This window comes from Microvirga sp. HBU67558, assembly GCF_018069605.1.
Classification (GTDB): Bacteria; Pseudomonadota; Alphaproteobacteria; order Rhizobiales; family Beijerinckiaceae; genus Microvirga; species Microvirga terrae.
The window spans coordinates 1-43,655 of the sequence record NZ_JAGPUP010000517.1 but is presented as its reverse complement, the minus strand read 5'-3'; the positions used below and the strand labels follow the sequence as shown (position 1 = coordinate 43,655).

Here is a 43,655-nt window from a genome sequence, read left to right as displayed (position 1 = left end):
GCCACTCGCGCCACCCTCGATCATCCTGAAGGCTCGCAGCGCAAGCTGCGGGCCTGCAGGTGCTGGCTCTTTGACAGCGCACAGATCAACTCACCGTCATCCGACCCTCCGCCCGTCATGGCCGGCCTTGTGCCGGCCATCCCGATTGGAAAAGCGCCGCACCTCAAGCAATCGGGATCACCGGCACAGGGCCGGTGATGACGCGGAGGATGCCCATCCCCTGCTGCGCCGCCCTATCCGGGGGCCTGATCCTGGGACGGCCGTAGGCCTTGAGGGCAAGCGGATCACCTCACACGCTCCTTGACGGACGAACGAGGCGTTCTTTAAATAGAACGCATTCTTATCCTTGAGGAACGTCCGACCATGACCGACCGCCTGCCAGGCTTCAACACGCTCGCCATCCATGCTGGGGCGGCTCCCGATGCTGCGACGGGCGCCCGTGCGACGCCGATCTATCAGACCACCTCTTTCGTCTTCGACGACGTGGACCACGCGGCATCGCTCTTCGGCCTGCAGGCGTTCGGCAACATCTATTCGCGGATCGGAAACCCGACCTGCTCCGTCCTCGAGGAGCGCGTGGCCGCCCTGGAAGGCGGAACGGCCGCCCTGGCGGTGGCCTCCGGCCATGCGGCCGAGTTCCTGACCTTCCACACCCTGCTCCAGCCCGGCGACGAGTTCATCGCGGCCCGCAAGCTCTATGGCGGCTCGATCAACCAGTTCAACCACGCCTACAAGAACTTCGGCTGGAACGTGGTCTGGGCCGATTCGGACGATCCGTCCTCCTTCGAGGCGGCCATCACGCCGAAAACCAAGGCGATCTTCGTCGAATCCATCGCCAATCCGGGCGGCGTGATCGTCGACCTGCAGGCGATCGCGGCCATCGCCAAGAAGCACCGCATCCCGTTCATCGTCGACAACACGATGGCGACCCCCTATCTGATCCGCCCCTTCGAGCACGGCGCGGACATCATCGTGCACTCGGCCACCAAGTTCCTCGGCGGCCACGGCAACTCGGTCGGCGGCCTCATCGTGGACGGCGGCTCGTTCAACTTCGCCGGCGATGACCGCTATCCCATGCTGTCAAAGCCGCGTCCGGAATATGCCGGCATGGTTCTGGGCGAGACCTTCGGCAATTTCGGCTTCGCCATCGCGTGCCGCGTGCTCGGCCTGCGCGACCTCGGCCCGGCGCTCTCGCCCTTCAACGCCTTCCTGATCCTCAACGGCATCGAGACCCTGCCGCTGCGCATGCAGCGCCACTCGGACAACACGCTCGCCGTCGCCGAGCATCTGGCGGGCCACGACAAGATCTCCTGGGTCAGCTATCCGGGCCTGCGCTCGGACCGCTATCACAACCTCGCCAAGCAGTACTGCCCCAAGGGCGCCGGCGCGGTCTTCACCTTCGGCCTCAAGGGCGGCTACGAGGCCGGCGTGAAGCTCGTGTCGAACCTCAAGCTGTTCTCCCACCTGGCCAATATCGGCGACACCCGCTCCCTGGTCATCCACCCGGCCTCGACCACGCATCGTCAGCTCACCGACGAGCAAAAGACCCAGGCCGGAGCGGGCCCGGAGGTGGTGCGCCTCTCCATCGGTCTCGAGGACACGCAGGACCTGATCGACGACCTGAACCAGGCGCTCGACGCAGCGTAAGCGATCCCTTGCGTTTCCGGTCCTCAGCCCACCGTCATCGGCCTCGTGCCGGTGGCGACCGGGAGGGGCGACCGAGAGCGATCGAACAAAAAAGGGCGGCCCGAGAGCCGCCCTTTCTGACGAGATGAAACTGTTTCCTACGCGGCCCGGGACGCACCGGCCTTCTTGTAGGTGTTGTGGATCGCGTTCAGCGAGCGCTCCAGGGCCGTCCAGAGGCGGCCGATTTCCTCCGCCCCTTGTGAATTCGCATCGTATTCCCGTGCGCCCTCGCCGGTCGCGAGCGAAAGCGTCAGCTCGGGACGGTGGGTGATCTGGCCGGCCCAGACCGGAACCTGGAGGGCGTTCAGGGCGCCGCGGGCGTCCGCCACCACGTGGGCCTCTGCGTCTCCGTGCTTGGCCGGAGCCGCGTTGATGACCGCCGCGTAGGGTTTGCGGTGCTCACGGGCGATGGCGACCGTGTCCTGGAGGGCCGCAATGTCGAACAGGCTCGCGCGGGTCGGAACGATCACCAGGGTGGCCTGCTTGATGGCCTCGGCCACGATGGCCGACTTGTTCGGCGGCGTGTCGACGAGAACCCACTCGTAGCCTTCCCGCTTGGCATCCCGGATGGCCTCGGCGATGTTGCGCACGTTGTGCTTCAGGCCCAGGTATTCCTGATTGCGGATCTTGTGCCAGAGCGACAGGGAGCCCTGCGGATCGTTGTCGATCAGCAACGTGGGGCGTGAAGGATTGGCGATATAACTCGCCAGGTGAGCAGCGAGCGTGCTCTTCCCCGAGCCGCCTTTCCGCGAAGCAAAGACCAGCACATTCATGCCTGACTCCTCATAAGCCTTTTCCGACAGCCCTGCCTTTAGGGGTTAAGCCTATCTTAATATTGTTCACCTGTAGCAGAGCAAGTACTGATTTCCTAATTCCCGCCGTATTCCCACTGCGATTTTCCGGATCGACGGCCCCGATTGCGTTCTACGGGCCGCTGAGTCGAGCGGGCGCGGGCCCTTCGGTGCCCCAAGGGCCTCGGAAATCTTCGTGCGACCAGGACACGGGCGTTCGCAATTCTCGGCCCATAGAGCGCCGGTGAAGCGGGCGAAGCCCAAGGCTCCCGGCCTCCCGCCGCCTGGGTCTCGCGACGGATCCCGGTCAAGCTTTGTGGCGGATCGACCTCCCTGAAGTCCGGCTTGGGATCCTCGTCTGCGGCAGGTTTTCGGTTGCGGAACCACCGCTCCGCTTGGCCGTTAAGCTCCAGACTTCACAAGTCTTAGGAGCTGACAAATGTCCAAGAAGATCTTGTTTGCAGGTGCCCTTCTCGTGGCTCTCGCGCCGGTTGGCGCCTTCGCTCAGTCTGGCGGCGCGGCTGCTGGTGCGACCACTGGTGCCGTCGGCGGCGCCATCGTGGGCGGCCCCGTGGGAGCCGTCGTCGGCGGCGTGACGGGCGCGATCGTCGGCGGTCTCGCCGACCAGCAGCAGCCGCAGTTCCGCCAGTACGTGGTGACCCAGGGCGTTCCGTCCTACCGCTACCAGGAAGAGGTTCGCGTCGGCGCGACCCTCCCGGCTTCCGGCGTGCAGTACTACGAGGTTCCGGCCGAATACGGCGTCAAGAACTATCGCTACACTGTCGTGAACGACACCCCGGTCCTGGTCGAGCCCGGCACCCGCCGCATCGTCCAGATCGTCCGCTAACGTCTGCGGAAGCTGAGTTCCAGGGCGGCCTGACGGCCGCCCTTCTCTTATGTCAGGCCTTGCTCACCCGGGCATGAACGACCGCCATCGCGAGGACCGCCATGGCGAAGACCTGATGGGCTAGCCCGGCCCAGAGCGGGACGGCCAGCAGCAGGGTGACGATGCCGAGAGCCATCTGGCCCAGCGCGAGGCCGGCCATGCCGGCTGCGCGACCGGCGGTGCTCGAAGCAGGGTCCTTCCGGCGAACGGACCATGCATGCCAGAAGGCGAAAGCCACGATGGCATAGGCCACGAGACGGTGGTTGAACTGGACCAGCAGGACATTGTCGACGAAGTTCTCGATCCAGGGCTTGACCACGAACAGCGCCGAGGCCGGCGGAACGAGAGCTCCGTCCATGAGCGGCCAGGTGTTGTAGGTCAGGCCGGCTTTGGAGCCTGCGACAAGGCCTCCGAGGGCGATCTGGAATAGGATCAGCCCGACCAGGATGCGGGGCGCATAGCCTGTCCGGACTTCCCGGCTCGCGGCCCCGGATCGGTTCTTCAACCCCGAGGCGACCCAGACGAGGCAGGCCAGGATGACGCTGGCGACCGTGAGATGCAGGGCGAGCTTGATGGGCGCGACCGCGGTCATGCCCGGCTCGAGGCCCGATGCGACCATGAGCCACCCGATGGCGCCCTGGAGGCCGCCCAAGGCTCCGATCCCCAGGAGCGTCAGGGCCAGCCTGCCCTGGATGATCCCTCTGACCCAGAACCAGACCAGGGGCAGGAAGAAGACAAGGCCGATGAGACGGCCGAGCTGCCGGTGCCCCCATTCCCAAGCATAGATGAACTTGAACTCCGACAGGCTCATGCCCTTGTTGACGAGCTCATATTGCGAAATCTGCCGGTATTTCTCGAACTCGACCACCCAGGCCTGTTCGGTCAGCGGCGGAATGGCTCCGGTGACGGGCCTCCACTCCGTGATCGAAAGACCGGAGCCGGTCAGACGCGTGGCGCCGCCGACCGCGACCATCAGGACGACCAGCGCCGCGAGGCAGTAGATCCAGGCGCGAACGGCGGACAGGGACCGGCTTCGAGGCACGCGCGCCAACGGCACGCCCTCGGTGGAGGCTGCGACAGCCATGCTCACTCTCATCGTCGATTAGGGCTTGAACCCGGAATATGGACGTCACATAGAGGCTGTGCCTCGACGAGGCAATTCATGCCGGTGACGCACCATCGCGATCCGGTGGTGACGATGTGAGGATTTCGCCATGGGCATTCGCTTGCGCAAGCTGATCGGCACAGTGGTGATGCTGGCCTTCATCATCTTCTACGCGCTGTTCGCGATGGCGGTCGCCGAGGGCCGGATCACGCAGGCCCCGAAGCTTCTTCAGACCGTCGCCTACATCGTGCTCGGCCTGATCTGGATCGTCCCGCTCATGCCGCTGGTCCGCTGGATGGCGAAGCCCGACAAGTCCTAGCGCAGCATCCTGCAGTCCGGACGAACGGCCTCAGGTCCGAGTTCGACCTTAGGCTCCGCCGATCCCCTCAATGATCGTGCCTGTGCCGCCGCAGATCGGACACGCCGTGGCGCCGATGCGGCCGCTGCCCTTACATTCAGGGCAGACATTCTCCCCTGCGCCCGGCGTTCCCGGCTCCGCCTGATCACCGGGATTGAGCTTCGTCTGATCGGATCCGGCTTGATCTTTCGGTGTGCTGGTCATGGCTAAGCTCGCATGAGATGTCATGCGATCAACGCGGCAGCCGAATCCGGGTTTCTGTCACGGGAAAAGAAAAGGCCCGCCGGAAGCGGGCCATCTCGAAAACCTCAGCGGCAGACCTGGCGGCTACGATGCTCCCAGCCCCAGCCGGGAACCCATTCCCGGTAACGCTCCGTGGAGCAGCGCTCCACATAGACCTCACGAACCGGGCGCTCGTAATAGGCCGGCGCGGCCTCCTCGACATAGACCGGCGGCGGCGGCGGGGGTGCGCGATAGACGACCGGGGGCTGAGGCTGCGCGATGGCCGACCCGACGGCAGCGCCAACAGCGAGCCCTCCCAGCGCTCCGAGGGCCACAGCGGCCCCGGGAGACAGGCGATCACGCGCTGCAGCCGGCTGGACGGCAGACAAGCCGGTGACGAGCGCCAGAGCCGCGGCAGTCCCGGAAACTAGACGAAAGACCTTCATGATCATCACCTACGAGCGGAGAAAGGCCGCATGCCTTCCTCTTCCTGCCATGAGATATACTGTTCAAAACCTCTCCGAAAGCTGAACAGAATGTGGCAAAGCTTGGGCTTGGGCCAAACTTGCCAGAATGGTGATCAAGCTTTTAAGGGCCACATTCCCGGTTCGAGATCCAAGCCGGCGCCGTTCATGCACTGGTGCTGCGCAGCGGCACCGACAGCAGGACCCGGACGAGATCCGCCTGCCTATTGGTATCGGTCTTTCGGAACAGGTTCTTGAGATGGAAAACCACCGTGGTCTGGGCGACTTCCAGCTCCTCGGCGATCTGATCGAGGCGCTTGCCATCGATCAGCATGAGAGCGACCCGGGTTTCCGATGGGGTGAGGCTATAGAGCCTCACGAGCGTGTCACCCGATACCTTTGCCCGCTGCTCGGTGTCGATCAGGAGCAGGACGACGGCCTCCGGCCTCTCCTCGGCGGAGAACCGTTGCCCCGGAATCAGGACGAGATAAGGCCGGCCGCCGGATATCCGCGGGAACGAGACGATCTCGTCGAGGGATTCCTCCTCGAAAGCCTTCTCGATGGACGAATGGAGCTTGCTGTTCTGCTTTGCCACCGAGCCCTTCAGGATCCCTTGGGAGACGCTCAGCCCATCGCCTTCGGCCAGGATTCGCTGCGCCTCCTTGTTCATCACGCGGACGGCGCCCGCTTCGTCGACGATCACGACGCCGACCAGAAATCGGTCGAACGCGAAGGTGGCCTTGTAGAGCGCGTCGACCGTGCGTCCCTTGGCGGATTTCAGAATTTCCTGCCAGGATTCTTCAGCCCGGTGGACGGCGCTCGTCTGAACCCGGACGACCTGGTCGAGGCGGGCCGCTATGGTCGCGAGCAGGATCTCGTAGTCGATCGGCTTGACGAGATAGTCGTCCGCTCCTGCCTGCTTGCCGCTGAGAACGTCATTGCGTTCCGCCAAGGCGGTCAGGAAGATGAACGGGATATCGGCCATCGTCCCCTGGTCGCGTAAGGCTTTGAGCACATCATAGCCGCCGAGGCCCGGCATCGTGATATCGCAGAGGACGAGATCGGGACGGTGCCGCTCGAGGAGGCTGAGCGCCTCGCTGCCGTTCGCGGCCTGGAACACGCGGTAATTGGCCGCCTCCAGCTCCTCGGCGATATCGCCTCGCAGGTCGTCTTCGTCTTCAACGCAAAGTATTGTTTTTTGATCGTTCATTGGAGCAGTCACTCATGCAGCCTGTTGCGTTTGATCGGCACTTGCTATGGGCAGGTCGAAGGTAAACAAGGATCCGGCCGCTTCATAGCTCTCAACCTGAATGTCGCCCCCATGCAAGTGCATGATCCGCTGGGCAAAATTCAACCCGATCCCGGTGCCGGCAATCCCAGACGCCGTCCGGGCCCGGTAGAAGCGATCGAAGATCTTCGGCAATTCGTCGGCCGGGATCCCGATTCCCCAGTCGCGAACCGAGCAGAAGGCGCGTGATCCTTCCATCCAGATTTTGATCTCGACGAGCGGCTTGTCGCCCGAATACTTGATTGCATTCGACAGGAGATTGACGACGACCTGCTCGATGAGCATGCCGTCGCAATAGACCCTGACCGGAACATCCGGAACGTCGAAGCGGATATCGGCCTGTGCACTGACCTCGCGCTGACGCTCGCAGATGTCCATGACGAGATCGACCAGATTGTAGGAGGCTGGATTGACCTCGATGGTTCCGGCGTCGAGCTTGGCCGCATTAAGGACGCTCTCGACGAGACGCGTCAGCCGGGTGCCGGCGTTTCGGATCTTCTGGACCCGGGTGACAAGCTCGTCCTGCGTCAGATCCGTTCCACGTCGCAGAATGCGCTGGGCGCTGGAGTCCAGGATGGCAAGCGGCGTCCGAAACTGGTGAGACACCATGGACACGAAGTTCCGGTACGCGTTCGTTGTCTCCCGCTCCCGGTCGAGGGCCGATTCAAGAGCCTTCGCAACCTGCTTGTATCCGGAGATGTCCGTCAGCCGCACGAAGATCGTCGCGCCATCGGCTTTTGTGAGCGAAAGGCGAGCCCATGTGTCCTTTTTCACCAGAAGATCCAGCTCGATCTCCGCGAAGGGGGACTGCGCATTGACAAGGCGGGCGTCCGCGCCCTCGCACATGGCGAAGCACTGCAGGAAGTCCGAGAGGCTCATCTCGTCCTGGCACCACAGGGACACGGGAGCGGCAGCCCAGATCTGTTCGTTGGCGAAAAGGAGCTTTCCCGTCCAGTCGAAGGCCGCGAAGCCCTCCGATGCGGACTTGATGGCCGCGATCAGGCGGCGTTCAGCCTGCCGGAGGGCGGCCGTCCGCTGAAGCACTTTGATCTCAAGGTCGAAGTTCTGGCGCTCCGCCTGCTTGCGGGCCAGCCATTGCTCCGTCACATCACGCATGAACGCGATACCGAGCTTGCGTTCGGCCATAGAGACAGGAAAGCAGTTGATTTCCAGGCATCGTTCCTGCCCGTCCGACGAGACTGCCTCGTGCTCGAAGACCGAGCTCATTCCTTCCGTGGCCCGCAAGAGCGAGCCGATCACGTCCTCCTGGGCGAAGATCGGATCAAGCTCCCGCATGTGCTGTCCGACCGCCTGGTCGGGCTTGATGCTCAACAAGTCTTCCATGCCGGGATTCCAGAGCAGGCATCGAAGCTGGGCATCGAACATGACGATGCCCTGATCGCTGATGTTGTTGATGACCAGATCGGAGAGCTCCTGCTCCTGCTTGAGCAGCTGCCTGGCCTGGGTTGTCTCCTTCACACCCCTGAACAGGCGAGCGATCAGGAAGGCCGTACTGATGGCGATGCCGATGATGTAGGCGAAGCTCTCCAGGACGTAGCGCAGATACAGCGAGTGCTTCTCCGCCGTCTCCTCATGACTGAGCAGCATGACCTTGTTGGCGATGCCCCGCAGCTCCGAGGCAAGATCGTGCGCCCGCTTCCCAAGGCTCATGGCGGTATGCGGATCGATAGCGCTCGCGGGGAGCGGCTCGGCGTCGGTCAACTGCCGATGGGCCTCCCTGAGGCTCTCAAGAGCCCCGACCCTGGCGATCAACCTGCTCTGGTCGCCCTCCACAAGGACCGACAACCGGCTGATCAAGCTGGCAAGGCGGAAGGCGGGTGTCTGCTCGGGGGTGGCAAACGATTCCCCCATGGCGGCTCGGGCCAGGGTCTCCGCGATGACCGATGCTTCGAACTGCGTCTGAGAGATCTCCCACAGGTTGCTGTAGAGATCTCCATTCGGCGAATCCTGCTCCACGTGCAGCAACCGCCAGACGGTGAATGTGAGTGAGATGGCGAGAACTGCGATCGCCGCGAGAGTGACCAGGGAAGCCTTGTAGCTTCTAAGTTTGAGTTTCATGGCGGCACGATCGGCAGCCCTTCGAGCCGCCGGCCCCGGCAGAAGTCGCGCGTCTCCTCGCGAGATGGACACTCATGGGTCCTTGAAGGACCCTCCGTGGAGGCCCGCTGAGAGTTGCCTTCGAAAGCCTGGGTTTTCGCGTCGTCTGGCATGAGAAAGGTTCGCTCAGGTGCCTCCGCCGCGGACTTGCCGGATCCGATCTGTCCGGTCTCGCCCAAATCCATCTGCCTGCCCCGTCCTTCGGCGGAAGGCAAAGGGACGCGAGGGCGGAACTGCATTCCGCTTCGCAGACGAGCCATCACAGGCAGAAGGAATATGAGGTGCAGCATAAGTCCACAACCCCGGATAGATATAATAAAACATGCGCATCATTGGCGATTTATTGGAAAAAATCCAGTGCCGCGCTTGAGAAAGACACGTCTTCTTTCCGTGAGGCCTTTTCTCAAGGAATAAGCATATTCATATGAATTTACATCTATGTCTCCATGATATTCGAATTCCGTCAATGTTGCATTCCGGGAGTACACGATTGTCGCGATTTCCGCCGAATGCCCGATTATACTTCGTCGGCAACTTTCCTGCCTCATCTCACGATTCATCGAAAACTACATATACTCCTGTAGCAATCAGCTTGCGAACATCAGCAGGAACGGGATTGTGCGAGCTTGGCAGGTAGCGCTATATTTGCGCCCGACTGTCAGCAGGTCCTCTGCCGGCGTTTTTCGCACATGTGGAGAAACACGATGCGCAAACCCATCCTGGCCCTCGTTGGCGCTGCAATGCTGGTGTCGGCCTTGCCCGCGAGCGCCAGCCCTCTTCCGAACCGAACCCTGCCCCAGGTCGATCGGTCGTACCCGAATGAGAGCTACGCCCAGTATTACCGTCGCGGCTACCGCCCCTATTACTACCGTGACCGGTACTATTATCGGCGCGACAACGGCGCGGCAGTTGCCGCTGGTGTTGCGGGACTCGCAGCTGGCGCGCTGATCGCCGGCGCCATCGCCAACCAGGCCCAGGCGCAGCCTGCTGCCCCTCCGCCTCCAGGCACGGTGGATCCGCAGCTCGCCGCCTATTGCGCCCGCAAGTACCGTTCCTACGATCCAGCGACCGGGACGTTTCTGGCGACGAACGGGATGCGCTACGTCTGCACCTATTAGCGGTCTTGGCGGCTCCGCCATATCACGGCCCTGCCGCACCCCTGCGGCAGGGCTTTTTCGTGCGCATCTTGTCCGAGATAGGCCGCTGAGCCTTTACCCGGCCGCCTCGCGCCTTAGAACAAGGCGGAATCGACCGTAGGGGAAGACCGCCAACGCGGCGGCACAACATGTTACCGGCCCCTGCATTCCCGCCAGACGAAAGGCTTAAGGTTCTCTCAATGGCTCAAGACACTGACAGCGTCGGCACCGTCGTTCCTCCCAATGAGGCCGCCATTCTGACCTCGGGCAATATGACGGATCTCGAGCTGGTCCTTCCTGATCTGGGCGACGAGGATCTGCCGGAGGTGGCGATCTTTCTCGTGGCCTGCGCCATGCGTTTCCACAGCGATCCCGACTTCGTTCAGGAGCAGCTGGAATGGCTCGTCAAAGCGCACGACCAGGAGGTCGACGAGGGCCTAAGGCCCGATCAGCTGAACTCCGCCAACGACGACTGACTAGGCCCGGGGCTGAGGGCGGCGCTAGTCGATGAACTCGACCGGGGTTCCCTTCTCGACCATCTTCGACAATTCCTCCACGTCCCAGTTCGTCAACCTCACGCAGCCCTGAGAATGGGACTTGCCCACCTTCTCCGGGTCGGGCGTCCCATGGATCCCGAAGGATTCGACGGAGAGGTCGATCCAGGTGCTCCCCACAGGGTTGTTCGGACCGGGTTTGATCTCGAACTTCTCCTTCGCCTTTACGCCCTTGAAGGCATAATCGGGGTTGTAGGTGTAGTTCGGGTTCGGCGCCACGGCACGCACCTTGTGCGAACCGCTGGGTGCAGGCTTCTCCTCACTGCCGATCGAGGCCGGGTAAACCGCGACCAGAGCGCCGTCCTTGGTCAGGACACGCAGGACATGTTCCTTCTTGATGATCTCGATCTTTCCGGCCTTTTCGGGTTTCTCAGGTCCGGACTTTGCCTCGACATTGGCCACAGTGATGGACGTGCCAGCCTTATCGAAGGATTTTCCCGGGTTCATGGCCTTGAGCAGATCCGCATCCATGTGAAACCTTTCGGCCAGAAGCTCCTCCGGACTGGAGTAGCCGAGCCGGTCGAGACGGGCCTGATCTTCCAGCTTGTCGGGGATGGTCACGAAGGGTCCTTTCACATCCTCGTCCCGGATCGTGTACTCGGTCACGACCGGGTCCGATGAGGCTTCCTTCAGTTTGGCCCAGACCTCCTCGTCGATGGTTCCGTCCGGTTTGAGGCCGCGCTCCTTTTCGAAAGCCTTGATGGCATTCTGGAGGTTGTCTCCGTTGTGTCCATCAATCACCCCCGGAGAGAAGCGAGCCCGATCGAGCAGGACCTGCGCCTTGACCAAAACCGGATCGACCTCCCTGCCCCTGCCCTCCTTCGGGGTCCATTCAGCCTTGTTGACGGCTTCGAGGTTCAGGTTCTGATCGGCAGCCAGAACGGATGTCGTAAGTCCCAGGATTCCAACAGCCACACACGCAACGATCTTCATGACAAGCTCCACTGGCACTACCGTGGACAGACAAAGCCCTGGCTGCGCCCGTGTTCCAGTCGTCCTATTGGCAAATCCGATAGTCGCCCTTGCGCTGGCGCAGATCGAGGTGGAGGTGGTCGCCATGGTCCGCATCCGAGCCCGGACCAAGCACCGTATTGAAGATCGGGCAGGCGGCCTTTCGGACATTCTCCTGGAATGTCGCTTCCGAGGAACCTTCCATTTGACTGCCGATCGTCAGGGCGGGCCGCTTGGCGAACTCAAACCCCATGACATCGAGGCCGTTGCCGAAGCCGTGCTCGCTCAGCTTTTGCCCGTTGCGCTGGTCTCGGCATTGGTAGGAGGTGCCGATGAGAAGCTTCGTCGGCGGGCTCTGGAACCGACGTTCGGCTTCGGGCGCGACCACCTCGCTCATCCAGCGTGAGATGCTCTCGGCCACCGGGCAGTTCATCAGCGAGGCCGGAACGACCGTGATGCCGCCCGGAAGCGCCGAGACAAGAACCGGGTCATCGATCGCACAGGTGTTTTCCTTGACGGGCGGTCGCTTCTCAAACCGCAGGCCAAGCTGCGTCAGACGCTGGACGCAACCGTCGTCCGAGACGCCGTCGAGATCGGCCTTCTGAAGCGGTGTCTCGTTCCGCGGCACCTTTTCGGCGCGCTGTTCGGGCTCCGCCGCAGCCGGTCCGGCCGGCCTTGGCGGCGGCAACGGCTCGGCCGACTGCGCCGGGCGAGGCGGCGGCAGCGGCGGCGCCAGATCCTGAGCCGCAGCGGCCGAGGCAAGCACCGTTAGCCCGATGACGCTTGCAAGCCGTCCCATCATGCGGCCTCGAAGACCCATGCCGTCTCCTATTCTCAAGCTCGTTCTCAGTATAACCCTCATGCGCCGAGGTTCAGTTCCATCTCAGTCTTCTGGGCGCCTTGCACTCGTGCGCCGAAACTCCAAAATCGTTCATAAGAGGAGAGCCGGCATGAGCACATTTCCGGTGATGGGGATCGGTTTGGACAGGAGCTTGTCCCTGGTGTCGGCTATGGCCGAGTCGCATGACAGCCCCTGCACCAAACGCGTTGCGGAACTGGTGGAGCGTATCGCCAAGCTTCGAGCCGAGCTTCAGGAGGCCGAGGCGGCCCTCGAGTTGGAGAAGACCCGCATGCCCGTGCCGGGCGATTTCGTCCGCTGCCCTCTCACGCGCTTCTTCGGTCGGGTCACCAAAGTCACGCCGCGGGGCAATGGCAGACCCTGGATCGAGATCGTGCCCTATCTCGGACCGAACCTTCCCGGCCATTCCTCGATGGACCTGTTCGACAGCTGGGAACTCATCGATCCGCCGTTGGAGGGCGCTGAGGGATCCACGAAGCTTCCGACCATCGCACCCTTCATGCCCGTGAGCACGGATCTCGTCGAGTTGCGCTCCAGCGAGGATGAGATGGAAGCCTCGCTGCGACGGCTCTGGTCACCCTCCGGCGGCATCTCGTCCTAGGCCAGGCCTCCTGACTCCTTCTGCAACATTTCCGGGCATGTTGCGTTGGCCCTGCGGTTTCGTCGCTTGTCGATTGCAGCAGCCTGCGAAGCCTCGAACGCGTGGCACCCGGGAAGCGCGAGCCTAAGCTTTCCCCTCACCTGCCATCGCATCAACAGCGCTCGAACGATGGGAAGGACGGCAATGGCAGAGGATGGGCAGAGTGTACGCCTTCAGGTCGCGAACGCCCGGCCGGACGACTCGGGCCGTGGCATCGCACGCATGAGCCGACAGGCCCTGAGCGAAATCGGCATCCAGGAAGGCCAAGCTATCGAGATCATCGGCAAGCGCCATACGACGGCCATCGCCGTGACGCCTTACCCTGAGGACGAGGGCCTCAACATCGTTCGTCTCGACGGTCTTCAGCGGGTCAATGCCGGTGTTGGCAGCGGAGATCACGTGGAAGTGAAGCGCGCCGAGGTTCGCCCGGCAACCCGCGTCGTTCTCGCTCCGGCCCAGAAGGGGCTGCGGCTGCAGGGCTCGGGCGACGCCCTGAAGCGCACCTTCTACCAGCGTCCTCTGACCGCCGGCGACGTGATCTCCACGTCGGTGTATTCGCAGCGCTCGGCAGATTCCCGGATGCCCGAGGAGATGCGCGGTCTTCTCAACATTCCGGCTTATGGTCTTCAGGAAATCCGCCTCGTCGTGGTCTCGACCCAGCCACGCGGTATCGTGCATGTGACGGCCGAGACCGAGATCGAGCTGCGCCCGCAATTCGAGGAACCGCGCGAAGCACGTCGGGCCGATGTAACCTACGATGATATCGGCGGCCTCGGCAGCACGGTCGATCAGGTGCGTGAGATGGTGGAGCTGCCCCTCCGCCATCCCGAGCTCTTCCAGCGGCTCGGGATCGATCCGCCGAAAGGGGTTCTGCTCTACGGCCCCCCTGGCACGGGCAAAACCCGACTGGCCCGCGCCGTGGCCAACGAGACGGAGGCACAGTTCTTCCACATCGCCGGGCCCGAGATCATGGGGCGCCACTACGGCGAATCCGAACAGCGCCTGCGGCAGGTATTCCAGGAGGCGCAGCAGAACGCACCAGCGATCATCTTCATCGACGAGATCGACAGTATCGCGCCCAAGCGCGAGGAGGTGACGGGTGAGGTCGAGCGACGCATCGTGGCCCAGCTGCTCACGCTGATGGACGGCCTGGAGCCGCGCCAGAACATCGTGGTGATCGGCGCCACGAACCGCCGCGAAGCCATAGACGAGGCCCTCCGCCGTCCCGGCCGCTTCGACCGGGAGATCGTCATCGGCGTTCCGGACGAGCCGGGCCGCCGGGAGATCCTCGGGATCCACACGCGCGGCATGCCCCTGGCCCCTGACGTCAATCTCGACGAGGTCGCCCGCACCACCTACGGCTTCGTCGGCGCCGATCTCGCAGCCCTCTCCCGCGAGGCGGCCATGGATTCCCTGCGACGCATCCTACCCGGCATCAATCTCCGGGACGGCATCCCGTCGAATGTGCTGGAGAGCCTGCAGGTGACCCGGCAGGATTTCATGAACGCCATGAAACGGGTCCAGCCGTCCGCCCTGCGCGAGATCATGATCCAAGTGCCCAACGTGACGTGGGACGACATCGGCGGCGTCGAGGAGGCACGCACCCGTCTGCGGGAGGGCGTGGAACTGCCTCTCAAGAGCCCGGAATCCTTCCGGCGCCTGGGTATTCGCCCGGCCAAAGGGTTCCTGCTGTTCGGACCTCCCGGCACCGGCAAGACGCTCCTGGCGAAAGCGGTCGCCCGCGAGGCTCAGGCGAATTTCGTGGCGACGAAATCGTCCGACCTCCTGTCGAAATGGTACGGCGAGTCCGAGCAGCAGGTCTCCCGCTTGTTCGCTCGCGCCCGGCAGGTCGCCCCGACGGTGATCTTCATCGACGAGATTGATTCGCTTGCCCCCGTGCGCGGCGGCGGCCTCGGCGAGCCTGCGGTGACGGAACGGGTCGTCAACACAATCCTGGCCGAGATGGATGGCCTCGAGGAACTGCAGGGTGTCGTCGTCATGGCGGCGACGAACAGACCCAACCTCATCGACCCTGCCCTGCTCCGGCCGGGACGCTTCGACGAGTTGATCTACGTGCCCGTTCCCGACGCGCAGGGCCGCCGGCACATCCTCGGCATCCACACCAAGGACATGCCTCTCGGACCGGACGTGGATCTCGATCTGATCGCGGAGCGGACCGCTCGGTTCACCGGTGCGGATCTTGAGGATCTCACCCGCCGGGCCGGTCTCCTTGCCCTCAGGGAATCGCTGCAGGCCGAGCATGTGACCATGGCGCATTTCGAGCAGGCTCTTCGCGAAACCCGTCCCTCCGTCACGCCCGAGATGGAGCGGGAATACGAGGACATGGTCCGAACCCTGAAACAGGAGGGACCGCAGCGGCAATCCATCGGCTTCCTCCCCCTCCGGCAGGCAGCCGAATAGGGCGCGATCTCACCCCACAGGCAAAGCCCCGCGACCCGGTGCGTGCCGCGGGGCTTTCCCGTGCCTCGTTCCAACAAAAAAGCGCGGGCCGGACGACCCGCGCTCTTTGTATGGGAGAGACCCGCTTACTGACCGCAGGCGATCGGAATACGCGTATCACGGGTGTTCGGATCGAGGACCGTGCGGCACGGCACGCCGTTGATGTAGCGGATCTCGTGCGGGGCGGCATAGGGATCGGCTGCGCCGACAGGCGCGGGAGCACCCATCATGGGACCGACGGGAGCAGGAACGATGCTTCCGGTCGAGACGACGTCGCCGGGCATGGGCGCTACGACGCCGCTGACCTGACCGGCACAGGCAACCGGGATGCGGGTGTCGCGCGTGTTGGGATCGAGAATGGTCCGGCAGGGAACGCCGTTGATCCAGCGGATCTCATGAGGTGCCGCATCCGGAAACAGAGAACCGGGCGTTCCGGAAATCGCCGGCGACGACTGCGCCAAAGCGGCACCCATGCCGCCAAGTACCATGAATCCAGCGCCGGCGAAGATCGCAAGCTTCTTCATCAATGCCTCCTGTGCTTTCGTTGAACATGGCGATCGCCACATATGACAGAGGCTAAACGCCGTCGGCACGGATCGTTTCCCAACGTAATTTCTTCACACAGAGTTGTGATTGTCGCGCCGGTAAAAGCAAAGCTTATGATTTTCACGACATCGAATGTGCAGATCTCTCGAACTCGTAGTCGCTCTACTCGCGGACAATCCAGCCGTCTGTCGACGTAGACTACAATTGTTCCAAACTTCCAATTGAATGTTCATCACTTTCGCGGGCTGACGGTCTTGTGGCAGACGCCAGTGCGTGTCACGTCTCCTCGCGCGCCGGCTCCGTTCTGGTGGCGAGCCAGAGCCCGGCGACGACGCCCGCGAGGCCGATCAGCACACCGGCCGTGAAGGGCTCCTCTAGAAATGATACGCCGAGCAGAGCCGCCGTAACCGGACTCAACGAGAGGAACACCGTGACCCGGGTCGGTGTGGAGTGCTTTAGGGCCCAGAGCCAGAGAACATAACCGATCCCACTCGACAGGCCGATGAACAAGACTGCCAGCCAGCCTGCTCGATTGAGCGGCGGCAGGTCCGTGAAGAGCCCCTCAAGGCCCGCGGGAACGGCCAGGAACAGGACCGAAGCAAGCATGGCCCAAGTGCCGACCGGCAGGGTTGGGTAGCGGGCAAGATAAGGTCGGTAGAGCACCGAACATACGGCACCGCAGAGTGCGGCAGCCAGCACGAGAAGGGCTCCCAGCCATTCGCCTGTTGCGCTCCGCGTCATCAGCCGCTCGCCCAGAGCCGCCGCCACACCGACGATCGTCAGGGCGACTCCCACAACCTTCATCCGGCTCAGCGGCTCGCGCCCGAGACTTGCCGCGATGAACATCGTCATGAGCGGAAAGGTCGAGAAGAGGAGCGCCGCGCGGGTGGAAGAGATGAACTGGAGGCCGAGATTCAGAAGGACGATGAGAAGGCCGAACTGCACGACCCCGAGGGCCATGATGGCCATGAGGTCTCGTGGGACAAACCGCACCCGTGCACTCATCCAGAAGGGTGGCGCAAGGCAGAGAACCGCAATGGCATAGCGCAGGAAGGCCAGCGATGCCGGACCGATGTCATGCACCACGAAGCGCGTGGCCACCAGGGCGGCGCCCACCTGGACGCCCGTCGCCGCTGCAGCCGTCAGGGCGAGCCCGTCCCGACCCCTCACAGATCGAGATCCCAGGTCTGCCCGACCAGATCCTTTCCGAAGGAGTGATGCGGCTCTTCCTTCACCAGGCGAAAGCCCTTCGCCTGGTAGATGCGGCGAGCCGCCACGAGCACGTCGTTGGTCCAGAGCGTCAAGGTCCTGTAGCCCCGGTCCCTGGCGAAGGCGATGCATTCTTCCGTCAGCCGGCGCCCGAGACCGAGACCTCTGGCGGACGGCTCCACATAAAGAAGCCGGAGCTTGGCGACCTCGTCCGAAGACCGCACCAGGAAGACGCTCCCGATGATCTCGCCTCCCCGTTCCGCGATCCAGCAGCGCTCCCATTGCGGGTCAAAGTTCCTGACGAAGCCGGCGGCGATCTCCGCCACCAGGGCCTCGAACGTCTGGTCCCAACCATATTCCTGAGCATACAAAATCCCCTGCCGGTGGGCGATCCAGCCGATGTCGCCGGGCTGGTGGGAACGCAGGACGTATGGCCGATCGGGCCGGGGGCCATCGCCGACCAGATGCTCGACGGTGGTCATCGCCTGCGTGAGCCGCTCCCGCTCGCCCACCGATAGGCCCGACAGCATCGTGGCGACCTGAGCCGCCGAGGCTAGGTTCAGGGGCGTGAAAGCCGCAAAGCCTTTGTCGGTGAGCGACAGGAGGAACTGACGTCCGTCATCTTTCGACGGATTACGCTGCGTCAACCCTTGGGCTCCGAACCTTTTCAGGAGGCGGCTGAGATACCCGGCGTCGAGACCGAGCTCCCGGCCCAAATCCGCCGCTGTCACGGGACCGCGATGGGCAAGCTCGTAAAGCACCCGCGCTTCGGTCAGAGAAAACGCACTCTCGAGCAATCCCTCGTTTAGAAGGCCGATATGGCGTGTGTAGAACCGGTTGAAGCTCCGGACCCGCTCGATTTGCTCGTCGGTTGGCAGTTTCGGAATGTGCGACATGGCTGGCTCCCTGGCGCACAGAGTCAGGCACATCGTTGACTGAGTCAACTAGTTTGCGGATGGAGCGGCAGTACCCGTCAGGCCGCCGCGTCCACGGCTAGACGTCCCTCATGAATGGCGTGGCAGGCCACGCCACCCAGGAGCGGCGGAATCTCGGCCCGGCAACGATCATTGGCGAAGGGACAGCGCGGGTTGAAGGTGCAGCCCGAGGGCGGATTGATCGGGTTGGGGATTTCGCCGCGCACGGGAATGCGTTGGCGGCCCGTCATGCCCACATCCGGAACCGCGTCGAGGAGCATGCGGGTGTAAGGGTGCTTCGGGTGTGCGAAGAGTTCGCGCCCGTTGGAGATCTCGACGATGCGGCCGAGATACATCACGCCGATGCGGCTCGCCATGTGGCGCACCACGGCGAGGTTGTGGCTGATGAACAGATAGGTCAGCCCTAGCCGATCCTGCAGGTCGCGCATGAGATTCAGGATCTGCGCCTGCACCGAGACGTCGAGCGCGGAGGTCGGCTCGTCGCAGACGATGAACTCCGCATTGGATGCGAGCGCACGGGCGATGGCGATGCGCTGGCGCTGTCCGCCCGAGAACTCGTGCGGGTACTTCCCGCCGTCCGCCGGATGGAGACCGACAAGGGAGAGAAGCTCGCCGACCCGATTGGCGATGTCTCGCCCGGTCTCGATCAACCGGAAAGCCCTGATCGGCTCGGCCACGATGCGGTCGACCTGCCAGCGCGGATTGAGGCTGGCATAGGGATCCTGGAAGATCATCTGGATGCGCCGCCGCAGGCGCTGGCGCTCGGCGGACGCAGCCGCCGCCGTCATCGAGACGCCGTCGATCGCCACCGTCCCGCTCGTCGGCGGCAGAAGTCCCACGACCATCCGGGCCACCGTCGACTTGCCCGAACCCGATTCTCCGACGAGGGCGAAGGTCTCGCCCTTCGCGATGTCGAAGGAAACGCCGTCGACCGCTTTGAGGTACTGCTTCTCGCCCCCCTCGAGCACCCGGTTGAGCCAGGGCTTTGAGACGTCGAACAAGCGGCGCAGATCTTTGACGTCGACGTAAGGGTTCTCGGTCACGCGACGGCCTCCGACCGGACGGAAGATTGATCGTAGAGATGGCAGGCCACGCGATGCTCGCTGTGCTGAATGGGCTCCGGCCGCTCGACCCGGCAGCGGTCGAACACGAACGGGCAGCGCGGATTGAACGCACAGCCAGGAGGAATGGCCGATAGCCGCGGCATGGAGCCTGGGATTTGAACGAGGCGCTCCGCGTCGGTCTCGAGGGATGGGATCGCGCCCATCAGGCCCTTGGCGTAGGGGTGAAGCGGGTTCTGCACCACCTCGCGCACCGGTCCGATCTCCGCGATGCGGCCCGCATACATGACGGCGACCCGATCGGCCGTTTCGGCGATCACGCCCATGTCGTGAGTGACCAGCATGATGGCCGTGCCATGCTCGCGTCCGAGGCGCTTCAAAAGCGCGATGATCTGCGCCTGAACGGACACGTCGAGAGCGGTTGTCGGCTCGTCCGCGATGATGAGCTCGGGCTCGGCGCACAGGGCGAGGGCGATCACCACGCGCTGTCGCATGCCGCCCGAGAACTCGTGCGGATAGCTGTCGATCCGACGGTCGGGCGCCGGAATACCGACTTCAGCCAGGAGATCGATGGCACGCTTCCTGGCCGCCGAGGCGGACAGGTTCGTATGCGTACGGATGGTCTCGATCAGTTGCTCGCTGACCCGGTACAGCGGATTGAGGCTTGTCAGCGGATCCTGGAAGATCATGCCGATGCGCTTGCCGCGCACCCGGCGCATCTCCTCCGGCGGCAGATTGTCGATGCGCATCCCGGAGAGAAGGATTTCGCCGCCGGCAATCCGTCCCGGGGGATCGATGAGGCCGACGACGGCGGAGCCCGTCACCGACTTGCCGGCGCCGGATTCACCGACGACGCCGAGAACCTCGCCCTTGCCGATGTCGAACGAGATGCCGTCGATGGCCTTCAGAATGCCGCGCCGGGTGACGAACTCGACCCGCAGGTCACGGACGGAGAGGACGGGTTGGGCCATGGATGCTCCCTCTCTCATCGCAGCTTGGGATTGAGCGCATCGCGCAGCCAATCACCCAGAAGGTTGATGGCGAGGACGAGGAGCGCGAGTGAGATGCCGGGGAACGCAATGATCCACCACTCGCCGGAGAACAGGTAGTTGTTTCCGATGCGGATCAGTGTGCCGAGCGACGGCATGGTTTCCGGCATGCCGGTGCCGAGGAAGGACAGGGTGGCCTCCGTGATGATGGCGAGCGCCAGGTTGATGGTGGCGATCACGAGCACCGGGCCAAGCACGTTGGGCAGGACATGCCGGAACATGATGACCGGCGCAGGCAGACCGATGAGCCGGGCGGCGGCGATGTAGTCCTTGTTCTTCTCGACCATCACGGAGCCGCGCACCGTGCGGGCATATTGCACCCAGAAGCTCAAGCCGATGGAGAAGACCAGCACGGAGAGCGTCGTGATGCCGTCGAGCTGGCCTCCGAGGACCGACTTCACCACGCCGTCGACGAGGAGCGCGATCAGGATCGCCGGGAAGGTCAGCTGCACGTCGGCGATGCGCATAATGACCGCATCGGTCGTGCCGCCCACATAGCCGGCGATGAGACCGAGAGCGATCCCGAGCGTGGCCGAGAAGGCAACCCCGAGAAAGCCGACCGCGAGCGAAATCCGCAGGCCGTAGAGGATGGCCGAGAAGATGTCGCGGCCCTGCTCGTCCGTGCCGAGCAGGAATGGCGCCTGCCCTTCCGCATCCCAGAGCGGCGGCAATCGGCTGTTCAGCAGGTCGAGCTGTGCCGGGTCGAAGGGATCCTGCGGTGCGACGAGCCCGGCAAGCAGGGCTGCCACAACAAAAAGGAGTGTGAGGCAAGCCGCCGCCATCGTCAGCTTCGAGCGCTTGAAGCTCGCCCAGACGTCACTGTCGAAGAAGCGGCCGGCCCAGGTTGTGGGCTGGGAGTGAGGCGCGGGCGCGGCCTGTATTGCGTCTGCCATGTCTGCCTCCTCAGGCCGGCTGCCGGATCGTCGTCCTCAGGCGAGGATCGACGATGGTGTAGAGGATGTCGACGGCGAGGTTGATCGCCACGAAGATGAGCGCCACCAGCATGAGATAGGCTGCCATGATCGGGATATCGACGTTCTGCACGGCCTGGACGAACAGGAGACCCATGCCCGGCCACTGGAACACGGTCTCGGTGATGATCGCGAAGGCGATCACCGAGCCGAACTGCAGCCCGACGATGGTGATGACCGGCACGAGCGTATTCTTGAGTGCATGCCCGAAATGGATGGCCCGGGTGGTGAGCCCCCTCGCCCTGGCGAACTTGATGTAGTCGGTGCGCAGCACCTCCAGCATCTCGGCCCGGACGATGCGCATGATCAGGGTCATCTGGAACAGACCGAGCGTAATGGAGGGCATGATGAGCGCCTTGAGGCCCGACACGGTGAGGAGGCCGGTCGTCCACCAGCCGAGACGCACGGTGTCGCCACGGCCATAGGACGGCAGCCAGCCGAGCGTGACGGAGAAAAGGTAAATCAGCAGAATGCCGATCAGGAAGGTCGGAAGCGAGATGCCGACGAGCGATACGGTCTGGAACACCTTGGCCAGGAAGCTGTCCCGCTTCAACCCCGAATAGACGCCCATGAGCACGCCGAAACCTGTGGCGAAGACGGTCGCACAGAATGCGAGTTCGAGCGTCGCCGGCATGCGCTCGGCCAGGAGATCCGATACGGGCTGGCGGAACTGATAGGACACGCCGAAATTGCCCTGCGCCGCGCTGGTCAGGTAACGCAGGAACTGCACGGGCACCGGATCGTCGAGTCCAAGGGAGCGGCGAACCTGCTCCCGCTCGGCGGCGGGCGTATCCAGGGAGACGATCTGGTTCACCGGATCGCCGGCAAAGCGGAACATCGCGAACGAAATGATCCCGACGGCCAGAAGAACGCCGATGGCCTGGAGGGCGCGCCGGATGATGAAAGCGAACATGCACAATCTCTTGATCGCTGCGTCCCGGATAAACCTTCTGCCCGAGACCCTCGAAAGAAATATCCCGGACGGCGATCGGCCGTCCGGGACAAGCGATCAGATGCCGACTATTCCTTCTTCTGCGCCCAGTAGAGCAGCACCTGGTTGTCAGCCCGCTGAGGCAGCGTCACCTTGTTCGAAACGCCCCAGGCGAGGGCCTGCTGGTGCAGCGGGATATAGCCATATTCGTCGAAGGTGATCTGGAATGCCTGCTTGATCAGCTGGTCGCGCTTCTCCTTGTTGCTCTCGACCAGGATCTTGTCGGTCAGCTCGTCATGCTGCTTGTTGCAGAAATTGCCGAGATTCGACTCGCCGCGCGATGACTGGGGGTCGTTCCTGCAGCCTTCGATGTCGAACAGGACGTTATGGCTGTCGAAGGTGCCAGGGGTCCAGCCGAGCAGGTAGAACGAGGTGTTGTAGTTGCCCGACTTCAGCACCTTGCCGAAGTACTGCGCCTTCGGTTGCGCCATCAGGTTCACCTTGACGCCGGCACGGGCCAGCATGCTGACCACGGCCTGGCAAATCGCCTCGTCGTTCACATAGCGGTCGTTCGGGCAGTCCATCCCGACCTCGAAGCCGTTCGGGTATCCGGCATCGGCGAGAAGCTTCTTGGCGCCTTCGAGGTCATACTTCGGACGAACGAAGTCGGCCGAGGACGTGAACAGCTGCGGGGCAATCATCAGCGCCGATGGGGTGGACATTCCGCGCATGACCCGGGACTTGATCGTCTCGATGTCGATGGCCTTGTAGAAAGCCTCGCGCACCCGCTTGTCCTTGAACGGGTTCTTGCCCTTCACGTTCGAGAACAGGAGCTCGTCGCGGGTCTGATCGAAACCCAGGAAGATCGTCCGAAGCTCCGGACCGGCCAGCACCTTGGCGTTGGCCGTGCCGTTGACGCGCTGGACGTCCTGCAGCGGAACCGGCTCGATCACGTCCACTTCGCCCGAGAGCAGCGCGGCGACGCGCGTGGCGTCGGATGCAATCGGCGTAAAGACGATCTCGTCGATGTTGTGCTCGACCTTGCCCCACCAATCCTTGTTGACCTTGAAGACGGTCTTCACGCCGGGCTGGTGGCTTTCGATCTTGAACGGCCCGGTGCCGTTGGCGTTCAGGGACGCGAAGCTCGGCGTCGTCGCGGCGGCCGGCGTGGGCGCAACGCTGTTGTTCGCCTCCGACCACTCCTTGTCCATGATGTACCAGGTATCCCACTGGGCATTCATGATCGGGTTCGGGGATTTGAGCTTCACGTCGACCGTGTACTCGTCAACCTTCACCCATTCCGAGCCGCTGGGAACCCGGGTCTGGAAGTTCGAGCCCTGCGCGCGGACCCGGTTGGCGGAGAAGATCACGTCGTCGGCATTGAAGGAATTGCCATTGTGAAACTTCACGTTCTTGCGCAGGAAGAGCCGCCAGGTCAGACCGTCCTCGCTGATCTCCCAGCGCTCCGCCAATGCCGGCTCGATCGCAAGGTCCTTGCCGCGCTTCGTCAGACCTTCATAGACGTGGCCGTGATGCGCGATGGTGGTGGTCTCGTTCAGGGTATACGGGTCGAGCGACTTCAGGTCGCCCTGGTTGGCATAGCGCAAAGTCACGGCCATGGCCGGAAAAGCTACGCCGGCCATGAAGGTCGCCGCGGCCGCGACGAGAAACTTCGAACGGATCCTCATTGTCTGTCCTTCTCCTCTGTAGGCCCGCGTCTTTGCGCGGTGTTCTACTTGTCGGAAGCTCGACATTTCTGGTCGCACCTTCCGCTAGGGAATGAACTTAGGCAGGAAAGTGGCTGGTGGTCTAGCCCCGACTTGGACCGTCCTGCTCAGCATTTAGGCACAGAGATCCCCGATCAGGCGGCGCAGGATCGCCTCCCCGGCCTGGAATTCACTGACCTCGATATACTCGTCCGGCTGGTGGGCCTGGGCGATGTCGCCGGGGCCGCAGACCACTGTCGACCAGCCGACCCGCTGGAACAGCCCCGCCTCCGTGCCGTAGGACACGACATGTGTGCCGTTGTCGCCGGTCAGCCGGCGCATCAGACGCTCCGCCGCACCATCGGCCTCCGGCCGGAGGCCCGGCACCTCGGCGACGAGTTCGACAGCCACTCCCGTCTCAGGGGCGACGGCCTTCATGCGAGGCTCGATCCGGTCGCGGATATAGGCCTCGTAGCGGGCCAGATAATCCATCGGGCTCTCCGTCGGGATTGCCCGGATGTCGCTGAAGAACCAGGCCGAGGACGACACCACATTGGCGGCGTTGCCGCCGACCATCATGCCGCAATGCAGCGTGGTGTAGGGCGGCTCGAACGGATTGTCCGGATCGACCCTCCGGCGGTTCTCCTCCATCACGTCCTCGTGCCATGCGATCAGGCGAGCGGCGTTCATGACCGCGCTGACACCCTGGTCGATGCGGCTCGAATGTACGGCATAACCCGTGACGTGGGTTCGCAGCTGCACGGACGCCTTATGTCCCGTTACCACCGCATGGCGCGTCGGCTCGCCGACAATCACTGCGGACGGCGCCGGGATGGACCCTGCCATCGCGTGCACCATCGAGGGCGCACCGCGGCAGGCAATCTCCTCGTCGTAGGACAACGCGATGTGGATGGGGCGCTTGAGAGGCGCGTGCACCATGTCGGGCACGAGCGCCAAAACGAGCGCATCGAAGCCTTTCATGTCGGTTGCGCCACGACCGTAAAGACGACCGTTCTTCTCCGTGAGCGTCCAGGGATCCGTGGACCAGTTCTGGCCCTCGACCGGCACGACATCCGTATGGCCCGACAGGACGATCCCGCCTTCCACCCGGGGGCCGATTGTGGCGTAGAGGTTGGCCTTGTCACCCTCCGGGCTCATGACGAGATGACTCTCGACCCCGTGGCTGTTCAGCCAGTCCCGGCAGAAGTGAATGATGTCGAGATTGCTGCTGGTGGAAACGCTCGGAAAGGCAATCAGACGCGCGAGCATCTCGCGGGGTGACATAGGCATCGTATAGGGCTCCGTGGGTTGAACGTGAGCATCCGATCCGAGCGAGCCAACGGTCAAGCCGGTTTTTATTAGCGGGAATTTCGATTGATGCCCGTTGACGAAGCGAAGACGTCGCTCGCATGATCGCGGCGCGCATGATGCCCTCACGGGCTGTCCCATCCCCCATGCCGCCGACGGACACCTCATGACCACCTTTGACGTGACGCTCTCCGACATCGAAGCTGCCCGCGATCGCATCGCCGGACGGGTCAGGCGCACTCCTGCCTACGAGAGTGCCGACATATCGGCCCGGCTCAGGCGGCGCAGCGCGGTGAAGATGGAAGCGCTGCAGCTTGCCGGCTCGTTCAAGGTCCGAGGCGTCTTCAATAAGGTGCTCACCCTGAGCGAGGACGAGCGCCGGCGCGGTCTCGTGACCGTGTCCGGCGGCAACCACGCCATTGCAGTGGCGAGAGTCGCCGGAACGCTCGGGCTCGACGCGCTCGTCCTGATGCCCAAGACGGCGGCCCGTTTCAACATCGATCTTACCACCAAGTTCGGCGCCCGCGTGGAGCTCTGCGAGGATGCCGCCGAAGCCTTCGCCAAGGCGGAGGACTACCAGCGCCAGGGCCGTCTCTTCGTCCATCCCTACGACGATCCCGCCATCATCGCGGGCCACGGCACCCTGGGCCTCGAGTTTCTCGACGACATACCCGATCTCACCCATGTGTTCGTGTCGATCGGTGGCGGTGGCTTCATGTCCGGCGTGGCAGCCGCCCTGAAAGCCAAGCGGCCGTCGCTGACCGTCTACGGCGTCGAGCCGACTGGCGCACCGACCATGACCGAGGCCCTCAAGGCCGATCAGCCGGTGACGATCCGCCCGACCTCAATCTCCCGGACCCTCGCCGCACCCTTCGCCACCCACCGGACCATGGCGGCCGCCAGGCTCTTTCTGCAGGAGATCCTGCTTGTCGAGGATCCACCGGTCATCGCCGATGTGAGCTGGCTGCTCCAGACGGAGAAGCTGCTCTGCGAGCCTGCCGCGGCCTGCGTCCTGACCGCCGCCGAGACGGTCGTTCCGTCCCTGCCGAGCGACAGCGTCGTCGGGCTCGTGCTCTGCGGCTCCAACTTGTCCCTGGACGATCTGGATGCGTGGCGCCGGCAGTCCCTGTAGGATGGCCTCGCGAGGGCCCTGAAGAGACCAGGACATGCCGGATCTGTCGACCTTTCTCACGTTCTATGCCGCTGTGCTGGCCCTGCAGCTGGCACCGGGCCCCGACATGGTTCTTCTCCTGAGCCGTGGAGTCGGACAGGGTCGGCGCATTGCCGTTCTGACCGCCATCGGCATGACCCTGCTCGCCGGTCTCGTTCAGCTGCCGCTCCTGGCTCTGGGCGTCACCTCCCTGATCCAGGCCTCGCCCCTCGCCTTCGAGCTTCTTCGATGGGCCGGCGCGGCCTACCTCGTGTGGCTCGGCGCCAAGCTTCTGATCGCCTCGTTCGGACCGCACCGCCTTGTCCGCACGGCTCCGAAGCCCGTGTCGGATCTCACAGCCCTGCGCCAAGGCATGATCAACAATCTGACCAACCCGAAGGCCATGGTGTTCATGCTGGCCTTCCTCCCCCAATTCGTCGACCCCGGCAGGGTATTGGCCGGTCACGGCGCAGCTGCTGTTCCTGGGCGGCGTGCAGAAAGTCTCAGGGTTCTTTGTCCTGGGAGCGGTCGCGGTCGGAACAGGAACGATCGGCGAGTGGCTGTCGGGACGGCCGGGCCTGATCGCCTGGCAGGAGCGATGCGCCGGTCTCGTCATGATCGGTCTCGGTCTGCGCCTTGCCCTGTCGGGAGATGCTTCAGCCATCCGCCGGTGAGCAGTCCCTTTAACCTTCCATTAGCCAAAGCCGAAAAGTCCGGCCTCTCCATGGAGCCTCGTGCGGCGGGAACCGTTCCTCCCGAAGATTGAGTTCTTCGAGGATAGGTTCCATGCAAGCCAGAGCGTTCAGCGTCGTCCTAATCGCCGGCCTCTGGATGGCCGCCGCTTCGCAGGCGGCCCAAGCCGCCAGCTTCGATTGCGCCAAGGCTCGAACGCCCGACGAGAAGGCGATCTGCGCCGACAGGGGGCTGAACGATCAGGATGTCGAGATGGCCGTGCTCTACACGCAGCTCAAGCCGCTTCTTGGTATGGGTGCGCGCGGTGATATGGAAGACGCGCAGGCGGCCTGGCTCAAGCGGCGGGAAGCCTGTGGCGAGGACCGGTCCTGCCTGAGCAAAGCGTACGAAGACCGGGTGCTGCAGCTGAGAAACGGCTTCGAGGCGCTCGCGAAGCGAGGTCCCTTCTGAAGCCACCGATAAAAAACCCCGCGCAAGGGCGGGGGTGTGCAGAGACACGGAGTGAAGCAGCCGCGGTGAAGGCGGCCGCCGAGAGCGCCGTGGCACTGGGGGCACCGTGGGACGCTCTCACGGGAATGTGTATCCCGGCTCGCGATGGCCACCTACTCTTCTTCGCGCGGATGGTTAACCTTTTGCCTCCTTCGCAATCGGGGTTCGCGGCAGACGTGTTTTCGCGCACACCTCTTTCATCGTGAAAATGCCACCTTGGCCGTGCTTCCCTTACGACACCCGAACGGAGTCGAACCATGCGCGCCATCCTCGCACTCCTTTGCCTGTTCTCGGGCCTGCCGGACGATGCGTCCGCGGACGGGTTCGAAGCGGCCCAGGAAAAGACCGAGAAATACCGGGCGCTCCTGTCCGAGCTCGCGTCGTCCGGAACGCCGGACGGCGAAAGCGTCACGGACCTGCCCGACGGTTTGCGGCAGGCTGTCGAAGCCTGGACCCGTCCCGGGTGCTAATCTGACGCGGTCGTCGGCTCCGGCTTGGTGGAGCTCCGAAGCGCGGCCGGACGCCCGGCGAAATCGACTTTCCGCGCCGCGCTCCATTTCAGGGGTTGCGCGAGCCGGCGTTAAAAGTTAGAGGAACCAAGCCTTTCGGCAGTCGGAGCGTAGCGCAGCCCGGTTAGCGCACTAGTCTGGGGGACTAGGGGTCGGAGGTTCAAATCCTCTCGCTCCGACCATTATTTTCTCGAACCTTCAAGCTTGATCGAGCCGGCCTCGCGGCCGGCTTTCTGCTGTCTGACCAAGGCGGGTTCTTCTTCCCTCGTTCGTTAAGGCGCAGCTGAAACAAAGCAGCATCGCTCGCGTTCGGCCTCTAACGGCGGCCCAGAGTCGAGCGCTTCTCCAGCGTGTCGCGGCCGAGCCGGGACCTTCAGCAGGAGTTAAAGATGGATCGTCGTACCCTTCTCGGCGGCCTTGCCGCCGCGCTCGTTGTCGCCCCAGCCCTGGCCCAGACCAGCGGCTCCTCGTCGTCGATGCCTTCAGGCTCTTCCGGATCCATGCCCATGAACCAGTCGGGCGGCCAGATGAGCCAAGCCGACATGCAGCACATGCAGCAGACCATGCAGCTCGGCATGGTGGCTCTGGAATCGAGCCGAGTCGCCATGAACAAGATCCGCAATGAAGATCTCAAGCGCTTTGCCAATTTCGAGATCCAGGAGCAGACCACGCTCTCGGAGGTGCTTCGCTCGATGATGGAACCGGCCGCGACCGCAGCGACGGGATCGGCAGGCGGCCAATCCACCACGGCCATGCCTCCCATGCAGATGGATGCATCGGCCGGGGACATGATGCAGAAGATGCAGAACCAGCAGGCGGGGGCCGAGTTCGACAAGATGTACCTGCAGGCTCAGCTTCAAGGCCATCGCGACCTGCTTCAGGTTCAGGAGCGCTACCTCCAATCGAACCCTCAGAATCGCGAGCATATGAACGTCGCCAAGCTGGCCCGCGGACAGATTCGCGAGCACATCGCCCTGCTCGAAGACATGCAGAAGGCGATGCGATAGACGTCGCCGTTCGCCGGGGGAACCTGCAAGAAAAAGCCCGCTCCAGCATTGGCCGGAGCGGGTTCAAGTCTCAGGAGCCTTCCTTGGAGGGATGCATTCAAACTTCAACCAGGTCCAAATGTTGCACCGGCTGGGGTGCGGCGTTCCAACCCACCCGCACCGCTCCGTGATCATGGGCCCGCGGAAGCCTGAACTTCTTCCGACCGGTGGCCGTTCTTATCGAGCCGCGGGAGCGAAGGATGGCGAAGTGACGGATATCAGGCCTGACTACAGGACAGCCCCACCACATCGGGACAGCCCAAGCGCTCCCCCCACGGAGCCGAACGTCCTGGCCTCTGTTCTCGAACGCAACATCGACGCCCTGCGCGATAAGCGCCATGAGGAGGAACGGAAGGCTGGGCTGCAGGAGCGTATCGCGGAAACGATCACCCGCTTTACCGGCAGCATGGCGTTCGTCTATGTGCACCTGATCCTGGTGGCGGGTTGGGTTGCGGCCAATCTCGGCCTGATCCCGGGCGTTCCCGCCTTCGATCCGACATTCGTGATCCTCGCGACTTTCGCATCCGTCGAGGCGATCTTCCTCTCCACCTTCGTGCTCATCAGCCAGAATCGTGCCGCCGCCGAGGCGGACCGGCGCTCGCAACTCGACCTCCAGACAAATCTGCTCTCCGAGCACGAGATCACGCGGCTGCTGACGCTGACCCGGGCGATCGCCGAACACCTCGGCATCAGCGAAGCTCGGGACCCGACCCTTCGCGAACTGGAACGGCACGTTGCGCCCGAGAAGGTTCTCGACAGGCTCACGGAAGAAGAGGATGGACGCTCGCCCTGAAAGCGCGGGCCAAGGAAGGATATCCGCTGGACGGGAGATGGTGGGCGGTGAGGGACTCGAACCCCCGACCTGCGGTGTGTAAAACCGAAGCTCTACCAACTGAGCTAACCGCCCGACCGGCCTGACATAAAAAGAGAAGGCCGACAACGCAAGCATTGTCGGCCTTCTTTCGCAAGCGAACACCGCTCAAAAAGCGATTACTTCGCGTTGACGGCATCCTTCAGGCCCGCGCCTGCGCGGAACTTCGGGGTCTTGGAAGCGGCAACCTTGACCTTCTCGCCGGTACGCGGGTTGCGCGCCTCGCCTGCAGCGCGGTTTGTCACGACGAACGTGCCGAACCCGACGATCTTGACCTCATCACCCTGCTTCAGGGCGCCGGTGATCGCCTCGATGGCGGCGTCGATCGCGTCACCAGCCTGGCCGCGCGAAAGGCCTACCTTGTCGGCGACGGCCGCAACGAGCTCGCCTTTATTCATAGTCATATCCTCCAGTGATCACGGCGGTCGCAAAAGAAATGGTCCACCGTTTCAGGGACACTCGTTTGGCGCAAAGCTTGTCCGTAAGCAAGCCCCGAAGTGGCTGAAAACAGCCGATTTTTTGCAGTCTTCCGCAAAAAAGAAGCCTCCGGACCGAGGTCCGGAGGCTTCTGTCGTTACGTAAATCGCCGAAAGTCAGTGGGCGATCACCCCGGCCGAGTCGTCTTCGACACCCGGCTTGTGGGCCTTGAGTTCAGCCGCCTCATCCCATTCGATCCGCTCCGGCACGCGCACGAGAGCATGCTGGAGGACCTGATCCATCATGGAGACCGGCACGATTTCCAGACCGTTCTTCACGCTGGCCGGAATGTCAGCCAGATCCTTGGCATTCTCCTCGGGGATCAGCACCTTCTTGATGCCGCCGCGCAGAGCCGCCAGGAGCTTCTCCTTGAGGCCGCCGATGGGCAGCACCCTGCCCCGCAGCGTGACTTCGCCGGTCATGGCGATGTCGCGGCGCACCGGAATTCCGGTGATCACCGACACAATGGCGGTTGCCATCGCGATACCGGCCGAGGGTCCATCCTTGGGCGTCGCGCCTTCCGGCACGTGCACGTGGATGTCCCGGCGGTCGAACAGGGGCGGCTCGACGCCGAAATCGAGGGCGCGGGAGCGGACATAGGACGCCGCAGCCGAGATCGATTCCTTCATGACGTCGCGGAGGTTGCCCGTGACGGTCATCTTGCCCTTGCCCGGCATCATGATGCCTTCGATGGTGAGCAGCTCGCCGCCAACCTCCGTCCAGGCCAGACCCGTGACAGCACCGACCATGTCCTCCGTCTCGGCCTCGCCGTAGCGGTAGCGCGGCGGTCCGAGGAACTCGGGCAGGTTGTCGACCGTGACCTCGACCGCCTTGACCTTGGAGATCAGGATCTCCTTCACGGCCTTGCGGACTAGGTTGGCGATCTCACGCTCGAGGTTACGCACGCCTGCCTCGCGGGTGTAGCGGCGGATCAGCATGAGGAGAGCCTCATCGCCGATCTTCCACTCCTTCTCCGCCAGACCGTGCTTCTGCATGGCCGAGGGGATCAGGTGGGTGCGGGCGATCTCGGCCTTCTCCTCCTCGGTGTAACCCGCGATGCGGATCACTTCCATGCGGTCGAGGAGCGGAGCCGGGATGTTGAGCGTGTTGGCCGTCGTCACGAACATCACGTTGGAAAGGTCGTAATCGACTTCCAGATAATGGTCGTTGAAGGTCGAGTTCTGCTCAGGGTCGAGGACCTCGAGCAGGGCCGCCGACGGATCGCCGCGGAAGTCCATGCCCATCTTGTCGATCTCGTCGAGCAGGATGAGCGGATTGGACGTCTTGGCCTTGCGCATCGACTGGATGATCTTGCCGGGCATCGAGCCGATATAGGTCCGCCGGTGACCGCGGATCTCCGACTCGTCGCGAACGCCGCCGAGCGACATGCGCACGAACTCGCGGCCCGTAGCCTTGGCGATCGACTTGCCGAGCGAGGTCTTACCCACGCCGGGAGGACCGACGAGGCAGAGGATCGGGCCCGTGAGCTTGTTGGCGCGCTGCTGCACGGCCAGGTACTCGACGATGCGCTCCTTGACCTTATCGAGGCCGTAGTGATCCGCATCGAGCAGATCCTGGGCGGCCTTGAGGTCCTTCTTCATCTTCGAGCGGCGGTTCCACGGAATCCCGAGCAGCCAGTCGAGATAGTTGCGCACGACGGTGGCTTCCGCCGACATGGGCGACATCTGGCGCAGCTTCTTCAGCTCGCCCATCGCCTTCTCGCGGGCTTCCTTCGTGAACTTGGTCTTCTCGATCTTCTCCTCGAGCTCGGCCAACTCGTCGCGACCTTCGTCGTCGCCAAGCTCCTTCTGGATCGCCTTCATCTGCTCGTTGAGGTAGTACTCGCGTTGCGTCTTCTCCATCTGACGCTTCACGCGGGTCCGGATCCTCTTCTCGACCTGGAGAACGGAGATCTCGCTCTCCATCATGCCGAGCACCTTCTCCAGGCGCTGGGCCACGGTGGCGGTCTCGAGAATTGCCTGCTTGTCGGCGATCTTGATGGCCAGGTGAGACGCAATGGTGTCGGCGAGCTTGGCGGGCTCATCGATCTGGGTCACGGCGGTCACGACCTCAGGCGACACCTTCTTGTTGAGCTTCACATAGTTCTCGAACTCGGACACGACCGACCGGGCGAGCGCCTCGGCCTCGACCTGGTCGCCGAGGGAGTCCGGAAGCGCCTCGGCTTCGGCCTCGTAGAATTCATCCGTGCGGGTATAGGCCTTGACCTGGGCCCGGCTCGCGCCTTCGACCAGCACCTTCACGGTGCCGTCGGGCAGCTTCAGCAGTTGCAGGACGTTGGCTAGGGTTCCGACCTTGTAGATCGCGTCCGTTGACGGATCGTCATCCGTCGCATCGATCTGGGTGGCCAGAAGAATGTGACGGTCCCCCTTGACCACTTCCTCAAGCGCGCGGATCGACTTTTCACGGCCGACAAAGAGCGGCACGATCATGTGTGGAAAGACAACAATGTCGCGCAGAGGCAGAACCGCATAGGTTCCGGTCGAGCCTGGAACGACAGGCTGACGTGGCTTCGATTGTGTCATGAGACGGTATCCTTTTCACTGCGTCCGGGAATCCCCTCGGATGAGCTGGATTTCGGACGGATAACCGGAATGCTCAGGCTTTTGTTATGGGCTGCATCCGGTACGCCGGGCTCCCCCTCGCAACATGAGCGGACAGCGCCGACGCAAGAGATGATGTGGCGTTGCGGGCCTCCTGTTTCAAGAAGATTGCCCGCAATGCATCTGTTCATGGGAAGGTCCCCGGTGGCCCTCAAGCGCTGGCGCTGGCGGCCTGCTCGTTCCGCTCGCCGTGAATGAAGAGCGGCTTGGCCTTGCCCTCCACGACCTCGGGACCGATCACCACCTGTTCCACGGAATCGAGACCCGGCAGGTCGTACATGGTCTCCAGCAGAATGCCCTCCATGATGGAGCGCAGGCCGCGGGCGCCCGTCTTCCGCTCGATCGCCTTCTTGGCGATAAGCGTGAGGGCCTCATCCTGGAACGTCAGCTGAACGTTCTCCATCTCGAAGAGGCGCTGGTACTGCTTGACCAGGGCGTTCTTCGGCTCCTGCAGAATGGTCTTCAGGGCGTCGACATCGAGATCCTCGAGGGTCGCCAGGACAGGCAGCCGGCCGACGAACTCGGGAATGAGGCCGAACTTCAACAGATCCTCGGGCTCTACGGAGCGGAAGATCTCGCCGGTGCGCCGGTCGTCAGGAGAGCTGACCGAGGCGCCGAAGCCGATCGACGTGCCCTTGCCACGGCCGGAAATGATCCGCTCCAGGCCCGCGAAAGCGCCACCGCAGATGAACAGGATGTTCGTGGTATCCACCTGCAGGAATTCCTGCTGCGGGTGCTTGCGGCCGCCCTGCGGAGGCACGGAGGCGACGGTGCCTTCCATGATCTTGAGGAGAGCCTGCTGCACGCCCTCGCCGGAGACGTCGCGGGTGATCGAGGGGTTGTCCGACTTGCGGGAGATCTTGTCGATCTCGTCGATATAGACGATGCCCCGCTGCGCCCGCTCGACATTGTAGTCGGAGGCCTGGAGGAGCTTAAGGATGATGTTCTCCACGTCCTCGCCGACATAACCGGCCTCGGTCAGGGTCGTCGCATCCGCCATCGTGAAGGGCACATCCAGGATCCGGGCCAGGGTCTGGGCGAGCAGGGTCTTGCCCGAGCCGGTCGGTCCGATCAGCAGGATGTTCGACTTGGCCAGCTCCACGTCGTTGTGCTTCGTCGCGTGGGCGAGGCGCTTGTAATGGTTATGGACCGCCACCGAGAGCACCTTCTTGGCGTGCTCCTGGCCGATCACGTAGTCATCCAGAACGCGGCTGATTTCCTTCGGGGTCGGGACCCCGTCGCGGGACTTCACGAGAGACGATTTCGACTCCTCGCGGATGATGTCCATGCACAGCTCGACGCATTCATCGCAGATGAAAACCGTCGGGCCAGCGATCAGCTTGCGAACCTCATGCTGGCTCTTGCCGCAGAAGGAGCAGTACAGCGTACTCTTGGAGTCGTTGCCGCCAGCCTTGGTCATTATCACATCTCCAATCCGTACCGGGACAGCCCCTGCCGGCCCAGCACCATTAATTTATGAGCGACGGAGCTAACAAAATGTTCCGTCGCTAAGAATTGAACGCTCAAATCGCCCAGCCTTCCCGAATCCACATGCAATCACGGGGAGAGCCCGTGATCAATAGAAACGGGGTTACTCGGCAAAAAGACGCACCCAGGGGAATTTTGTCCCCAGGTTTTAAGGATTACGCCGGGGTGGCGACCGGCTCCGGACGCTTCTCGATCACCTGGTCGATGAGGCCGAACTCCCGAGCCGCCTCGGCGGTCATGAAGTTGTCGCGCTCGAGAGCCCGCTCGATCTCTTCGTAGTTGCGGCCGGTATGGCCCACGTAGATCTCGTTCAGGCGGCGCTTCAGGGCCTCGCTCTCGCGGGCGTGGATCATGATGTCCGTGACCTGGCCCTGATAGCCGCCGGACGGCTGGTGGACCATGATGCGGGCGTTCGGGAGGGCGAAACGCATGCCCTTCTCGCCGGCGGTCAGCAGCAGGGAGCCCATGGAGGCCGCCTGGCCGACGCACAGGGTTGAAACCGGGCAGCGGATGAACTGCATCGTGTCGTAGATCGACAGGCCCGAAGTCACGACGCCACCGGGGGAGTTGATGTAGAAGGAGATTTCCTTCTTGGGGTTCTCGGCCTCAAGGAACAGAAGCTGCGCCACGATCAGCGAGGCCGAGTAGTCTTCGACGGGACCCGTGAGGAAGATAATCCGTTCGCGCAGAAGGCGCGAATAGATGTCGAACGCACGCTCGCCGCGGTTCGACTGCTCAACCACCATCGGGACGAGCGTATTGTTAAAGAGCGCTACCGGATCTCTCATTGTCTCACTGCTCCAATTCGGCCGCGCGGGTGCGCGGCCGTGCAATTCATGCAAGCAACGAGACGCTTAACGGAGCGTTACTCGCCCTTGCCGGCTTTCTCTCCGTCCTCATCCTCGTCGCTGAACAGCGCATCCTTGGAGACGGTCTCTTCGTCCACCTTCACCTGGGACAGGATCTGGTCGACGACCTTCTCCTCGAACAGAGGAGCCCGGATTTCAGCGAGGGCCTGCGGGTTCTTCTGGTAGAACTCCCAAACCTGCCGCTCCTGGCCGGGGTACTGGCGGACCCGCTCGATGAGGGCCTGGGTCACCTCGTCGTCGGAGATCTTGATATCGGACTTCTCACCGATCTGTGCAAGGACCAAGCCGAGACGAACGCGACGCTCGGCGATCTTGCGGTACTCCGCCTTGGCGTCGTCCTCGGTGGTGTCCTCATCCTCGAAGGTGCGGTTGTTCGACTTCATGTCGCCGACGACCTGGGACCAAACGGCTGCGAATTCCTGCTCCACCAAGGTCGGGGGCAGCTCGAAGCTGTACTTGGCGTCGAGGGAGTCGAGCAGGTCCTTCTTCACCTTGCGGCGGGACTGCGTGTCGAAATCGCGCTTGATGGCATCGCGGATCGCGTCCTTGAGCTTGTCAAGGGAATCCATGCCGAAGCCCTTGGCCATCTCGTCGTCGATCTGCAGCGCGCCGGGAGCCTCGACTTCCTTCACAGTCACGTCGAACTCGGCGTCCTTGCCGGCCAGATGGGCCGCCATATAGTTCACCGGGAAGGTGACCTTCACGAGCTTCGTGTCGCCGGCCTTCAGGCCGAGGAGCTGATCCTCGAAACCGGGGATGAAGGTGTTCGAACCGAGCTCGACCCGGATGTCCTCACCCTTGCCGCCCTCGAACTCGGTGCCGTCGATGCGGCCCACGAAGTCCACCACGACCCGGTCGCCGTCGGCCGCCGCGCCGTCCTTCGGCTCGAAGCTGCGGTTCTGCTTGGCCATGCGCTCCAGCGATTCGGTGATCTCGGCGTCGGTTACCTCGGCCACCGGCTTCTTGACCGTCACGTCGGAAAGATCGGCCAGCTCGAACACGGGCAGCACCTCAAGGGCGACGGTGAAAGCCAGGTCTCCCTTGGCCTCCATGGCCTTCTCGACCTCTTCCTGGCTCTCGGGGAACTGGATCTGCGGCTCGTTGGCGAGCTTCAGGCCGTTGTCTTCGACGATCTTGCGGTTGGCCTCGTTGACGGCGTTCTGCAGCACGTCCGCCATGACGGAGCGGCCATAGACCTTACGAAGATGCCCCACCGGCACCTTGCCGGGACGGAAACCGTTGATCCGCACGCGATCCTTGAGGGTGGTCAATTCGCTGTTCAGGCGCTCTTCCAACTCGGTGGCCGGGAGCACGACCTTGAACTCTCGCTTCAAGCCTTGGGACAGTGTTTCCGTCACCTGCATGGTACTATTCGCCTTCATCCACTCGAAAATCTGAAATCCAGGTTCCGGCCGATGCGGCGTCATGCCGTCAACCAGGCCACTCGCTGCCTCCGGAACCCAATCCTGACGGGACTGGTGCGGGCGGAGGGACTCGAACCCCCACAACTTTCGTCGCTGGAACCTAAATCCAGTGCGTCTACCAATTCCGCCACGCCCGCGCGGGAGCAGCGCGCGAGGCGCACCCCTCTTCCGGGACGCGGCTCTATAGCATGGTTGACGAAGTGTGCATCAAAAAAGTTCGTGTGCGGCCAATTGGCAACCAAACTTGGCCGTTCACGTTCAAAACTGTACCGATGTTCCCGTTCCCAACCGTCCGGATGAGACAGCCTCATGATCACACGCCGCGCCGTCACCGCCGGTCTCGCCACGACCCTGTTCGCCGTCTCGCGGCAGGGCGGGGCTCAGGGGTCGGACGGCTCCGAACGGGTTCTGACGGCCAAGCCAACGCTGATGAAGCTCCGCCCTGACGCGACAGCGGCCGATGTCTGGACTTTCAACGGGAGCTTGAGCCCCGTTGTGCGGCTCAAGCTGGGCGAGGAACTCCGCCTGAGGCTTGAGAACGGGACGTCCCTTCCTCTCTCGCTCCACTTTCACGGCATCCGGGGGCCGAACGCCTCCGACGGGGTCGGTGGTCTGACTCAGGAGCCGGTCGCCACCGGCGGGAACCATGAATACCGCTTCGCCCCGCCCGACGCCGGCACCTTCCTGATCCGCCCCTGCGTTCTCGGCGGCAGCGCCGAACCCACGGAGCGCGGCCTCTCGGGCCTGCTGATCGTGGAAGAACCCGATCCGCCTCAGGTGGACCGGGATATTGCCCTTCTGGTCGACGACTGGCGCCTCGAGGATGACGGCTCGCTCGCGTCTTTCGAGAAGCCCGTGGAGGCGGCCCCGGCGGGACGGCTCGGCAGTTGGCTCAGCGTCAACGGCGCATCGACCCCGCAGCGTGTCGAGGTGCCGCCCGGAGGCCGCCTGCGCCTGAGGCTCGCCAATGCGTGCAATGCCCGGGCCATGCGCCTGCGCTTCGACGGAATGAAGGCCTACGTGATCGCCATCGACGGGCAGCCGACCAGCACGTTCGAGCCCCTGCGCGCCTCCCTGCCCTTCGCTTCGGGTACCCGCTACGACCTTCTCGTCGATCTAGGGCAAGACGCCGGATCGACCGGAACCGTCACGGCCCTGATCGGCGACGGCATGCCTCTCGTTGAAATCGTGACCAGCGGGGAAAGGCGACCTGATCTACCCGCAATCGCGCCGCTGCCCACCAATCCGAAGCTTCCGGACTCGATCAGGCTTCAGAGCGCCACCCGCAAGGACGTGGTGATCAAGGGCGATCCCAAGGCTCGCGATGCCCCTTGGACGATCAACGGCTTGGCTGGACGTGCAGCCGGCCCGCCGCTGGTCAAGGTGAAGCGGGGCACTCCGGTGGTTCTGGCCGTGACCAATCAGACATCTTTCGCCCAGCCCTTGCACCTGCACGGGCATGCCTTCCGGCTCCTCCATCCCCTCGATGACGGCTGGGAGCCCTATTGGCTCGACACCACGCAGGTGCCGGAGAACAGGACGGTCCGGATCGCCTTCGTGGCGGACAATCCGGGCAAATGGCTCCTCGCCTCCACGGTCCTCGAACGGTTCGATGCAGGCCTGTGGACCTGGATCGAAGTCACCTGAGGAGGTCCCGCAGCACGCCGGGCACCAATTCCGCGAGGTCTTCCGAGATCAGCCCGGGACCGAAGCGTGCTCCGGCTTCGGCGTGGATCCAGGCTCCCGCGCAGGCGGCCTCGAAGGCCGGCAGGCTCTGCGCCATCAGTCCGGCGATGAGACCGCAGAGGGTATCGCCCGATCCGGCGGTCGCCAGGTAGGGCGTGCCGTTCTCGTTGATGGCCGCCCGGCCGTCGGGGGACGCCACCACGGTATCGGCGCCTTTCAGCAGCACCACCGCTCCGGTGTAAGTTGCCGCACGCCGGGCCCGCTCGATTTTCGATTCAGGATCAAGGATATCCGGGTGATCCTTGAACATCCGGTTGAACTCGCCGTCATGGGGCGTCAGGACTGTCGGAGCATGGCGGAACGCCCCGTGGAGCTCCGACGCCAGGCCTTCAAAGGACGTGAGAGCGTCGGCGTCCAGGACGAGGCTCCGCCTGGCGTGGACGGCGACCGCCACCATGGCGCGCGTATTGGCATGGACCCCCAGGGCCGGCCCCAGGACGAGCGCGTTGAGGCGCGGATCCTGGAGAATCGCGTGCAATCCCTCGGGCCCGTCGCAGCCCTTCAGCATGATGGCCGTCAGATGGGCCGCGGTGACCCCGATCGCCTCCGGCGGCGACGCCACAGTGACCAAGCCTGACCCAATTCTGAGAGCTGCGCGGGCCGCCAGCCGGGCGGCGCCCGTGCGGGTGGCCCCACCTGAAGCGACCAGGGTGTGGCCGCGCTCGTATTTGTGGGAGGACAACCCGGGCTTCGGCAGCGTCGGAAGCCAGAGAGCCGGATCATTCCCGAAGAGACGCCCCCCCATGGCCGAGAGGATCTCGCGTCCGATGCCGATATCGGCGACCTCGATGGATCCGCTGAACGCACGTCCGGGCATCAGGAGATGGCACGGCTTTCGGGCCGCGAAGGTGATTGTTCTCCCAGCCTTGACCGCGATGCCCCGGACCGTACCTGTCTCGCCGTCAATACCTGACGGGAGGTCGACCGCCAGGATCGGCCGGCCCGAACCGTTCATCCGGTCGACGGCGTGCCGGGCCGCACCGTCCAGGTCTCGGGACAGGCCTGTGCCGAACAGGGCGTCGATGACGAGATCCGCCTCGTGGAACGCAGCGTCCTCGACCCGCTGGGCTTGCCCCTTCCAGTCGCGCGCGACGAGTGCCGAATCCCCGGTCAGCCGGTCCGGCTCTCCCAGCAAGGAAAGGCTCACCCGATAGCCTCGCTCGGCCAGAACGGTCGCCGCCACGAAGCCATCGCCCCCGTTCTGGCCCGGACCCGCCACAACGAGGATCGTGCCTCCGCGGGAGACTATTTTTTCGGCAGAATCGGCCACCGCGCGGCCCGCCCGCCGCATGAGCTCGACCCCAGGAATGCCGCTTGCCACGGCTTCCAGGTCAGCCTTCTTCATTTCGGTGGGGGTCAGGATGAGTTCAGGGGCTGTCATGGACGCAAAAAGAACCCGTTTTCGAGGATTTGGCGAGGTTTTTCGCAACTGCACAAACTTTGATCATAATATGCTCATCAACTCGGCAGATTGACCCGCTTTGAATCGACGACCGCATGGAAGGCGCCTCTGGCTGGTGCTAAAAGCGGCAAAACCTCGAACGAGAACGGTTGACCGGGATGAAGAAGATCGAAGCCATCATCAAGCCCTTCAAGCTCGATGAAGTCAAAGAAGCTCTCCAGGAGGTCGGCCTCCAGGGCATTACCGTCATCGAGGCAAAAGGTTTCGGCCGGCAGAAGGGCCACACGGAGCTTTACCGCGGCGCGGAATACGTCGTGGACTTCCTGCCGAAGGTGAAGCTCGAAATCGTCCTGAACGACGAGATGGCCGAAAGCGCCATCGAGGCCATCCGCAAGGCAGCCCAGACCGGGCGCATCGGCGACGGCAAGATTTTCGTTTCGACGGTCGAAGAGGCCGTTCGCATCCGCACGGGCGAGACCGGATCCGACGCGATCTAAGCTCGCTTTCCCAAGCCAAGGCCGTTGGGCCGAGGACAATCTCTAAGGGCAGAAGAGGACCAGACGATCATGCAGACCGCCAAGGATGTGCTCAAGGCGATCAAAGATAACGACGTCCAATACGTCGACTTCCGTTTCACGGACCCGCGCGGCAAGTGGCAGCATGTGACCTTCGACGTCTCGATGGTCGACGAAGACATGTTCGCGGACGGCATCATGTTCGACGGCTCGTCCATCGCCGGCTGGAAGGCGATCAACGAATCCGACATGACCCTCATGCCCGATCCGACGACCGCCCAGATGGACCCGTTCTTCTCGGCGTCCACCATGACGATCAACTGCGACATTCTCGAGCCGGCGACCGGCGAGCCCTACAACCGTGATCCGCGCGGCATCGCCAAGAAGGCCGAGGCTTACCTTCAGTCCACCGGGATCGCCGATACGGTCTATGTCGGCCCCGAGGCCGAGTTCTTCGTGTTCGATGACGTGAAGTTCATGGCCGATCCCTACAACACCGGATTCAAGCTCGATTCCTCCGAGCTGCCGATCAACGGCGACACCCCCTACGAGGGTGGAAACCTGGGCCACCGCATCCAGACCAAGGGCGGCTACTTCCCGGTTCCCCCGCTGGATTCTGCCCAAGACATGCGCGGCGAGATGCTGGCCGCCATGAAGGCCATGGGCGTGACGGTCGAGAAGCACCACCATGAGGTGGCGTCCGCCCAGCACGAGCTCGGCACGAAGTTCAACACCCTCGTCCGCACGGCCGACGAGATGCAGATCTACAAGTACTGCATCCACAACGTGGCCCAGTCCTACGGCAAGACGGCCACCTTCATGCCGAAGCCGGTCTATGGCGACAACGGCTCGGGCATGCACGTGCACCAGTCCCTGTGGAAGGGCGGCAAGCCCCTCTTCGCCGGCAACAAGTATGCCGACCTGAGCCAGGAATGCCTCTGGTACATCGGCGGCATCATCAAGCACGCCAAGGCTCTGAACGCCTTCACCAACCCGTCGACGAACTCCTACAAGCGTCTCGTCCCGGGCTACGAGGCTCCGGTGCTGCTGGCTTACTCGGCCCGGAACCGCTCGGCCTCCTGCCGCATTCCGTGGACGACCTCGCCCAAGGCCAAGCGCGTGGAGGTCCGCTTCCCCGATCCGACCGCCAATCCGTATCTCGCCTTCGCGGCGCTGCTGATGGCCGGCCTCGACGGCATCCTGAACAAGATCGATCCCGGCCAGGCAATGGACAAGGATCTCTACGACCTGCCGCCGCGCGAGCTGAAGAAGATCCCGACCGTCTGCGGATCGCTCCGCGAGGCCCTCGCCAGCCTCGACAAGGACCGCGCGTTCCTGAAGGCCGGCGGCGTCTTCAACGACGACTTCATCGACAGCTACATCGAGCTGAAGATGACGGAGGTCGCCCGCTTCGAGATGACCCCGCACCCGGTCGAGTTCCAGATGTACTACTCCGTCTAACGGACGAGGACTTTCCTCCCGGCTGCTCTGACGGCAGCCTTCCTTCGCCGGAGCCCTCGGGCTCCGGCTTTTTTGTGGTCGGACGCTCCGTGTTTCCGGGTTCAGAAGCTCTGACCCGCGCTCCAGCCGGACACCCATTGGCGTCTCAGTTCGTCGCCTCTGCCCTTGAAGAATGCATCGGCCTCGAGAGCATTCTCCACACGATCCGCCCGAAAGTGGCGCAAGTCCCGGCGCAGTTCGCACCAGGCGACGATGTTGACGGTCTCCGGGTAGTAGATGAGCGCAATCGGCCAAATGGTCCGCTCGGTCCGACGCCCCTGCTCGTCGCGATAGGCAAGTTCGATCTTTCGCTCCTCGCGAATCGCCAGCCTCACAGCGGAAAGCTCGACGCCTGACGGAGCAGGCGCCACGCTGCCCCAGGCGTGCAGGGTGTTGGCGAAAAGAGCTTGGCGCAGCGGCGGGGGAACGGCCGCCGCGATCTTCCGCCCGGCCCGCTTCGCCGATTGGTTGAGGGCAACATCTCCCGTGCGCTCCAGGAGTGCCAGTGCCAGCACGATGGCTTCGGTCTCCTCGATAGAGAACATGAGCGGAGGCAGGTCGAATCCGGAGCGCAGGACGTATCCGATGCCACGCCCGCCTTGGACGGGGACCTGCATGGCCTGTAGGGCGGCAATGTCGCGATAGATCGACCGCGGTGCGACGCCCAGGCTCTGCGCAATCCGGACTGCCGTCACCGGCTCCTTGGCAAGACGAAGAATCTGGATGATTTCGAAGATTCGGGCCGCCTTCCGCATCCGACATTTTGCTTCCAACTGACAGGACGCTGTCAATATCGAAAGGCCACGCCCCTCATCATCACTCTGGAAATCAAGGACAATCGGCCAATCCGACCTTCGAGGGGCGACGCGCAACTGACATGTCTTATGGTGCAAATCTTTGGCTGTTCCTCACCCTTCTCTTCGGCATCATCATCGTTCCGGGCATGGACATGCTGTTCGTTCTCGCCAATGCCTTGACGGGGGGACGCAGGGCCGGGCTGGCGGCGACGGCCGGAATCATGGCGGGCGGTGCCGCTCATACGGTCTTCGGCGCCATCGGGGTGAGCTTGATGTCGACGATGCCGCCGCAGGTCGTCGCCACGCTCCTCTATGCGGGTGCCGCCTATATGATGTGGATCGGGATGACGCTGCTCCGAAACTCAATCGCGATCGAGACTGTCGAAGGGGCGAGAGCCCGCCCCCTTCGGGTCGCCTTCCGGCAAGGAGCCCTGACCTGCCTTCTCAATCCCAAAGCTTACATTTTCATCCTGGCCGTCTACCCGCAGTTTCTGCTCCCGGCCTACGGCCCGATCTACGGACAGGCCGTGATTATGGGAGTGATGACCGTGCTGATGCAGCTCGCGGTCTATGGCGGACTTGCTGTCGCGGCGGGCCGAGCCCGCAACCTTCTCGTGTCGCACCCGCGCATCACGGGCCTGATCGGTCGGGGCGCCGGAGCGTTGTTCATTGTCGTTGCCGTCGCGACGGCGCTGAGGTGAGAGCGCGCACGGCCGCGAGGTCGGCCCGGGCCGAGTTCCCGATCAGGTCTCCAAAAAACAACAAGGCCCGGGGAGACCCGGGCCTTGTGTGTCTCCGGGGAGACGGTTCTTAGTAGGTGCCGA

Annotated in this window: 42 protein-coding genes and 3 tRNA genes; 19 read left to right on the top strand and 26 right to left on the bottom strand. The window is 63.5% G+C overall.

Translation table 11 applies throughout. The annotated features are described in order from the left end of the window. The coding region (locus tag KBI52_RS14960; protein WP_210808428.1) for a hypothetical protein at positions 1 to 198 on the top strand (198 nt) is incomplete at its 5' end. Positions 199 to 363: 165 nt separating this feature from the next. Next, the gene (locus KBI52_RS14955; RefSeq protein WP_173946519.1) at positions 364 to 1,647 is read left to right on the top strand and encodes an O-acetylhomoserine aminocarboxypropyltransferase; all 1,284 of its coding nucleotides are present in this window, start codon (positions 364 to 366) and stop codon (positions 1,645 to 1,647) included. Between the two features lie 137 nt (positions 1,648 to 1,784). Here the strand turns inward: KBI52_RS14955 and KBI52_RS14950 are convergent, their stop codons facing one another. Further along, the gene (locus KBI52_RS14950; protein ID WP_210808426.1) at positions 1,785 to 2,459 is read right to left on the bottom strand and encodes a ParA family protein; all 675 of its coding nucleotides are present in this window, start codon (positions 2,457 to 2,459) and stop codon (positions 1,785 to 1,787) included. 457 nt (positions 2,460 to 2,916) lie between these two features. Between KBI52_RS14950 and KBI52_RS14945 the strand changes: the two genes are divergently transcribed. Beyond that, positions 2,917 to 3,324, top strand: a complete 408-nt coding sequence (locus tag KBI52_RS14945) for a DUF1236 domain-containing protein (protein WP_173946517.1) — start codon at positions 2,917 to 2,919, stop codon at positions 3,322 to 3,324. Positions 3,325 to 3,376: 52 nt separating this feature from the next. Here the strand turns inward: KBI52_RS14945 and KBI52_RS14940 are convergent, their stop codons facing one another. Further along, a complete protein-coding gene (locus KBI52_RS14940) occupies positions 3,377 to 4,447 on the bottom strand; it encodes a COX15/CtaA family protein (RefSeq protein ID WP_210808424.1) in 1,071 nt (356 codons plus the stop codon). Between the two features lie 130 nt (positions 4,448 to 4,577). Here KBI52_RS14940 and KBI52_RS14935 point away from each other — a divergent pair, with 130 nt between their 5' ends. Beyond that, the gene (locus KBI52_RS14935) at positions 4,578 to 4,787 is read left to right on the top strand and encodes a DUF2842 domain-containing protein (protein WP_173946515.1); all 210 of its coding nucleotides are present in this window, start codon (positions 4,578 to 4,580) and stop codon (positions 4,785 to 4,787) included. Positions 4,788 to 4,835: 48 nt separating this feature from the next. Here the strand turns inward: KBI52_RS14935 and KBI52_RS14930 are convergent, their stop codons facing one another. From KBI52_RS14930 to KBI52_RS14915, 4 genes are all read right to left on the bottom strand, one after another. Beyond that, positions 4,836 to 5,030: a hypothetical protein gene (locus KBI52_RS14930; protein WP_173946514.1), complete on the bottom strand. Its 195-nt coding sequence runs from the start codon at positions 5,028 to 5,030 to the stop codon at positions 4,836 to 4,838. A 104-nt stretch (positions 5,031 to 5,134) separates the two neighbouring features. Next, on the bottom strand, positions 5,135 to 5,494 hold the full coding sequence (locus tag KBI52_RS14925) for a hypothetical protein (RefSeq protein ID WP_247654401.1): 360 nt from the start codon (positions 5,492 to 5,494) through the stop codon (positions 5,135 to 5,137). Between the two features lie 184 nt (positions 5,495 to 5,678). Continuing rightward, positions 5,679 to 6,722, bottom strand: a complete 1,044-nt coding sequence (locus tag KBI52_RS14920) for a response regulator (protein WP_210808422.1) — start codon at positions 6,720 to 6,722, stop codon at positions 5,679 to 5,681. Between the two features lie 12 nt (positions 6,723 to 6,734). Continuing rightward, entirely contained in the window at positions 6,735 to 8,879 is a 2,145-nt protein-coding gene (locus KBI52_RS14915) for an ATP-binding protein (protein WP_210808420.1), read from the bottom strand. Between the two features lie 743 nt (positions 8,880 to 9,622). Between KBI52_RS14915 and KBI52_RS14910 the strand changes: the two genes are divergently transcribed. Continuing rightward, the gene (locus tag KBI52_RS14910; RefSeq protein WP_173946510.1) at positions 9,623 to 10,036 is read left to right on the top strand and encodes a BA14K family protein; all 414 of its coding nucleotides are present in this window, start codon (positions 9,623 to 9,625) and stop codon (positions 10,034 to 10,036) included. Between the two features lie 218 nt (positions 10,037 to 10,254). After that, a complete protein-coding gene (locus tag KBI52_RS14905) occupies positions 10,255 to 10,530 on the top strand; it encodes a hypothetical protein (protein WP_173946509.1) in 276 nt (91 codons plus the stop codon). 24 nt (positions 10,531 to 10,554) lie between these two features. Here the strand turns inward: KBI52_RS14905 and KBI52_RS14900 are convergent, their stop codons facing one another. Next, entirely contained in the window at positions 10,555 to 11,541 is a 987-nt protein-coding gene (locus tag KBI52_RS14900; protein WP_173946508.1) for a L,D-transpeptidase, read from the bottom strand. 64 nt (positions 11,542 to 11,605) lie between these two features. Beyond that, on the bottom strand, positions 11,606 to 12,379 hold the full coding sequence (locus tag KBI52_RS14895; RefSeq protein ID WP_210808418.1) for an extensin family protein: 774 nt from the start codon (positions 12,377 to 12,379) through the stop codon (positions 11,606 to 11,608). Between the two features lie 130 nt (positions 12,380 to 12,509). Between KBI52_RS14895 and KBI52_RS14890 the strand changes: the two genes are divergently transcribed. Next, positions 12,510 to 13,019, top strand: coding sequence for a hypothetical protein (locus tag KBI52_RS14890; RefSeq protein WP_210808416.1), 510 nt, complete (start codon positions 12,510 to 12,512; stop codon positions 13,017 to 13,019). 183 nt (positions 13,020 to 13,202) lie between these two features. Further along, positions 13,203 to 15,479 (top strand): CDC48 family AAA ATPase, encoded by a 2,277-nt coding sequence (locus KBI52_RS14885; RefSeq protein WP_210808414.1) that lies wholly within the window; start codon positions 13,203 to 13,205, stop codon positions 15,477 to 15,479. Between the two features lie 125 nt (positions 15,480 to 15,604). Here KBI52_RS14885 and KBI52_RS14880 read toward each other — a convergent pair whose 3' ends face one another. The 9 genes from KBI52_RS14880 to argE all read right to left on the bottom strand — a co-directional run bounded on the left by KBI52_RS14880 (position 15,605) and on the right by argE (position 25,216). Beyond that, a complete protein-coding gene (locus tag KBI52_RS14880; protein ID WP_210808412.1) occupies positions 15,605 to 16,042 on the bottom strand; it encodes a hypothetical protein in 438 nt (145 codons plus the stop codon). 298 nt (positions 16,043 to 16,340) lie between these two features. After that, positions 16,341 to 17,234: a DMT family transporter gene (locus KBI52_RS14875; protein ID WP_262265643.1), complete on the bottom strand. Its 894-nt coding sequence runs from the start codon at positions 17,232 to 17,234 to the stop codon at positions 16,341 to 16,343. Next, positions 17,231 to 18,169: a bifunctional helix-turn-helix transcriptional regulator/GNAT family N-acetyltransferase gene (locus tag KBI52_RS14870; protein ID WP_210808410.1), complete on the bottom strand. Its 939-nt coding sequence runs from the start codon at positions 18,167 to 18,169 to the stop codon at positions 17,231 to 17,233. Before KBI52_RS14870 ends, KBI52_RS14875 begins: the two co-directional genes overlap by 4 nt. A gap of 77 nt (positions 18,170 to 18,246) precedes the next feature. Next, the gene (locus KBI52_RS14865) at positions 18,247 to 19,209 is read right to left on the bottom strand and encodes an ABC transporter ATP-binding protein (RefSeq protein WP_210808430.1); all 963 of its coding nucleotides are present in this window, start codon (positions 19,207 to 19,209) and stop codon (positions 18,247 to 18,249) included. Between the two features lie 38 nt (positions 19,210 to 19,247). Beyond that, the gene (locus KBI52_RS14860) at positions 19,248 to 20,240 is read right to left on the bottom strand and encodes an ABC transporter ATP-binding protein (RefSeq protein ID WP_173946501.1); all 993 of its coding nucleotides are present in this window, start codon (positions 20,238 to 20,240) and stop codon (positions 19,248 to 19,250) included. Positions 20,241 to 20,254: 14 nt separating this feature from the next. After that, positions 20,255 to 21,211: an ABC transporter permease gene (locus KBI52_RS14855; protein WP_173946500.1), complete on the bottom strand. Its 957-nt coding sequence runs from the start codon at positions 21,209 to 21,211 to the stop codon at positions 20,255 to 20,257. A 10-nt stretch (positions 21,212 to 21,221) separates the two neighbouring features. Next, a complete protein-coding gene (locus KBI52_RS14850) occupies positions 21,222 to 22,202 on the bottom strand; it encodes an ABC transporter permease (RefSeq protein ID WP_173946499.1) in 981 nt (326 codons plus the stop codon). A 107-nt stretch (positions 22,203 to 22,309) separates the two neighbouring features. After that, positions 22,310 to 23,863 (bottom strand): ABC transporter substrate-binding protein, encoded by a 1,554-nt coding sequence (locus KBI52_RS14845; RefSeq protein ID WP_173946521.1) that lies wholly within the window; start codon positions 23,861 to 23,863, stop codon positions 22,310 to 22,312. Positions 23,864 to 24,061: 198 nt separating this feature from the next. Next, positions 24,062 to 25,216, bottom strand: coding sequence for an acetylornithine deacetylase (gene argE, locus KBI52_RS14840; RefSeq protein WP_210808408.1), 1,155 nt, complete (start codon positions 25,214 to 25,216; stop codon positions 24,062 to 24,064). Positions 25,217 to 25,400: 184 nt separating this feature from the next. On the opposite strand from argE, the gene KBI52_RS14835 reads away from it, so the two are divergent. From KBI52_RS14835 to KBI52_RS14805, 7 genes are all read left to right on the top strand, one after another. Next, on the top strand, positions 25,401 to 26,366 hold the full coding sequence (locus KBI52_RS14835) for a threonine/serine dehydratase (protein WP_210808406.1): 966 nt from the start codon (positions 25,401 to 25,403) through the stop codon (positions 26,364 to 26,366). Positions 26,367 to 26,400: 34 nt separating this feature from the next. Continuing rightward, positions 26,401 to 27,150 (top strand): LysE family translocator, encoded by a 750-nt coding sequence (locus KBI52_RS14830; protein WP_315974861.1) that lies wholly within the window; start codon positions 26,401 to 26,403, stop codon positions 27,148 to 27,150. Positions 27,151 to 27,170: 20 nt separating this feature from the next. Next, positions 27,171 to 27,527: a lysozyme inhibitor LprI family protein gene (locus tag KBI52_RS14825; RefSeq protein WP_173946495.1), complete on the top strand. Its 357-nt coding sequence runs from the start codon at positions 27,171 to 27,173 to the stop codon at positions 27,525 to 27,527. Between the two features lie 296 nt (positions 27,528 to 27,823). Beyond that, positions 27,824 to 28,036: a hypothetical protein gene (locus tag KBI52_RS14820; RefSeq protein WP_210808404.1), complete on the top strand. Its 213-nt coding sequence runs from the start codon at positions 27,824 to 27,826 to the stop codon at positions 28,034 to 28,036. A gap of 143 nt (positions 28,037 to 28,179) precedes the next feature. Then, a tRNA-Pro gene (locus KBI52_RS14815) sits at positions 28,180 to 28,257 on the top strand. Between the two features lie 207 nt (positions 28,258 to 28,464). After that, a complete protein-coding gene (locus KBI52_RS14810) occupies positions 28,465 to 29,082 on the top strand; it encodes a DUF4142 domain-containing protein (RefSeq protein WP_210808402.1) in 618 nt (205 codons plus the stop codon). A 256-nt stretch (positions 29,083 to 29,338) separates the two neighbouring features. Next, the gene (locus tag KBI52_RS14805) at positions 29,339 to 29,914 is read left to right on the top strand and encodes a DUF1003 domain-containing protein (RefSeq protein ID WP_259060715.1); all 576 of its coding nucleotides are present in this window, start codon (positions 29,339 to 29,341) and stop codon (positions 29,912 to 29,914) included. Positions 29,915 to 29,952: 38 nt separating this feature from the next. On the opposite strand, the gene KBI52_RS14800 is transcribed toward KBI52_RS14805, so the two are convergent. The 7 genes from KBI52_RS14800 to KBI52_RS14770 all read right to left on the bottom strand — a co-directional run bounded on the left by KBI52_RS14800 (position 29,953) and on the right by KBI52_RS14770 (position 37,008). Continuing rightward, a tRNA-Val gene (locus tag KBI52_RS14800) sits at positions 29,953 to 30,028 on the bottom strand. A gap of 83 nt (positions 30,029 to 30,111) precedes the next feature. Further along, entirely contained in the window at positions 30,112 to 30,390 is a 279-nt protein-coding gene (locus KBI52_RS14795; protein WP_173946491.1) for an HU family DNA-binding protein, read from the bottom strand. Between the two features lie 195 nt (positions 30,391 to 30,585). Continuing rightward, the gene (gene lon / locus KBI52_RS14790) at positions 30,586 to 33,012 is read right to left on the bottom strand and encodes an endopeptidase La (RefSeq protein ID WP_173946490.1); all 2,427 of its coding nucleotides are present in this window, start codon (positions 33,010 to 33,012) and stop codon (positions 30,586 to 30,588) included. A gap of 229 nt (positions 33,013 to 33,241) precedes the next feature. After that, positions 33,242 to 34,510 carry an ATP-dependent Clp protease ATP-binding subunit ClpX gene (gene clpX / locus KBI52_RS14785; RefSeq protein WP_173946489.1) on the bottom strand — a complete coding sequence of 423 codons (1,269 nt, stop codon included), beginning with the start codon at positions 34,508 to 34,510 and terminating at the stop codon, positions 33,242 to 33,244. A gap of 223 nt (positions 34,511 to 34,733) precedes the next feature. After that, a complete protein-coding gene (locus KBI52_RS14780; RefSeq protein ID WP_173946488.1) occupies positions 34,734 to 35,366 on the bottom strand; it encodes an ATP-dependent Clp protease proteolytic subunit in 633 nt (210 codons plus the stop codon). Positions 35,367 to 35,443: 77 nt separating this feature from the next. Next, positions 35,444 to 36,811 carry a trigger factor gene (gene tig / locus KBI52_RS14775; RefSeq protein ID WP_173946520.1) on the bottom strand — a complete coding sequence of 456 codons (1,368 nt, stop codon included), beginning with the start codon at positions 36,809 to 36,811 and terminating at the stop codon, positions 35,444 to 35,446. 112 nt (positions 36,812 to 36,923) lie between these two features. After that, a tRNA-Leu gene (locus KBI52_RS14770) sits at positions 36,924 to 37,008 on the bottom strand. A gap of 172 nt (positions 37,009 to 37,180) precedes the next feature. Here KBI52_RS14770 and KBI52_RS14765 point away from each other — a divergent pair. Further along, complete coding sequence (locus tag KBI52_RS14765; protein WP_210808400.1) at positions 37,181 to 38,518, top strand: multicopper oxidase family protein; 1,338 nt, start codon at positions 37,181 to 37,183, stop codon at positions 38,516 to 38,518. Here KBI52_RS14765 and KBI52_RS14760 read toward each other — a convergent pair. Next, positions 38,511 to 39,998, bottom strand: coding sequence for an NAD(P)H-hydrate dehydratase (locus KBI52_RS14760; protein WP_210808398.1), 1,488 nt, complete (start codon positions 39,996 to 39,998; stop codon positions 38,511 to 38,513). The genes KBI52_RS14765 and KBI52_RS14760 overlap by 8 nt on opposite strands. Positions 39,999 to 40,177: 179 nt before the next feature. Between KBI52_RS14760 and KBI52_RS14755 the strand changes: the two genes are divergently transcribed. Together KBI52_RS14755 and glnA are read left to right on the top strand one after the other, a co-directional pair. Beyond that, on the top strand, positions 40,178 to 40,516 hold the full coding sequence (locus KBI52_RS14755) for a P-II family nitrogen regulator (protein ID WP_036360409.1): 339 nt from the start codon (positions 40,178 to 40,180) through the stop codon (positions 40,514 to 40,516). A 69-nt stretch (positions 40,517 to 40,585) separates the two neighbouring features. Continuing rightward, entirely contained in the window at positions 40,586 to 41,995 is a 1,410-nt protein-coding gene (gene glnA / locus KBI52_RS14750; RefSeq protein ID WP_173946485.1) for a type I glutamate--ammonia ligase, read from the top strand. Between the two features lie 101 nt (positions 41,996 to 42,096). On the opposite strand, the gene KBI52_RS14745 is transcribed toward glnA, so the two are convergent. Then, complete coding sequence (locus KBI52_RS14745) at positions 42,097 to 42,789, bottom strand: YafY family protein (RefSeq protein ID WP_210808396.1); 693 nt, start codon at positions 42,787 to 42,789, stop codon at positions 42,097 to 42,099. A 122-nt stretch (positions 42,790 to 42,911) separates the two neighbouring features. Between KBI52_RS14745 and KBI52_RS14740 the strand changes: the two genes are divergently transcribed. Beyond that, positions 42,912 to 43,532: a LysE family translocator gene (locus tag KBI52_RS14740; RefSeq protein WP_210808393.1), complete on the top strand. Its 621-nt coding sequence runs from the start codon at positions 42,912 to 42,914 to the stop codon at positions 43,530 to 43,532. Positions 43,533 to 43,655: the final 123 nt, after the last annotated feature.

Coding starts and splice junctions, on each gene's coding strand:
- KBI52_RS14955 (WP_173946519.1), top strand. CDS start 364: ATGACCGACCGCCTGCCAGGCTTCAACACGCTCGCCATCCATGCTGGG.
- KBI52_RS14950 (WP_210808426.1), bottom strand. CDS start 2,459: ATGAATGTGCTGGTCTTTGCTTCGCGGAAAGGCGGCTCGGGGAAGAGC.
- KBI52_RS14945 (WP_173946517.1), top strand. CDS start 2,917: ATGTCCAAGAAGATCTTGTTTGCAGGTGCCCTTCTCGTGGCTCTCGCG.
- KBI52_RS14940 (WP_210808424.1), bottom strand. CDS start 4,447: ATGGCTGTCGCAGCCTCCACCGAGGGCGTGCCGTTGGCGCGCGTGCCT.
- KBI52_RS14935 (WP_173946515.1), top strand. CDS start 4,578: ATGGGCATTCGCTTGCGCAAGCTGATCGGCACAGTGGTGATGCTGGCC.
- KBI52_RS14930 (WP_173946514.1), bottom strand. CDS start 5,030: ATGACCAGCACACCGAAAGATCAAGCCGGATCCGATCAGACGAAGCTC.
- KBI52_RS14925 (WP_247654401.1), bottom strand. CDS start 5,494: ATGAAGGTCTTTCGTCTAGTTTCCGGGACTGCCGCGGCTCTGGCGCTC.
- KBI52_RS14920 (WP_210808422.1), bottom strand. CDS start 6,722: ATGAACGATCAAAAAACAATACTTTGCGTTGAAGACGAAGACGACCTG.
- KBI52_RS14915 (WP_210808420.1), bottom strand. CDS start 8,879: ATGAAACTCAAACTTAGAAGCTACAAGGCTTCCCTGGTCACTCTCGCG.
- KBI52_RS14910 (WP_173946510.1), top strand. CDS start 9,623: ATGCGCAAACCCATCCTGGCCCTCGTTGGCGCTGCAATGCTGGTGTCG.
- KBI52_RS14905 (WP_173946509.1), top strand. CDS start 10,255: ATGGCTCAAGACACTGACAGCGTCGGCACCGTCGTTCCTCCCAATGAG.
- KBI52_RS14900 (WP_173946508.1), bottom strand. CDS start 11,541: ATGAAGATCGTTGCGTGTGTGGCTGTTGGAATCCTGGGACTTACGACA.
- KBI52_RS14895 (WP_210808418.1), bottom strand. CDS start 12,379: ATGGGTCTTCGAGGCCGCATGATGGGACGGCTTGCAAGCGTCATCGGG.
- KBI52_RS14890 (WP_210808416.1), top strand. CDS start 12,510: ATGAGCACATTTCCGGTGATGGGGATCGGTTTGGACAGGAGCTTGTCC.
- KBI52_RS14885 (WP_210808414.1), top strand. CDS start 13,203: ATGGCAGAGGATGGGCAGAGTGTACGCCTTCAGGTCGCGAACGCCCGG.
- KBI52_RS14880 (WP_210808412.1), bottom strand. CDS start 16,042: ATGAAGAAGCTTGCGATCTTCGCCGGCGCTGGATTCATGGTACTTGGC.
- KBI52_RS14870 (WP_210808410.1), bottom strand. CDS start 18,169: ATGTCGCACATTCCGAAACTGCCAACCGACGAGCAAATCGAGCGGGTC.
- KBI52_RS14860 (WP_173946501.1), bottom strand. CDS start 20,240: ATGGCCCAACCCGTCCTCTCCGTCCGTGACCTGCGGGTCGAGTTCGTC.
- KBI52_RS14855 (WP_173946500.1), bottom strand. CDS start 21,211: ATGGCAGACGCAATACAGGCCGCGCCCGCGCCTCACTCCCAGCCCACA.
- KBI52_RS14850 (WP_173946499.1), bottom strand. CDS start 22,202: ATGTTCGCTTTCATCATCCGGCGCGCCCTCCAGGCCATCGGCGTTCTT.
- KBI52_RS14845 (WP_173946521.1), bottom strand. CDS start 23,863: ATGGCCGGCGTAGCTTTTCCGGCCATGGCCGTGACTTTGCGCTATGCC.
- argE (WP_210808408.1), bottom strand. CDS start 25,216: ATGCCTATGTCACCCCGCGAGATGCTCGCGCGTCTGATTGCCTTTCCG.
- KBI52_RS14835 (WP_210808406.1), top strand. CDS start 25,401: ATGACCACCTTTGACGTGACGCTCTCCGACATCGAAGCTGCCCGCGAT.
- KBI52_RS14830 (WP_315974861.1), top strand. CDS start 26,401: ATGCCGGATCTGTCGACCTTTCTCACGTTCTATGCCGCTGTGCTGGCC.
- KBI52_RS14825 (WP_173946495.1), top strand. CDS start 27,171: ATGCAAGCCAGAGCGTTCAGCGTCGTCCTAATCGCCGGCCTCTGGATG.
- KBI52_RS14820 (WP_210808404.1), top strand. CDS start 27,824: ATGCGCGCCATCCTCGCACTCCTTTGCCTGTTCTCGGGCCTGCCGGAC.
- KBI52_RS14810 (WP_210808402.1), top strand. CDS start 28,465: ATGGATCGTCGTACCCTTCTCGGCGGCCTTGCCGCCGCGCTCGTTGTC.
- KBI52_RS14795 (WP_173946491.1), bottom strand. CDS start 30,390: ATGAATAAAGGCGAGCTCGTTGCGGCCGTCGCCGACAAGGTAGGCCTT.
- lon (WP_173946490.1), bottom strand. CDS start 33,012: ATGACACAATCGAAGCCACGTCAGCCTGTCGTTCCAGGCTCGACCGGA.
- clpX (WP_173946489.1), bottom strand. CDS start 34,510: ATGACCAAGGCTGGCGGCAACGACTCCAAGAGTACGCTGTACTGCTCC.
- KBI52_RS14780 (WP_173946488.1), bottom strand. CDS start 35,366: ATGAGAGATCCGGTAGCGCTCTTTAACAATACGCTCGTCCCGATGGTG.
- tig (WP_173946520.1), bottom strand. CDS start 36,811: ATGCAGGTGACGGAAACACTGTCCCAAGGCTTGAAGCGAGAGTTCAAG.
- KBI52_RS14765 (WP_210808400.1), top strand. CDS start 37,181: ATGATCACACGCCGCGCCGTCACCGCCGGTCTCGCCACGACCCTGTTC.
- KBI52_RS14760 (WP_210808398.1), bottom strand. CDS start 39,998: ATGACAGCCCCTGAACTCATCCTGACCCCCACCGAAATGAAGAAGGCT.
- KBI52_RS14755 (WP_036360409.1), top strand. CDS start 40,178: ATGAAGAAGATCGAAGCCATCATCAAGCCCTTCAAGCTCGATGAAGTC.
- glnA (WP_173946485.1), top strand. CDS start 40,586: ATGCAGACCGCCAAGGATGTGCTCAAGGCGATCAAAGATAACGACGTC.
- KBI52_RS14745 (WP_210808396.1), bottom strand. CDS start 42,789: ATGCGGAAGGCGGCCCGAATCTTCGAAATCATCCAGATTCTTCGTCTT.
- KBI52_RS14740 (WP_210808393.1), top strand. CDS start 42,912: ATGTCTTATGGTGCAAATCTTTGGCTGTTCCTCACCCTTCTCTTCGGC.